The sequence below is a fragment of the Gordonia mangrovi genome, from assembly GCF_024734075.1.
Taxonomy (GTDB): Bacteria; Actinomycetota; Actinomycetes; order Mycobacteriales; family Mycobacteriaceae; genus Gordonia; species Gordonia mangrovi.
The window spans coordinates 2,471,549-2,528,191 of sequence record NZ_CP102850.1 but is presented as its reverse complement, the minus strand read 5'-3'; the positions used below and the strand labels follow the sequence as shown (position 1 = coordinate 2,528,191).

General features: G+C 67.7%; 56 protein-coding genes, 4 tRNA genes and 1 pseudogene (2 of these 61 only partly in view). 32 read left to right on the top strand and 29 right to left on the bottom strand.

Annotation, left to right across the window (positions count from 1 at the left end; genetic code table 11):
• The 3 genes from NWF22_RS11460 to tgt all read right to left on the bottom strand — a co-directional run.
• On the bottom strand, positions 1 to 813 hold the 5' portion of the coding sequence (locus NWF22_RS11460; RefSeq protein WP_160901821.1) for a hemolysin family protein. The gene continues 561 nt to the left of window position 1, outside the view; 813 of the gene's 1,374 nt are visible here — the first part of the coding sequence; the start codon lies at positions 811 to 813; its stop codon lies off the left edge, out of view.
• Between the two features lie 198 nt (positions 814 to 1,011).
• Positions 1,012 to 1,701: a GAF and ANTAR domain-containing protein gene (locus NWF22_RS11455; protein WP_160901820.1), complete on the bottom strand. Its 690-nt coding sequence runs from the start codon at positions 1,699 to 1,701 to the stop codon at positions 1,012 to 1,014.
• A 227-nt stretch (positions 1,702 to 1,928) separates the two neighbouring features.
• Positions 1,929 to 3,125 (bottom strand): tRNA guanosine(34) transglycosylase Tgt, encoded by a 1,197-nt coding sequence (gene tgt, locus NWF22_RS11450; protein ID WP_233751094.1) that lies wholly within the window; start codon positions 3,123 to 3,125, stop codon positions 1,929 to 1,931.
• Between the two features lie 147 nt (positions 3,126 to 3,272).
• Between tgt and NWF22_RS11445 the strand changes: the two genes are divergently transcribed.
• The 3 genes from NWF22_RS11445 to NWF22_RS11435 all read left to right on the top strand — a co-directional run bounded on the left by NWF22_RS11445 (position 3,273) and on the right by NWF22_RS11435 (position 5,585).
• Positions 3,273 to 3,710, top strand: coding sequence for a hypothetical protein (locus NWF22_RS11445; RefSeq protein ID WP_160901818.1), 438 nt, complete (start codon positions 3,273 to 3,275; stop codon positions 3,708 to 3,710).
• 59 nt (positions 3,711 to 3,769) lie between these two features.
• Positions 3,770 to 4,543, top strand: a complete 774-nt coding sequence (locus tag NWF22_RS11440; RefSeq protein WP_373691995.1) for a MerR family transcriptional regulator — start codon at positions 3,770 to 3,772, stop codon at positions 4,541 to 4,543.
• Positions 4,544 to 4,664: 121 nt separating this feature from the next.
• Entirely contained in the window at positions 4,665 to 5,585 is a 921-nt protein-coding gene (locus NWF22_RS11435; RefSeq protein WP_160901816.1) for a hypothetical protein, read from the top strand.
• 97 nt (positions 5,586 to 5,682) lie between these two features.
• Here NWF22_RS11435 and NWF22_RS11430 read toward each other — a convergent pair whose 3' ends face one another.
• Positions 5,683 to 7,002, bottom strand: coding sequence for a UDP-N-acetylmuramoyl-tripeptide--D-alanyl-D-alanine ligase (locus NWF22_RS11430; protein ID WP_160901815.1), 1,320 nt, complete (start codon positions 7,000 to 7,002; stop codon positions 5,683 to 5,685).
• Positions 7,003 to 7,096: 94 nt separating this feature from the next.
• Between NWF22_RS11430 and NWF22_RS11425 the strand changes: the two genes are divergently transcribed.
• From NWF22_RS11425 to nuoN, 15 genes and pseudogenes are all read left to right on the top strand, one after another.
• Entirely contained in the window at positions 7,097 to 8,176 is a 1,080-nt protein-coding gene (locus tag NWF22_RS11425; RefSeq protein ID WP_160901814.1) for a D-alanine--D-alanine ligase family protein, read from the top strand.
• Positions 8,177 to 8,432: 256 nt separating this feature from the next.
• The gene (locus NWF22_RS11420; protein WP_160902168.1) at positions 8,433 to 8,846 is read left to right on the top strand and encodes a DNA-binding transcriptional response regulator; all 414 of its coding nucleotides are present in this window, start codon (positions 8,433 to 8,435) and stop codon (positions 8,844 to 8,846) included.
• An 84-nt stretch (positions 8,847 to 8,930) separates the two neighbouring features.
• On the top strand, positions 8,931 to 9,356 hold the full coding sequence (locus NWF22_RS11415) for an NADH-quinone oxidoreductase subunit A (protein WP_160901813.1): 426 nt from the start codon (positions 8,931 to 8,933) through the stop codon (positions 9,354 to 9,356).
• Positions 9,357 to 9,426: 70 nt separating this feature from the next.
• Positions 9,427 to 9,981 carry a NuoB/complex I 20 kDa subunit family protein gene (locus tag NWF22_RS11410; RefSeq protein WP_160901812.1) on the top strand — a complete coding sequence of 185 codons (555 nt, stop codon included), beginning with the start codon at positions 9,427 to 9,429 and terminating at the stop codon, positions 9,979 to 9,981.
• A 32-nt stretch (positions 9,982 to 10,013) separates the two neighbouring features.
• Positions 10,014 to 10,709, top strand: a complete 696-nt coding sequence (locus tag NWF22_RS11405) for an NADH-quinone oxidoreductase subunit C (protein ID WP_233751092.1) — start codon at positions 10,014 to 10,016, stop codon at positions 10,707 to 10,709.
• Complete coding sequence (gene nuoD / locus NWF22_RS11400; RefSeq protein ID WP_160901810.1) at positions 10,709 to 12,067, top strand: NADH dehydrogenase (quinone) subunit D; 1,359 nt, start codon at positions 10,709 to 10,711, stop codon at positions 12,065 to 12,067. Before NWF22_RS11405 ends, nuoD begins: the two co-directional genes overlap by 1 nt.
• A pseudogene (gene nuoF, locus NWF22_RS11395) lies at positions 12,064 to 14,096 on the top strand (NADH-quinone oxidoreductase subunit NuoF). The gene nuoD and the pseudogene nuoF overlap by 4 nt, the downstream one beginning before the upstream one ends.
• Complete coding sequence (locus NWF22_RS11390) at positions 14,093 to 16,498, top strand: NADH-quinone oxidoreductase subunit G (protein ID WP_160901809.1); 2,406 nt, start codon at positions 14,093 to 14,095, stop codon at positions 16,496 to 16,498. Before nuoF ends, NWF22_RS11390 begins: the two are co-directional and overlap by 4 nt.
• Entirely contained in the window at positions 16,495 to 17,793 is a 1,299-nt protein-coding gene (nuoH, locus tag NWF22_RS11385) for an NADH-quinone oxidoreductase subunit NuoH (protein ID WP_160901808.1), read from the top strand. The genes NWF22_RS11390 and nuoH overlap by 4 nt, the downstream gene beginning before the upstream one ends.
• Positions 17,786 to 18,322, top strand: coding sequence for an NADH-quinone oxidoreductase subunit NuoI (gene nuoI, locus NWF22_RS11380; RefSeq protein ID WP_160901807.1), 537 nt, complete (start codon positions 17,786 to 17,788; stop codon positions 18,320 to 18,322). Before nuoH ends, nuoI begins: the two co-directional genes overlap by 8 nt.
• Positions 18,323 to 18,342: 20 nt before the next feature.
• Complete coding sequence (locus NWF22_RS11375) at positions 18,343 to 19,173, top strand: NADH-quinone oxidoreductase subunit J (RefSeq protein WP_160902167.1); 831 nt, start codon at positions 18,343 to 18,345, stop codon at positions 19,171 to 19,173.
• On the top strand, positions 19,170 to 19,469 hold the full coding sequence (gene nuoK / locus NWF22_RS11370) for an NADH-quinone oxidoreductase subunit NuoK (RefSeq protein ID WP_160901806.1): 300 nt from the start codon (positions 19,170 to 19,172) through the stop codon (positions 19,467 to 19,469). Before NWF22_RS11375 ends, nuoK begins: the two co-directional genes overlap by 4 nt.
• Positions 19,470 to 19,478: 9 nt before the next feature.
• Positions 19,479 to 21,383, top strand: a complete 1,905-nt coding sequence (gene nuoL, locus NWF22_RS11365; protein WP_160901805.1) for an NADH-quinone oxidoreductase subunit L — start codon at positions 19,479 to 19,481, stop codon at positions 21,381 to 21,383.
• Positions 21,380 to 23,005 (top strand): NADH-quinone oxidoreductase subunit M, encoded by a 1,626-nt coding sequence (locus NWF22_RS11360; RefSeq protein WP_160901804.1) that lies wholly within the window; start codon positions 21,380 to 21,382, stop codon positions 23,003 to 23,005. Before nuoL ends, NWF22_RS11360 begins: the two co-directional genes overlap by 4 nt.
• Positions 23,002 to 24,693 carry an NADH-quinone oxidoreductase subunit NuoN gene (nuoN, locus tag NWF22_RS11355; protein ID WP_160901803.1) on the top strand — a complete coding sequence of 564 codons (1,692 nt, stop codon included), beginning with the start codon at positions 23,002 to 23,004 and terminating at the stop codon, positions 24,691 to 24,693. The genes NWF22_RS11360 and nuoN overlap by 4 nt, the downstream gene beginning before the upstream one ends.
• Before the next feature lie 213 nt (positions 24,694 to 24,906).
• On the opposite strand, the gene NWF22_RS11350 is transcribed toward nuoN, so the two are convergent.
• The 4 genes from NWF22_RS11350 to NWF22_RS11335 form a co-directional block, all read right to left on the bottom strand.
• The gene (locus NWF22_RS11350) at positions 24,907 to 25,449 is read right to left on the bottom strand and encodes a hypothetical protein (RefSeq protein ID WP_160901802.1); all 543 of its coding nucleotides are present in this window, start codon (positions 25,447 to 25,449) and stop codon (positions 24,907 to 24,909) included.
• Positions 25,446 to 26,507, bottom strand: coding sequence for a hypothetical protein (locus NWF22_RS11345; protein WP_160901801.1), 1,062 nt, complete (start codon positions 26,505 to 26,507; stop codon positions 25,446 to 25,448). The genes NWF22_RS11350 and NWF22_RS11345 overlap by 4 nt, the downstream gene beginning before the upstream one ends.
• Complete coding sequence (locus tag NWF22_RS11340) at positions 26,507 to 27,139, bottom strand: MspA family porin (protein WP_258321393.1); 633 nt, start codon at positions 27,137 to 27,139, stop codon at positions 26,507 to 26,509. Before NWF22_RS11340 ends, NWF22_RS11345 begins: the two co-directional genes overlap by 1 nt.
• A 483-nt stretch (positions 27,140 to 27,622) precedes the next feature.
• Positions 27,623 to 27,760 (bottom strand): hypothetical protein, encoded by a 138-nt coding sequence (locus NWF22_RS11335; protein ID WP_160901799.1) that lies wholly within the window; start codon positions 27,758 to 27,760, stop codon positions 27,623 to 27,625.
• Between the two features lie 85 nt (positions 27,761 to 27,845).
• On the opposite strand from NWF22_RS11335, the gene NWF22_RS11330 reads away from it, so the two are divergent.
• Both NWF22_RS11330 and NWF22_RS11325 read left to right on the top strand, forming a co-directional pair.
• The gene (locus NWF22_RS11330) at positions 27,846 to 28,619 is read left to right on the top strand and encodes a hypothetical protein (protein ID WP_160901798.1); all 774 of its coding nucleotides are present in this window, start codon (positions 27,846 to 27,848) and stop codon (positions 28,617 to 28,619) included.
• Positions 28,616 to 32,422 (top strand): NACHT and WD repeat domain-containing protein, encoded by a 3,807-nt coding sequence (locus NWF22_RS11325; RefSeq protein ID WP_160901797.1) that lies wholly within the window; start codon positions 28,616 to 28,618, stop codon positions 32,420 to 32,422. The genes NWF22_RS11330 and NWF22_RS11325 overlap by 4 nt, the downstream gene beginning before the upstream one ends.
• Positions 32,423 to 32,556: 134 nt before the next feature.
• On the opposite strand, the gene NWF22_RS11320 is transcribed toward NWF22_RS11325, so the two are convergent.
• The 6 genes from NWF22_RS11320 to NWF22_RS11295 all read right to left on the bottom strand — a co-directional run bounded on the left by NWF22_RS11320 (position 32,557) and on the right by NWF22_RS11295 (position 34,880).
• On the bottom strand, positions 32,557 to 32,703 hold the full coding sequence (locus tag NWF22_RS11320; protein ID WP_160901796.1) for a hypothetical protein: 147 nt from the start codon (positions 32,701 to 32,703) through the stop codon (positions 32,557 to 32,559).
• A gap of 260 nt (positions 32,704 to 32,963) precedes the next feature.
• A tRNA-Ser gene (locus NWF22_RS11315) sits at positions 32,964 to 33,051 on the bottom strand.
• A 63-nt stretch (positions 33,052 to 33,114) separates the two neighbouring features.
• On the bottom strand, positions 33,115 to 33,327 hold the full coding sequence (locus NWF22_RS11310; protein ID WP_160901795.1) for a CsbD family protein: 213 nt from the start codon (positions 33,325 to 33,327) through the stop codon (positions 33,115 to 33,117).
• A 99-nt stretch (positions 33,328 to 33,426) separates the two neighbouring features.
• A complete protein-coding gene (locus tag NWF22_RS11305) occupies positions 33,427 to 33,705 on the bottom strand; it encodes a hypothetical protein (protein WP_160901794.1) in 279 nt (92 codons plus the stop codon).
• 150 nt (positions 33,706 to 33,855) lie between these two features.
• The gene (locus NWF22_RS11300; RefSeq protein WP_160902166.1) at positions 33,856 to 34,290 is read right to left on the bottom strand and encodes a nucleoside deaminase; all 435 of its coding nucleotides are present in this window, start codon (positions 34,288 to 34,290) and stop codon (positions 33,856 to 33,858) included.
• Positions 34,291 to 34,334: 44 nt separating this feature from the next.
• Positions 34,335 to 34,880, bottom strand: coding sequence for a tRNA adenosine deaminase-associated protein (locus NWF22_RS11295; protein WP_160901793.1), 546 nt, complete (start codon positions 34,878 to 34,880; stop codon positions 34,335 to 34,337).
• Positions 34,881 to 35,008: 128 nt separating this feature from the next.
• Here NWF22_RS11295 and NWF22_RS11290 point away from each other — a divergent pair, with 128 nt between their 5' ends.
• Positions 35,009 to 35,980 (top strand): prephenate dehydrogenase, encoded by a 972-nt coding sequence (locus tag NWF22_RS11290; protein WP_258321392.1) that lies wholly within the window; start codon positions 35,009 to 35,011, stop codon positions 35,978 to 35,980.
• Positions 35,981 to 35,983: 3 nt separating this feature from the next.
• Here NWF22_RS11290 and NWF22_RS11285 read toward each other — a convergent pair whose 3' ends face one another.
• The 6 genes from NWF22_RS11285 to NWF22_RS11260 all read right to left on the bottom strand — a co-directional run bounded on the left by NWF22_RS11285 (position 35,984) and on the right by NWF22_RS11260 (position 39,206).
• On the bottom strand, positions 35,984 to 36,532 hold the full coding sequence (locus NWF22_RS11285) for a putative glycolipid-binding domain-containing protein (protein WP_160902165.1): 549 nt from the start codon (positions 36,530 to 36,532) through the stop codon (positions 35,984 to 35,986).
• Positions 36,533 to 36,687: 155 nt separating this feature from the next.
• On the bottom strand, positions 36,688 to 37,428 hold the full coding sequence (locus tag NWF22_RS11280) for a hypothetical protein (RefSeq protein ID WP_160901791.1): 741 nt from the start codon (positions 37,426 to 37,428) through the stop codon (positions 36,688 to 36,690).
• A gap of 102 nt (positions 37,429 to 37,530) precedes the next feature.
• The gene (aqpZ, locus tag NWF22_RS11275) at positions 37,531 to 38,292 is read right to left on the bottom strand and encodes an aquaporin Z (protein WP_160901790.1); all 762 of its coding nucleotides are present in this window, start codon (positions 38,290 to 38,292) and stop codon (positions 37,531 to 37,533) included.
• Positions 38,293 to 38,423: 131 nt separating this feature from the next.
• Entirely contained in the window at positions 38,424 to 38,828 is a 405-nt protein-coding gene (locus NWF22_RS11270) for an NUDIX hydrolase (RefSeq protein WP_258321391.1), read from the bottom strand.
• A gap of 172 nt (positions 38,829 to 39,000) precedes the next feature.
• A tRNA-Arg gene (locus NWF22_RS11265) sits at positions 39,001 to 39,073 on the bottom strand.
• A gap of 44 nt (positions 39,074 to 39,117) precedes the next feature.
• Positions 39,118 to 39,206: transfer RNA gene (locus tag NWF22_RS11260), tRNA-Ser, on the bottom strand.
• Between the two features lie 121 nt (positions 39,207 to 39,327).
• On the opposite strand from NWF22_RS11260, the gene hisC reads away from it, so the two are divergent.
• Positions 39,328 to 40,398, top strand: coding sequence for a histidinol-phosphate transaminase (hisC, locus tag NWF22_RS11255; RefSeq protein ID WP_160901789.1), 1,071 nt, complete (start codon positions 39,328 to 39,330; stop codon positions 40,396 to 40,398).
• 4 nt (positions 40,399 to 40,402) lie between these two features.
• Here hisC and NWF22_RS11250 read toward each other — a convergent pair whose 3' ends face one another.
• Positions 40,403 to 41,383, bottom strand: coding sequence for an alpha/beta hydrolase (locus tag NWF22_RS11250; protein WP_160901788.1), 981 nt, complete (start codon positions 41,381 to 41,383; stop codon positions 40,403 to 40,405).
• Between the two features lie 232 nt (positions 41,384 to 41,615).
• Between NWF22_RS11250 and NWF22_RS11245 the strand changes: the two genes are divergently transcribed.
• Positions 41,616 to 42,116: an acyl-CoA thioesterase gene (locus NWF22_RS11245; RefSeq protein ID WP_160901787.1), complete on the top strand. Its 501-nt coding sequence runs from the start codon at positions 41,616 to 41,618 to the stop codon at positions 42,114 to 42,116.
• Here the strand turns inward: NWF22_RS11245 and NWF22_RS11240 are convergent.
• Entirely contained in the window at positions 42,101 to 43,342 is a 1,242-nt protein-coding gene (locus NWF22_RS11240) for a hypothetical protein (RefSeq protein ID WP_160901786.1), read from the bottom strand. The genes NWF22_RS11245 and NWF22_RS11240 overlap by 16 nt on opposite strands.
• Before the next feature lie 67 nt (positions 43,343 to 43,409).
• Positions 43,410 to 44,534 carry an acyltransferase family protein gene (locus NWF22_RS11235; RefSeq protein ID WP_160901785.1) on the bottom strand — a complete coding sequence of 375 codons (1,125 nt, stop codon included), beginning with the start codon at positions 44,532 to 44,534 and terminating at the stop codon, positions 43,410 to 43,412.
• Between the two features lie 43 nt (positions 44,535 to 44,577).
• Between NWF22_RS11235 and NWF22_RS11230 the strand changes: the two genes are divergently transcribed.
• Entirely contained in the window at positions 44,578 to 45,594 is a 1,017-nt protein-coding gene (locus NWF22_RS11230; protein WP_160901784.1) for a magnesium transporter CorA family protein, read from the top strand.
• 15 nt (positions 45,595 to 45,609) lie between these two features.
• On the opposite strand, the gene NWF22_RS11225 is transcribed toward NWF22_RS11230, so the two are convergent.
• A complete protein-coding gene (locus tag NWF22_RS11225; RefSeq protein WP_160901783.1) occupies positions 45,610 to 46,284 on the bottom strand; it encodes a winged helix-turn-helix transcriptional regulator in 675 nt (224 codons plus the stop codon).
• Between the two features lie 204 nt (positions 46,285 to 46,488).
• Here NWF22_RS11225 and NWF22_RS11220 point away from each other — a divergent pair, with 204 nt between their 5' ends.
• Positions 46,489 to 47,304 (top strand): class I SAM-dependent methyltransferase, encoded by an 816-nt coding sequence (locus NWF22_RS11220; RefSeq protein ID WP_160901782.1) that lies wholly within the window; start codon positions 46,489 to 46,491, stop codon positions 47,302 to 47,304.
• A gap of 283 nt (positions 47,305 to 47,587) precedes the next feature.
• Here NWF22_RS11220 and NWF22_RS11215 read toward each other — a convergent pair.
• A tRNA-Ser gene (locus tag NWF22_RS11215) sits at positions 47,588 to 47,672 on the bottom strand.
• A gap of 78 nt (positions 47,673 to 47,750) precedes the next feature.
• Here NWF22_RS11215 and NWF22_RS11210 point away from each other — a divergent pair.
• Positions 47,751 to 48,716 carry an NAD(P)H-quinone oxidoreductase gene (locus tag NWF22_RS11210; protein WP_160901781.1) on the top strand — a complete coding sequence of 322 codons (966 nt, stop codon included), beginning with the start codon at positions 47,751 to 47,753 and terminating at the stop codon, positions 48,714 to 48,716.
• 13 nt (positions 48,717 to 48,729) lie between these two features.
• Here the strand turns inward: NWF22_RS11210 and NWF22_RS11205 are convergent, their stop codons facing one another.
• Positions 48,730 to 49,221, bottom strand: a complete 492-nt coding sequence (locus tag NWF22_RS11205) for a MarR family winged helix-turn-helix transcriptional regulator (protein WP_233751040.1) — start codon at positions 49,219 to 49,221, stop codon at positions 48,730 to 48,732.
• Positions 49,222 to 49,312: 91 nt separating this feature from the next.
• Complete coding sequence (locus tag NWF22_RS11200) at positions 49,313 to 50,509, bottom strand: cysteine desulfurase-like protein (protein ID WP_160901780.1); 1,197 nt, start codon at positions 50,507 to 50,509, stop codon at positions 49,313 to 49,315.
• 64 nt (positions 50,510 to 50,573) lie between these two features.
• Between NWF22_RS11200 and NWF22_RS11195 the strand changes: the two genes are divergently transcribed.
• The 4 genes from NWF22_RS11195 to glfT1 are packed head-to-tail and all read left to right on the top strand — an operon-like array spanning position 50,574 to position 53,746.
• Positions 50,574 to 51,128 carry a bacterial proteasome activator family protein gene (locus NWF22_RS11195; RefSeq protein WP_160901779.1) on the top strand — a complete coding sequence of 185 codons (555 nt, stop codon included), beginning with the start codon at positions 50,574 to 50,576 and terminating at the stop codon, positions 51,126 to 51,128.
• Between the two features lie 25 nt (positions 51,129 to 51,153).
• Entirely contained in the window at positions 51,154 to 52,014 is an 861-nt protein-coding gene (wzm, locus tag NWF22_RS11190) for a galactan export ABC transporter permease subunit Wzm/RfbD (protein WP_160901778.1), read from the top strand.
• A 14-nt stretch (positions 52,015 to 52,028) separates the two neighbouring features.
• Positions 52,029 to 52,850, top strand: a complete 822-nt coding sequence (wzt, locus tag NWF22_RS11185; protein WP_160901777.1) for a galactan export ABC transporter ATP-binding subunit Wzt/RfbE — start codon at positions 52,029 to 52,031, stop codon at positions 52,848 to 52,850.
• The gene (glfT1, locus tag NWF22_RS11180; RefSeq protein ID WP_160901776.1) at positions 52,850 to 53,746 is read left to right on the top strand and encodes a galactofuranosyltransferase GlfT1; all 897 of its coding nucleotides are present in this window, start codon (positions 52,850 to 52,852) and stop codon (positions 53,744 to 53,746) included. Before wzt ends, glfT1 begins: the two co-directional genes overlap by 1 nt.
• Here the strand turns inward: glfT1 and NWF22_RS11175 are convergent.
• Positions 53,705 to 54,286 (bottom strand): acyl-CoA thioesterase domain-containing protein, encoded by a 582-nt coding sequence (locus tag NWF22_RS11175; RefSeq protein ID WP_258321390.1) that lies wholly within the window; start codon positions 54,284 to 54,286, stop codon positions 53,705 to 53,707. The genes glfT1 and NWF22_RS11175 overlap by 42 nt on opposite strands.
• Before the next feature lie 173 nt (positions 54,287 to 54,459).
• Between NWF22_RS11175 and NWF22_RS11170 the strand changes: the two genes are divergently transcribed.
• Both NWF22_RS11170 and NWF22_RS11165 read left to right on the top strand, forming a co-directional pair.
• A complete protein-coding gene (locus tag NWF22_RS11170) occupies positions 54,460 to 54,942 on the top strand; it encodes a winged helix-turn-helix transcriptional regulator (protein WP_160901775.1) in 483 nt (160 codons plus the stop codon).
• A 131-nt stretch (positions 54,943 to 55,073) separates the two neighbouring features.
• On the top strand, positions 55,074 to 55,952 hold the full coding sequence (locus tag NWF22_RS11165; protein WP_160901774.1) for a TIGR03619 family F420-dependent LLM class oxidoreductase: 879 nt from the start codon (positions 55,074 to 55,076) through the stop codon (positions 55,950 to 55,952).
• 6 nt (positions 55,953 to 55,958) lie between these two features.
• Here NWF22_RS11165 and NWF22_RS11160 read toward each other — a convergent pair whose 3' ends face one another.
• Positions 55,959 to 56,643: the 3' portion of a phytoene desaturase family protein gene (locus NWF22_RS11160; RefSeq protein ID WP_160901773.1), read on the bottom strand. Its footprint extends 731 nt past the window's final position; the window shows 685 of its 1,416 coding nt (coding positions 732-1,416); the start codon falls outside the window, past its right edge — the gene reads right to left on this strand; its stop codon occupies positions 55,959 to 55,961.

Genomic DNA, 56,643 nt, shown 5'->3' with positions numbered 1-56,643 from the left:
GTCGTGCAGGTGGACGACACCGGCCACGTCGGCCCGGTCGTCCACCACGGGATATCTGGTGTGTCCGGCGCTCATCGCCTCGAGGACCGTCGCGGCCGGGTCCGTCGCGCGCAGCACATCGACCCGGGTGCGCGGGATCATGGCGTGCTCGGCGGTGCGGGTGGGGAAGTCGAGGACCCGATCGAGCATCGCCGACAGCTCGGCGGGCAGTTCACCGGCGTCGCGGGATTCGGCGACGATGTGCTCGAGATCGCGCGGGGTGGCCGAATGCTCCACATCGTGGACCGGCTCGATCCGCAGCGCCCGCAGCAGCAGGTTCGATGCGGTGTCGAAGAGGGTGATCAGCCAGCCGAACACGGCCAGGTAGACGGTGGTGGATCGGGCCAGCCACCGCGCCACCGGCTCCGGTCGCGCGATCGCGAGGTTCTTGGGGAACAGCTCGCCGAACACCATCTGCACCACTGTGGAGAAGCCGATGGCGATGACGGTGCCGATGGTGACCCCGAGCGCCACCGGCACACCGATGTCGCCGAGCAGGTCGCCGACGCCGCTGCCGATGAGTGGCTCGGCCACATAGCCGACGAGCAGTCCGGTGACCGTGATGCCCAGTTGGGCTCCGGACAGCATGAACGAGGTGCGACGGGTGACGGTCAGCGCGCGCGCCGCGGCGGCGTCACCGGCTTCGGCGCGAGCCTGCAGCCGCGAGCGATCCACGGCCATGAAGCCGAACTCCTGCGCCACGAAATAGCCGGTCAGGGCGGTGATCAGGAAGACGACCAGGATGCCGGCGAGAATGCCGAGGACGGTCACCATGTGGCCACCGCCGTCGTACGGTCAGGCATCGTCGGGGAGCCGGGTCTTCGAGGTTTCTTGCGTTTCGGTCGGGGGCGCTTGGCGCGACTCATCGGGACTTTCTCACTGGACTTCGGGGCGGTGAGGGCACGGTGCTCGCACCGGCCTCACAGGTGCGCAACGAATGGTACGGCAGTCGAGTTCCTGCTCCTGCGAGGTCTAGGCCGGCTTGGTTTCGGTCACCTGTCGGGCCACGTCGACCAGCGGCGTGTTGGTGTCCTGCGACAGCCGTCGGAGCAGTTCGAACGCAGCCACGGCATCGATCGAGAACCGCTCCATCAGCATGCCCTTGGCCTGACCGATCAGATCACGACTGGCCAATGCGCTGCGGAAGTCGCCCTGCTGACGCGCCCGGTACAGCGCCAACGAGGCATGGGTGGCGTAGACGAGTCCCACCTCCACGGACTCCTCGTCGAACGCGTTCGGTTTGTCGGAGAACAGGTTCAGTGCACCGAGCGCGGCTTGGTGGGTGAACAGCTGGAACGACAGACTCGACCGCGCCGGGGTTTCGGCCAGGGTGCGCGCCGACAGCGCCGGCCACCGCGGATCGGTGGCGATGTCGTCTACCCGGACCATATGGTGCTCGAACGCGGCCTCGACGCACGGCCCCTGACCGGTCTCCTGCTGCAGGCGATCGAGGTGGACCATGATCTCGTCGGTCGGGGCGATCGTCTCGTACGCACGTGCTTTCGGATCGACGAGAAGCACCCCGGCGTGGTCGGTTCCCGGAACATGGTCGACGGCGCCGACGGTGATGGCCTCGATCACAGAATCAGTGGCGGCCCGCTCGGTCTCCGGGATCGCATGCATCGTGCGCACCAGATCGGCGATCGCCTGATGGACACTCATCTGTCATCTCCTCCGGTCCCGTGCCAGCGGCTTCGCACCATCGTCGACGGCGGACACCCGAGTCCACCGTAGTCCGTGGTCGGGGACGTCCGAGTGGCTACCACGAGTGCGGTCCCCGGGGCTACAGCTCCGAACCCCGGGGACCTGGCCCTCGGCGAACTCCGCGGCGCCCGCCCGGGCTTGCTACGCGCCTACCCGCGCCGACGGCCCGCCAAACACCGCCGCGATCAGCTGCGGGCGCCCGCGTAGTAGCGCGCCAGGAACTCGTCGCGGTACGCCGGGTAGGTGCCGTCCTCGATCGACTGCCGGGCCCGGTCGACCATGGTCACGATGAAGGAGACGTTGTGCAGCGTGGCGAGCGTGGCGGCCAGTCCTTCTTTCGCCTTGAACAGGTGATGCAGGTAGGCCCGGCTGTACTGGCTGGTGTAGTTGTCGATCTCGGGATCGAGGGACCGGAAGTCTTTGCGGTACTTGGCATTCGTGATGTTGTAGCGACCGTCGAGTGAGTAGATCGCGCCGTTGCGCGCCACCCGGGTGGGTGACACACAGTCGAAGGTGTCGGCACCGTTCTCGATGGCGGTGAAGATGTCGTCGGGTTCGCTGATGCCGAGCAGGTGCTTGGCGGTGTCCTCGGGCAGTTCCCGGTTGACCCAGCCGACGATGGTGCCCAGGTTGTCCTTCTCCAGCGCCCCGCCGATGCCGTAGCCACCGAAACCGCGTCCCCCGTCGGCCTGGTCCATCGCGCTCATGGTGACCAGATCGCGAGCGGCCTTACGGCGCAGATCCTCGTACTGCGCGCCCTGGATGACCCCCCACAGCGACTGCGGCGGGCGGTGGGTGCGCTCCCGGGAGAGCCGGTTGTGTTCGGCGAGGCAGCGGATCGCCCACAGGCGGGTGCGTTCCAGTGAGTTCTCCTGGTAGCGGCGGGTGTTCATCAAGGTGGTGAGCTCGTCGAAGGCGAAGATGATGTCGGCGCCCAGCTGATGCTGGATCTGCATCGACACCTCCGGGGTGAACCGGTGCGCCGATCCGTCGAGGTGTGATTTGAAGGTGACGCCGTCGTCGTCGACCAGCGACAGTCGTTCCCGCCCCTCGGCGGTGATCTCGTCGTTCTGTTCGCCGGTGACATCCATCGAGATCACCTTCTTGAACCCGGCGCCCAGCGACATCACCTGGAATCCGCCGCTGTCGGTGTAGGTGGGGCCGGGCCAGTTCATGAATGCGCCGAGCCCACCCGCCTCGTCGATGATGTCCGGGCCGGGCTGCAGATAGAGGTGATAGGCGTTCGCGAGCACCGCCTGCGCGCCGAGTTCGCCGACCGACTCGGGCAGTACCGTCTTGACCGTCGCCTTGGTGCCGACCGGCACGAACGCTGGGGTGTGGATGCGTCCGTGCGGGGTGTCGATCACGCCGGTACGACCCATCGAGCCGGGCAGCGAGGTCCCGACGGTGAAGGAATGGTCAGGCGGCAACGGGGTGGAACTCACCGAGGAATTCTCGCAGTTCGACGAGACCGCGCAAAACTCGCCGCTCGTCGGTGATCACCGCCCGCAGTTCGTTACGGTGAAGTCATGCTGCACCACGTCGCACGCCTTTCCGTCGGTTTGACCGCTGTCGCACTGTGCGCGTTCGCGTCCGCGTGCGGCACCGAAGAACAGGCGGCCGACACCACGACCACCACGGTCACCGAGAACCCGTCGGCACCTGTCGTGGCCGGCCCGAGTCCGCGGAGCGCAGCGGCGCCCACCGACGCGCAGCCGACCGACGACCGCGAGTGTGGCACGACGTCGGGCCCTGATGGTGCCCTGCGGGTGCTGATCACCGACGGCGACGTCACCTGCGACGAGGCCATGGCACTCGCCGCACAGTACGGCCCGCTGATCGCGACCGGTCGTAACCAGATGATCGACGGCTGGGACTGTGGGCCCGCCGACGACGATGGCGTGCTGGCGGAATGTGAACGTGACGATGTCGCCGGCGACGACGACGAGATCGACTTCGCCCCCTGACCGGCCGTGACCCCGACTCCCTTGACCCTGACGCAGCGTGAGGCACCACAGTGTCGGGTGTGAGCGATTCGGAGCACGAGTACACGGTCGGCGCCATCGCCCGGCTCGTCGGGATCAGCGTCCGCACGCTGCATCACTACGACCATGTCGGTCTGGTGGTGCCGTCGGGACGCACCGGCGCCGGGTATCGAGTCTACGACGATGTGGATGTCGAACGGCTGCATCAGGTGCTGACCTACCGGCAACTCGGGTTCTCACTGGAGCAGATCGCGACCCTGCTCGACGATCCGACCGTGGATGCGATGGCGCATCTGCGTGATCAGCACGAGTTGCTGACCGACCGGATCGATCGCTTGCGCCGAATGGTCGCCGCTGTGGAGGACATGATGAATGCGAAGAAGAAGGGCATACAGCTGACGGCTGCCGAACAGGCCGAGATCTTCGGTGACGACTGGCCGGGCGAGGAGTACGCGGCCGAGGCCGAGGAACGCTGGGGCGACACCGATGCGTGGCAACAGAGCCGGCAGCGCACCGGCGCGTACTCGAAGGGTGATTGGCAGGAGGTGAAGGCCGACACCGACGCTCTCGAGGCGCGGCTCGCCGAGGCTATGGCTGCCGGCGTCGCGCCGGGCTCACCGGAGGCCAACGCGCTCGCCGAGGAGCACCGGGCATCGATCAACCGGTTCTACGACTGCAGCCACGACATGCAGGTGAACCTGGCGCAGATGTACCTCGCCGACCCCCGGTTCACCGAGCACTACGACGAGCGGGCCGCGGGTCTGGCGCAATACGTGCGCGACGTCATCGTCGCCAACGCCGACCAGCAGCACTGATCGCGAACCGCAGAAACCTCACCGGTCGTCGGGGACCTCTGTAGCGCGGAGGGTCTCTCCCGACAGGTGGGGTTTCTGCACGTCGATGCAACCGTCGGCGGGTCTGCTGCGTCCTATGTTCATGGACTGTTTCGCATCGCTGACGGGTGCGGTCAACCGCGCCGAACTCCTCACTTCGGGTTATGCCGATCACGAGATCCGGGCGGCGCAGCGGGCGGGCACGCTCACCGCGCTTGGCTCGGGCGTGCTCATACCGACCGACCTGCTCGACGGGACGCCCGAACAACGGCATCGTGAACTGGCGCTTGCCTGGACGCGGCGCAGTCCCGGATCGCCGCGGGCACTGGCCGGGTCGTCGGCGGCCGCGGTGCTGGGGCTGCCGGTGTGGGGCCTGGACACCGACCGGGTGACGATGGTCGAGAACGGCACGAAGTCGCGATCGCGAACCACGAGCGTGATGCACGTCGTGGTGGATCGACGTCCCGTGTCGACGGTGACGATCGACGACGTGGCCGTGGTCGCGCCGGCGCGCGTCGTCGTCGACATCGCCCGCACCGCGCCGCGGATTCCGGCGATCGCGGTCGGCGACGCCGCACTGCACGCCGAGCTGTGTACCGTTGACGACCTGGCGAACGAGCTCGATCTCGTCGCCGGTATGACGGGTGCCGCGCAGGCGCGCCGGGTGATCGCCGCACTGGACGGAGCGGCCGAGTCGGTCCTGGAATCCCGAAGTCGCATGGAGATGCTCGACGCCGGACTGCCGACACCGGAGTTGCAGGTGGATCTGTATGACGCAGTGGGCAACTGGGTCGCGCGAGTGGACTTCTATTGGCGGGAACTCGGCGTGGTCGGCGAGAGCGACGGGAAGTCGAAGTACACCGGCGACGACGGGCAGCAGCGGCTGCTCTACGAGAAGGGCCGCAGCGATGCGATCGTGGAACTCGGCAACCGGCTGATCCACTGGGGATGGGAAGACATCGAGCAACGAGAGCCGTGGCTGGCTCGGCTGCGCCGGATGCTGTCGTCGGAGGCCGCGGCGTGACGCGGCCGGCTCGATGGCCACGGACCTCACCTGTGGCGAACGACCTTCCGCGCGACCGCGGTCTGTGACGGCAGGTGAGGTCTTTGGAACGTGCGGGTCAGGCGAGCAGCGCGTGCGCGACTCGTTCGAGGGCGGCGGCGCGACTGGCCTTGATCAGCACCGCGTCACCGGCGGCCAGGTCGGCGCAAGCGGCGACGGCGCTGTCGACGTCCGGGACATGCCGGGCCGACTCGCCGTAGTCGGGGGCGTCGACCGCGATCACCTCGATGCCCAGCTCACGCGCCTGCTCGGCGACCGACTGGTGCGCGGCGGCCGAGCCGGCGCCGAGTTCACCCATCGTCCCGAGTACCGCGACCCGACGGCCTGCGTCGAGCGTCGCCAGCGACCGCAGCGCCGCAGCCATCGAGGTGGGGTTGGCGTTGTAGGCGTCGTTGAGGACGAGCACGCCGGCGGCGGAGGTCGTGAGGTCCATGCGCAGTCCGGACAGACTCGCACCGCGCAGACCGTCGGCCAGCCGCTCGACGGGCACGCCGAACCAGGCCGCAGCGGTGATCGCGGCCAAGGCGTTGGGCACCTGATGCTCACCGCGGGCCCCGAGCGCGATGTCGGCGTCGCCCCACGGTGAGTGGAGCCGGAAAGAAGCCCGGAGCTGGTCGTCGAGCGCCACGCCGGACGCACGGACGTCTGCCGACGATCCGAGCCCGAACGTGAGGACCCCCGCGTCGGTGCGGTCGGCCATCGCCGCGACTCGCTCGTCGTCGGCGTTGAGCACGGCGAGGCCGTCCACCGGGAGTGACTCGACGAGTTCACCCTTGGCGCGCGCGACCGCGTCGATGTCGCCGAACAGTTCGAGGTGGACGCCTTCGACGCGGGTGATGACGCCGACGGTGGGGCGCGCGATGGAGCACAGCAGGTCGATGTGGCCGATGCCGCGGGCGCCCATCTCGACCACCACGGCCTCGGTGTCGGCGGCGGCGTTGGCCAGGGTGAGCGGAAGGCCCAGTTCGTTGTTGAACGACCTCTCACTGGCGGTGGTGCGGAATGTGGTGGCCAGCGCGCCGGCCAGCAGATCCTTGGTGGAGGTCTTGCCCACCGATCCGGTCACGCCGACGACCCGATCGGGCAGCCGGTCGCGGGCCGCGCCGCCGAGGTCGGCCAGCGCGGCGGCGGTGTCGGTGACGGTGATCGCGGGCAGCCCGACATGCGGCAGGCTGCCCTCCGAGCTCAGATAGGCCGCGGCGCCGGCTGCCTGCGCCGACGGGACGAATTCGTGCCCGTCGCGGGCGGCGACGATCGGCACGAACAGTTGCCCGGCCTGCACGCTCCGGGAGTCGATGCCGACGCCGGAGATCTCCACGTCGTCGCCGACCAGCCGCCCGTTGACCGCCGCCGCGATCTCACTCGCCCTGAAGTGCACACCGCAACGCTACAAGGCCCGACGCCGCCTGCCCCACACCCGACAGCAGAAACCCAGACGACCCGAACGACACCGTGGACGTATCGTGTGGGCCATGGCCTCACCCCTGCTGCGTCTGGTCGTCCTCTACGGCGGTGTCTCCGCCGAACACGACGTCTCCTGTGTCACCGCCGCCCATGTGCTGGCCGCCGCGGACCGCAGCAAGTACGACCTGGTCCCGATCGGTATCACCAAGTCGGGGATGTGGCTGCGCAACGACAAGGCCATCGCGGCGCTGGTCGAGGGCAGTGACCTACCGGACCGGCTGGAACCGGCCGGCACCGAGGTGGAACCGCTCGCCGCGATCCGCGGCGAGACCGGCGAGCAGGCAATCACGGTGGTGCTCCCGCTGCTGCACGGCCCGCATGGCGAGGACGGCACCATCCAGGGGATGCTCGAACTGTTCAAGGTGCCCTACGTCGGCGCCGGGGTGTTGTCGTCGGCGCTGTGCATGGACAAGGCGATGGCCAAGATCGTCGCCGAGCAAGCCGGCATCCCGCAGTGCCGGTGGGTGGAGTTCCGCGACGGCATCGACGACCCGAACGACATCGTCGACCGCGCCGTGTCCGAGTTGGGACTGCCGGTATTCGTCAAACCGGCCAACCTGGGTTCGTCGGTCGGCATCACCAAGGCCCACGACGCGGCCGAACTCGACAAGGCCATCGACCTTGCGCTGCGTTACGACGACGTGGTGATCATCGAGGAGGCGGTCACCGCGCGCGAGGTTGAGGTGGCGGTGCTCGGCAATACCGCACCCGAGGCGTCGGTGCCAGGAGAGATCGTGCCGGGCAGCGAGTTCTACGACTATGAGGACAAGTACGTCACCGGCGCGGCGAAGCTGGTGATCCCCGCCGACCTGCCCGCCGACACCACCCGCGAGGTGCGCGATCTGGCCGCGAAGGCGTTCACGGCGTTGCGCTGCGCGGGTATGGCGCGGGTCGATTTCTTCTACGAGGCCGACGGCCGCGGTTGGCTGCTCAACGAGGTCAACACCATCCCCGGATTCACCCCGGCCTCCATGTACCCGAAACTATGGGAGGCCACCGGGATCAGCTATCCCGACCTGATCGATCAGCTCGTCGCGCTGGCGCTCGACAACCACCGGCGGCGGGTCGGGTTCTCCACCGAGCACTGACGGCTGGGCGGCTCGGGCTTGCTCGTGGCAGTGACTGAAATCAGCCATCTCAGCGTCGTCCGAGGGGATATCCCCTCGGAAAGAGCTGAGGGGACCGATTGCAGGAACGATCCTCCCGGCCGGTGGTCGATCGCCGTATGCGGCCGGGCCCTCCGCAGCAACCGCACCCCGTCGCGGCGATTCTGCACACTCCGGGCCGAGGCGGCGCGGTAATGTGCTCGACGTGACAGACCCCGGCCGCGACGAGAAGCCCTCGCTGCGTCGTCCGGATGGCGATCCCGCTGTGGTCTTGCGGGTTCTGGTGTATTCGGACCATTCCGACACCCGCGCAGCTGTCGTCGGCGCGTTGGGGCGCAACCCCGATCCCGCTCTGCCCGAGCTCAGCTTCGTGGAGGTCGCCACCGCACCGATGGTGTTCGCGCAGCTCGATGCGGGCGCGATCGATGTCGCCATCCTCGACGGTGAGGCCGCACCCGCCGGGGGCATGGGCATCGCCAAGCAGATGCGTGACGAGATCGATCCGTGTCCGCCGATCCTGCTGCTCCTGGGACGGGCCGACGACCGCTGGCTCGCCGACTGGTCGCGTGCCGACGCCACCGCGACGCTGCCGGTGGACCCGATCGCCTTGTCCACCACCCTGGTCGACCTGCTGAGAAACGCCGAACTCTAGAAACCCCGACAAGGGCGGCTCCCCCGCTAGTAGTCTTGTGTCACAGCTCACATGTGACACCGACTGTGGGGAGGCCGTCACGATATGAACGCCTACGTCCCGATCATGGTCCTCGGGGCAATTGCTGTGGCGTTCGCGGTCTTTTCGGTCGGCATCGCGATGTTGATCGGACCGAAACGGTACAACCGCGCCAAACTCGAACCGTACGAGTGCGGTATCGAACCGCACACCGAATCCCACACTCTGACACCCACCGGCGACGCTTCGACCGGTGGCGTGCTCACCGCATCACGCATCACCGAACGAACCGTCCAGCGCATCCCGGTGAAGTACTACCTCACCGCGATGCTCTTCATCATCTTCGACATCGAGATCGTCTTCCTCTATCCGTGGGCGGTCGCCTTCGACCTCCTCGGCTGGTTCGGTCTCGCGGCGATGGCGCTGTTCATCGTCAACGTCTCCGTGGCCTACGCCTACGAATGGCGTCGCGGAGGGCTTGCCTGGGAATGACCACTCGCTCGGTATCTGCCCGACGCCGGGCAGATACCGGGAACGCCGCTACACGTGAGGAGGTGCGCCGATGGGGCTCGAGGAGAAGCTGCCCAGCGGGTTCCTGCTGAGTACCGTCGAGGATCTGGCCGGGTTCATGCGGAAGGGTTCGCTGTGGCCGGCCACCTTCGGTCTGGCCTGCTGCGCCATCGAGATGATGGCCACCACCTCCGGACGTTACGACCTCGCCCGGTTCGGGATGGAGGCCTTCCGCGCCTCCCCACGCCAGGCCGACCTGATGATCGTCGCCGGTCGCGTCAGCCAGAAGATGGCTCCGGTACTGCGGCAGATCTACGACCAGATGACCGAACCCAAATGGGTACTGGCCATGGGCGTTTGCGCATCGTCGGGCGGCATGTTCAACAACTACGCCATCGTGCAGGGCGTCGACCACGTGGTCCCGGTGGACATCTACCTGCCCGGCTGCCCGCCACGCCCGGAGATGCTGCTGCACGCGATTCTGAAATTGCACGAACAGATCCAGCAGATGCCCCTCGGCGTCAATCGGGAACAGGCCGTCTGGGCAGCCGAACAGGCTGCGCTGCAGGCCAAACCGACCATCGAGATGAAGGGTCTGCTGCGATGACCGAGCGGCAGACCCCGCGGGTGGCCGGCGACATGACCCGGGCCGAGCAGACCGGCTCGGAGCAGATCGGCGTGCGCAAAGGCCTGTTCGGGGTGCACGGCAGCGGCGACACCTCCGGATACGGCGGGCTCATCCAGGCCGTCACCCTGCCCGGTAGCTCCAGTCGTCCGTTCGGCGGCTACTTCGACGAGATCGCCGATGAACTCGCGGCGGGCCTCGCCGAGATGTCGGCACCACAAGCTCCCACCTACGATGACGCGGTCGAGAAGGTGGTGGTCTTCCGCAACGAGATGACGATCCACGTGCGCCGCGCACACCTGCGGCCGGTGGCACTCACACTGCGCAACCGTGACACACTGCGTTTCGAACTGTGCCTGGGCGTCAACGGGGTTCACTATCCCGACGACTCCGGCCGGGAACTGCACGCGGTGTATCCGCTGGCGTCGATCACCCACAATCGCCGCGTGCGGCTGGAGGTCGCGGCCCCCGACAGGGACCCGCACATCCCCACCCTCACCGACATCTACCCGACCAACGACTGGCACGAACGCGAGACCTACGACTTCTTCGGCATCGTCTTCGACGGACACCGCTCACTCACCCGGATCGAGATGCCCGACGACTGGCAGGGCCATCCGCAACGCAAGGACTACCCGCTCGGCGGAGTTCCGGTGGAGTACAAAGGCACCCGCATCGCGCCACCGGATCAGCGGAGGTCCTACAACTGATGACGACCACCGACGGCAACGCCGACCACGACGTCTCGGGTGCCGAACACGTGCACCCCACCCAGACCTATACGGTCTCGGGCCAGGACTGGGACGAGATCGTCACCGCCGTCCGCGAACGGGCCGAAGCCCAGCCCGGCGACGAACGCATCGTGGTCAACATGGGTCCGCAGCACCCGTCCACCCACGGGGTGTTGCGGCTGATCCTGGAGATCGAGGGCGAAACCGTCACCGAGGCCCGGTGCGGAATCGGCTACCTGCACACCGGCATCGAGAAGAACCTCGAGTACCGCACCTGGATGCAGGGGGTCACCTTCGTGACCCGGATGGACTACCTGTCGCCGTTCTTCAACGAGACGGCGTACTGCCTCGGCGTGGAGCGGCTACTCGGCATCACCGACGACATCCCCGAACGCGCGAGTGTGATCCGGGTGCTGCTGATGGAGCTGAACCGGATCTCCTCGCACCTCGTCGCACTGGCCACCGGCGGGATGGAACTCGGCGCGGTCACCGCGATGTTCCTCGGCTTCCGGGAACGCGAGATGATTCTCGACATCTTCGAATACATCACCGGCCTGCGGATGAACCACGCCTACATCCGGCCGGGCGGTGTCTCCCAGGATCTGCCCGACGACGCGGTCGACAAGGTGGGCGAACTGCTCGACGTACTGCCGGCCCGGCTCGGTGAACTCGAGGATCTGCTGAACGACAACTACATCTGGAAGGCACGCACCCAGGGGGTCGGCTACCTCGACCTCACCGGTTGTATGGCGCTCGGCATCACCGGTCCGGTGTTGCGGTCCACCGGCCTGCCACACGATCTGCGCAAATCCCAACCCTACTGCGGCTACGAGAACTACGAGTTCGACGTCATCACCGACACCACCTGCGACTCGTACGGCCGCTATCTGATCCGGGTCAAGGAGATGAAGGAATCGGTGCGGATCGCCCGACAATGCCTCGACCGCCTGCGTCCCGGCCCGGTGATGGTCGCCGACCGCAAGATCGCCTGGCCCGCCGACCTCGCGCTCGGACCCGACGGTCTGGGCAACTCTCCCGAACACATCGCGAAGATCATGGGCACGTCGATGGAAGCACTGATCCACCACTTCAAGTTGGTGACCGAAGGAATGCGGGTACCGGCCGGGCAGTGCTACATCGCCGTGGAATCACCGCGCGGCGAACTCGGTGTGCACATGGTCTCCGACGGCGGTACCCGACCCTACCGCGTGCACTATCGCGATCCATCGTTCACCAATCTGCAAGCGGTGGCAGCGATGTGTGAGGGCGGCATGGTGGCCGACGTGATCACCGCGGTCGCCAGTATCGATCCGGTGATGGGAGGCGTCGACCGATGAGCGACCCGGTGTTCGTGGATCTCGGGGCACCGCCCGCCGAGGGCGATCTGGTCCTGCCGGCCCAGCCGCATCCGACGATCCGCTTCGACGGACCCGACCACTATCCCGACGAGGTACAGGCCCGGCTGGCCGCCGACGCGGCCGGGATCATCGCCCGCTACCCACAGCCACGGTCGGCGTTGCTGCCCCTGCTGCACCTGGTGCAGGCCGAGGACACGCAGATCACCCGGGCGGGCGTGGCGTTCTGCGCCACCCAGCTCGACATCACCACCGCCGAGGTCGCGGCCGTGGCGACCTTCTATTCGATGTACCGACGATCACCGACCGGGGAGTACCTGGTCGGGGTCTGCACCAACACGCTCTGCGCGGTGATGGGTGGCGACGAGATCCTCGCCACCCTGCGCGAACATCTCGGCATCGCGCCGGGTGAGACCACCGCCGACGGCCGGATCACCCTCGAACACGTGGAGTGCAACGCCGCGTGCGATTTCGCTCCGGTGGTGATGGTCAACTGGGAGTTCTTCGACAACCAGACACCCACCGACAGTGTGGAACTCGTCGAGGACCTGCGGGCGGGCGTGACCCTCACCCCCACCCGCGGCACCGGCAGTGTGTGCAGTTTCCGCCGCACCGCACGACTCCTGGCCGGGCTGCCCGACGAGGAGGGGCGATGACCACACTGCTGCCGGGCTCCGAACCGGCCGAACCGCCCGTGTTGAGTCGGTACTGGGCCGAACCCGAGTCGTGGTCATTGCGAACCTATGAGTCGCACAACGGGTATGCCGCGCTGCGCACCGCGCTGCAGCAACCGCCCGACGACCTCATCGAGACGGTCAAGGCATCCGGACTACGCGGCCGTGGCGGAGCAGGCTTCCCGGTGGGAGTGAAATGGTCGTTTATCCCGCAGACCGACCCGGCCGACCCGGATGCTCCCGACCCCCGCCCGCACTACCTCGTGGTGAACGCCGACGAATCCGAGCCCGGCACCTGCAAGGACATTCCGCTGATGCTCGCCTCGCCGCACTCGCTGATCGAGGGAGCGATCATCGCCGCCTACGCGATCCGCGCCGCACATGCGTTCATCTACGTGCGCGGCGAGGTGGCGTCGGTGTTGCGTCGTCTCCGCGCTGCCGTCGAGGAGGCCTACACCGCAGGCTATCTGGGCTTCGACATCCTGGGGTCGGGCTTCGATCTGGAGTTGGTGGTGCACGCCGGGGCGGGCGCCTACATCTGCGGCGAGGAGACAGCACTGCTGGACTCCCTCGAGGGGCGCCGTGGGCAACCCCGCCTGCGGCCGCCGTTTCCCGCGGTCGCCGGACTGTACGCCAGTCCCACCGTGGTCAACAATGTCGAGTCCATCGCGAGTGTGCCGCCGATCATCCGCAACGGGGTCGAGTGGTTCCGTTCGATGGGCACCGAGAAGTCGCCGGGTTTCACGCTCTACTCGTTGTCCGGACACGTGGCCCGGCCCGGACAATACGAAGCGCCGCTGGGCATCACCCTGCGTGAACTACTCGCCCGCGCAGGCGGGGTGCGGGCCGGCCACGAACTGAAATTCTGGACACCGGGCGGGTCGTCGACGCCGATCCTCACCGCCGCACACCTCGACGTGCCGCTGGACTACGAAGGGGTGGGCGCCGCGGGATCGATGTTGGGCACCAAGGCCCTGCAGATCTTCGACGAGACGACGTGCGTGGTGCGAGCGGTGCTGCGCTGGACCGAGTTCTACGCCCACGAGTCATGCGGAAAGTGCACGCCGTGCCGGGAGGGCACCTACTGGCTGGTGCAGTTGCTCGCGCGGATCGAGGCCGGCGCGGGGACCGCAGCCGACCTCGACACCATCTCCGATGTCACCAACAGCATTGTCGGGAAGTCGTTCTGCGCGCTCGGCGACGGCGCAGGCAGCCCGATCGTCTCGTCCCTCGAACACTTCCGCGACGAGTACCTCGCCCACTTCGACGGCGGTTGCCCGTTCGATCCGGCCAGATCGACGCTGTACGCCGAGTCCGCTTTCGAAGGTGACCGATGACCGCCGTCGACGAACCAGCCACCGAGCAGCGACCCGACCTGGTGTCGATCACCATCGACGGCACCGAGATCGCGGTTCCCAAGGGCACTCTGGTGATCCGGGCCGCCGAGCTGATCGGCACCCAGATCCCACGCTTCTGCGATCACCCGCTGCTGGACCCGGTCGGCGCCTGCCGACAGTGCCTCGTCGAGGTGGAGGGCCAACGCAAACCGCTGGCCTCGTGCACGACGGTCGCGACCGATGGCATGGTGGTACACACCCAGCGCAGTTCCGAGGTGGCCGAGAAGGCCCAGCGCGGCGTGATGGAACTGCTGCTGATCAACCATCCGCTCGACTGCCCGGTGTGCGACAAGGGTGGCGAATGCCCGCTGCAGAATCAGGCGATGTCGTCGGGCCGCAGCGAGTCCCGCTTCACCGGCACCAAACGGACATTCACCAAACCGGTGCCGCTGTCATCGGAGGTCCTCCTCGACCGGGAGCGGTGCGTCTTGTGCGCCCGGTGCACCCGGTTCTCCGCCCAGGTGGCCGGAGACCCGCTGATCGATTTCGCCGATCGCGGTGCACTACAACAAGTCTCGATCTACCAGGACGACCCGTTCGAATCGTACTTCTCCGGCAACACCGTGCAGATCTGCCCGGTGGGTGCGCTCACCAGCACCGCCTACCGGTTTCGCGCGCGCCCGTTCGACCTGGTGTCGACGCCGAGTACCTGCGAACACTGCGCGAGCGGCTGCGCCCAGCGCACCGATCACCGACGCGGAAAGGTGTTGCGCCGCCTGGCCGGTGACGACCCCGAGGTCAACCAGGAATGGAACTGCGACAAGGGCCGATGGGCCTTCGCCTACGCGACGGCCGCCGACCGGCTGACGACTCCGATGATCCGCGGGGCCGACGGCGCCCTGCGGGAGGTCTCCTGGGCGCACGCATTGCGCCACGCCGCCGACGGTTTGGCGGCGGCCCGTGGGCGGACCGGGGTGCTGGCGGGCGGACGGCTCACCGCCGAGGACGCCTACGCGTATGGCCGATTCGCCCGGGTCGCCCTGGACACCAACGACATCGACTTTCGTGCCCGGGTGCACAGCGCCGAGGAGGCCGACTTCCTCGCCGCGCAGGTGGCCGCCCGACCCGACGATGTGACCTACCGTGATCTCGACGCCGCCCCGGCGGTGCTGCTGGTCGCGTTCGAACCCGAAGAGGAATCACCCATCGTGTTCCTCCGGCTGAGGCGCGCGGCCCGCACCCGCGGACTACGGGTGAGCACGATTGCGGCACTGCGCAGCCCCGGCGTCACCAAACTGAACGGCACGCTGCTGGCCGCGGCGCCCGGAAACGAAGCGGTCATGCTCGATTCCGAGGCAGCCGCCGACGCCGTCACGGCCGACGGGTCGGTCATCATCGTCGGCGAACGGCTCGCCGGTGTGCCCGGCGGACTCAGCGCCGCGGTCCGGCTGGCCGAACGCACCGGAGCGCGACTGGCGTGGATACCGCGCCGCGCCGGTGAGCGCGGCGCCCTCGAGGTGGGCGCCGCACCCAACCTGCTGCCCGGCGGTCGGCCCGTCGCCGACCTGACCGCACGCACCGAGATCGCCCTGGCCTGGCAGGTTCCCGACCTGCCGAGCACCACCGGCCGCGACACGTCGGCGATCCTCGATGCGGCGGCGCGCCACGACCTGTCGGCGCTGCTGGTGGGCGGCGTGGAGATCGCCGACCTGCCCGACCCCGAAGCCGCCCGGGCGGCACTCGCCGACGCGGACTTCGTCGTCAGCCTCGAGATCCGCAGCTCCGCGGTGACCGACCTCGCCGACGTGGTGCTGCCGGTGGCGGCGGTGCCGGAGAAGTCCGGCATGTTCCTCGACTGGGAGGGGCGCGCCCGACCGTTCGGCACGGCATTGCCGGAGACCGGTGGGCTGCCCGATCACCGGGTGCTCGACGCGTTGGCCCAACAACTGGGCATCGACCTGTGCTGCGCGGACACCGCGATGATCCGACGCGACCTCGAACACCTGGGTCCCTGGCAGGGCATCCGCCCACCGTCACCCGATGTGTCCGCTCCGCAGGTCGATTCCGGGCTTCCCGAGACCCGGCGGGCGGTGTTGGCGACCTGGCGGATGCTGCTCGACGACGGACGCCTGCAGGACGGCGAACCCCACCTCGCCGCGACGGCCCGCACCCCGATGGCGCGGATGTCGGCGGCGACCGCCGCCGGGATCGACGCCATCGACGGCTCGCCCGTCGAGGTGGGCACCGCCCGCGGCGCCATCGTGCTGCCGCTGCAGATCACCGAGATGGTCGACGGCGTGGTCTGGGTACCGATGAACACCCCCGGCGCGTCGGTGACGACCGATCTGCGGGCCCGGGCCGGCGACATGGTCACGATCGCGACCACAGAGGAGGCCCGATGACCTTCCCGACTCTCGCCGACTTCGGTCAGGACCCGTGGTGGCTCATCGGGCTCAAGGCGCTGGCGGTATTCGCGTTCCTCGTCGCGAATCCGCTCGCCGCGATCCTCATCGAGCGGAAGATCATGGCCCGCATGCAGACCCGGATCGGCCCCAACCGGGTGGGGCCTCGTGGGCTGTTACAGAGTCTGGCCGACGGAGTGAAGCTCGCCCTCAAGGAGGGCATCATCCCCAGCGGCGTGGACAAGCCGATCTACCTGGCCGCACCGATCATCGCCGTGGTTCCCGCCGTCATGGCGTTCGCCGTGATCCCATTCGGCCCCATGGTGTCGGTGTTCGGTCATCAGACCCCACTGCAACTCACCGACTTACCGGTGGGGGTTCTCTACGTGCTCGCGATCACCTCGGTCGGGGTGTACGGCATCGTGTTGGCCGGCTGGTCGTCGGGGTCGACGTATCCGCTGCTCGGCGGGCTGCGCTCCACCGCGCAGGTGATCTCCTACGAGATCGCCATGGGCCTGACGTTCGCGGCAGTGTTCCTCGACGCCGCCACCATGTCGACCTCGGGCATCGTGGCCGCGCAGGAACACCACTGGTATGTGCTGCTGCTGTTGCCGTCGTTTGTGATCTATGCGGTCTCGATGGTCGGTGAGACCAACCGCGCCCCCTTCGACCTCCCGGAGGCCGAGGGCGAACTCGTCGGCGGGTTCCACACCGAGTACAGCTCGCTGAAGTTCGCCATGTTCATGCTCGCCGAGTACATCAACATGGTCACCGTCTCGGCGCTGGCCACCACCCTGTTCCTCGGCGGCTGGCAGGCGCCCTGGCCGGTGAGCGCCTTCGACTGGGCGAACACCGGTTGGTGGCCGATCCTGTGGTTCACCCTCAAGGTCTGGGTGTTCCTGTTCGTGTTCATCTGGCTGCGCACCAGCCTGCCGCGGCTGCGCTACGACCAGTTCATGAATCTGGGTTGGAAGGTCCTCATCCCGATCTCGCTGACGTGGGTGATGGTGGTGGCCGTGATCCGGGTGGCGATCGGCACCTCCGACGACGACGACCTCGCACGGTCGCTGGTCTCGGCGGCGGCCGGGCTCGTGGTGACCGCGCTGCTGTTGTACGCGGTGTGGCGATTGATGCGACTGCCCAAGGCTCCTGAGGCGGATGAGAACGCCGCGCAACCGCCCGCATTCGACCCGATGGCCGGCGGATTCCCGGTGCCCCCGCTGCCCGGTCAGGTCCTCTCGGCGCGTCCGATGTCACCGCCGCCCGATCCCATGAAGGAGACGACCGATGCCTGATTTCCTGAAGCCGATGAGCGGCCTGGGCGTGACGTTCTCGTCGATGTTCTCGCCCACCATCACCGAGCAGTACCCGGAGCAGAAAACACCCACCGCACCCCGCTATCACGGTCGCCACCAACTCAATCGGCATCCCGATGGCTTGGAGAAGTGCATCGGGTGCGAGCTGTGCGCGTGGGCGTGTCCGGCCGACGCCATCTACGTGGAGGGCGCCGACAACACCGACGAGGAGCGGTATTCGCCCGGCGAACGGTACGGCCGGGTGTATCAGATCAACTATCTGCGGTGCATCGGCTGCGGACTGTGCATCGAGGCCTGCCCCACCCGGGCGCTGACCATGACCAACGACTACGAGCTGGCCGACGACAACCGCGCCGACCTCATCTACGAGAAGGACCGCTTGTTGGCGCCTCTGCCACCCGGGACTCCACCGCCACCGCACGACATGGCTCCCGGCTCCACCGAGGAGAACTACTACCGCGGTGAGGTGTCGAAGGAGGGGCGGCTGGTGGGGAGATCGGACTCGTGACCACCACGCTCCTCGCGGAGCTGACCCGCACGTCGACATCGGTCCCGCTCGCTTCGCTCCCGGCGACCAGCACGGGTGAGGCCGTGCAGTTCTGGGTGCTCGGGGCGGTGGCGCTGATCGGCGCCCTCGGTGTCGTGTTCGCCACCAAGGCCGTCTATTCGGCCATCTTCCTGGCAACCACCATGATCATCCTGGCGATCTTCTACGTCGCGCAGGGCGCGCTGTTCCTCGGTGTGGTGCAGGTGGTGGTCTACACCGGCGCGGTGATGATGCTGTTTCTGTTCGTGCTGATGCTGATCGGTGTCGACTCGTCGGACTCGCTGGTGGAGACCCTGCGCGGCCAACGCGTCGCCGCCATCCTGATCGGCCTCGGATTCGGGGTGCTGCTGATCGCCGGCATCGCCAACGCGTCGCTCGCCGTGTTCGCCGGCGCACCCGTCGCCGGCGCACCCGGTGCACCGGCCACCGCGGGCGACGGCAACGTCGAGGCGATCGCCGAACTCATCTTCGTGCAATACCTCTGGGCGTTCGAACTCACCGGCGCACTGCTCATCGCGGCCACCCTCGGCGCGATGGTGCTCGCCCATCGCGAACGCTTCGGACCGCGCCGCACGCAGCGGGAGTTGTCGGTGCAACGTTTCCGGGACGGCGTGGACATGACCCCGATGCCCAGTCCCGGCGTCTACGCGCGACACAACGCCGTCGACGTCCCCGCCCTGCTACCCGACGGGACACCGTCGGATCTGTCGGTGAACGCCACGCTCCGGCCCCGGCCTCCGATCAACTCGACCTCCGAACCCGGCAGCATCCGTCGGCAACTCGCCGAAGGCGGAGCGGAGGGACGCGAATGAACCCGCAGAACTACCTCTTCCTCGCGGCGCTGTTGTTCGCCATCGGCGCCGCCGGAGTGCTGCTGCGACGCAACGCGATCGTGGTGTTCATGTGCATCGAGCTGATGCTCAATGCAGCCAACCTCGCGTTCGTGACCTTCGCCCGGATGCACGGGTCCTTCGACGGCCAGGTGATCGCATTCTTCGTCATGGTGGTCGCCGCCGCGGAGGTGGTGGTGGGCCTGGCCATCATCATGACCATCTTCCGCGCCCGCCGGTCGGCCTCGGTCGACGACGCCGACCTGTTGAAGCGATAGGAGGTACCGGTGAGCACCCAGACGACCGCCGACCTGCTCTGGCTGGTGCCGGCTTTGCCATTGCTCGGCGCAGCGGTGCTGCTGCTCGGTGGACGACGCACCGACCGGTGGGGACACCTGCTGGGCACCGCCCTCGCGCTGGCCTCGTTCGTGGTGGGACTGATCATGTTCGTCGGCATGCTGGGCCGTACCGCCGATGACCGGACCGCACAGCAGGTCCTGTTCAGCTGGATACCGGTGGGGCAGTTACAGGTCGACTTCGGTCTGCAACTCGACCAACTGTCGGTGTGCTTCGTGCTGTTGATCACCGGCGTCGGCTCGCTCATCCACATCTACTCGATCGGATACATGGCAGCTGACCCGGATCGCCGCCGGTTCTTCGCCTATCTCAACCTCTTTCTCGCCGCGATGCTGTTGCTGGTGTTGGCCGACAACTACCTCGGTCTCTATCTGGGCTGGGAGGGTGTCGGTCTGGCGTCATATCTGCTGATCGGGTTCTGGCAGTACAAGCCGACCGCCGCCACCGCCGCCAAGAAGGCCTTCGTCGTCAACCGAGTCGGCGACATCGGACTGGCCATCGCCCTGATGATCATGTTCGCCACCTTCGGCGCGGTGAGTTTCGAGACGGTGTTCGCCGGCGCCGGCCAGGTCGGCGAGAACGTGGTCACCGCACTCGGATTCATGCTGCTGCTCGCCGCCTGCGGCAAATCGGCTCAGGTCCCCCTGCAGTCATGGCTGGGTGATGCGATGGAAGGCCCCACCCCGGTGTCGGCGCTCATCCACGCCGCGACCATGGTGACCGCGGGGGTCTACCTCATCGCCCGATCCAACCCGATCTTCGACCTCGCGCCCGCCGCGCAGGCCGGGGTCGCCGTGGTCGGCGCGGTCACGTTGCTGTTCGGCGCGATCATCGGCTGCGCCAAGGACGATATCAAGAAGGCGCTCGCGGCCTCGACGATGAGCCAGATCGGGTACATGGTCCTCGCCACCGGCCTCGGACCGGCCGGCTACGCCTTCGCCATCATGCACCTGCTCACCCACGGCTTCTTCAAAGCCGGGCTCTTCCTCGGTGCCGGCTCGGTGATGCACGCCATGGACGACGAGACCGACATGCGCCGTTTCGGTGGACTGCGCACCCTCATGCCCATCACCTTCGTCACCTTCGGTGTCGGCTACCTCGCCATCATCGGAGTGCCGCCGTTCTCCGGCTTCTTCTCCAAGGACCCGATCATCGAGGCGGCCTTCGCCTCCGGCGGTGTGGGCGGCTGGCTGCTCGGCGGCGCAGCACTTCTCGGCGCCGGCATCACCGCCTTCTACATGACGCGGGTGATGATCCTGACGTTCTTCGGCGAGCGGCGGTGGAAGGACAATCCGCCACCGCATCCCCACGAGTCCCCCGGCGTGATGACCGGCCCGATGATCCTGATCGGCATCGGATCGGTGGCCGCCGGCGCCGCCCTCGCGTGGGGTGATTCCCTGGTGCACTGGCTCGAACCGGTGGTCGGCGAGGAACACCACGACCTCGCGGTACCCGCCTGGGTGGTGACAGCCACCATCCTCGCCGTGGTGGCCATCGGCATCGGCCTGGCCTGGCGGCAATACGCCGCCGGCCGGGTACCCGAGGCGGCTCCCGACGACGTGTCCGCGCTGACCGTCGCCGCCCGCCGCGACCTCTACGGCGACGCGGTCAACGAGAATCTGCTGATGCGGCCCGCGCAGCAGCTGACCGCCGGTCTGGTGGCCGTGGAGCGCGATGGCGTCGACGGCCTGACCACCGGCGTCGGGACGACGATCGGCCGGGCCTCGCAGCGAATACGGTCGTGGCAGAACGGCTATGTGCGCTCCTACGCGCTGTCCATGTTCGCCGGCGCCACGCTGATCGTCGGCCTGGTGATGGTGGTGAACGTCCTGTGAACGCCCCCTGGTTGACCATCCTCTGGTTGCTGCCGGCCGTCGGCGGTGCGGCAGCGCTGGCCGTACCGAACACCCGTCCCGACCTCGCGAAGTGGTGGGCGCTGGCGGTCTCGCTCGCCACCTTCGGCGTATCCCTGGGACTCGCAGTCGGTTTCGACGCCGACGGGGCGCGCTACCAGTTCGTCGAGGACCTCAGCTGGATTCCGGCGATCGGCACCCGCTACGCGCTGGGGATCGACGGGATCGGGCTGGCGCTGATCCTGTTGACCACAGTGCTGCTGCCCATCCTGATCCTGGCCGGCTGGCACGACGCCGACCACTCCGGCTCCCTCGATCACGCCGGCGGACGCAAGCAGAAGGGGCCACACATCTATCTGGCCCTGATGCTGTCGGTCGAGGCGATGGTGCTGATGAGTTTCGTGGCGCTCGACATCCTGCTGTTCTACATCTTCTTCGAGGCGATGCTGATCCCGATGTACTTCCTCATCGGCGGATTCGGTGTCCGCGACGGGGTCGATCGCTCACGTGCGGCGGTGAAGTTCCTGCTGTACAACCTGTTCGGTGGGCTGATCATGCTCGCCGCCGTCATCGGCCTCTATGTGGTGACCGCACGATCGGGCCTCGGCACCGACGGGACGGGCACCTTCGATCTGCGGGTCATCGTCGACGCGGTGGCTGCCGGTGAACTCGATGCCGGGACCGGCCTGGTCCGGATGCTGTTCCTCGGCTTCATGTTCGCCTTCGCGGTGAAGGCGCCGCTGTGGCCGTTCCACGGGTGGCTGCCGGATGCGGCCGTCTCGGCGACACCGGCCAGTGCGGTACTGATGATGGCGGTCGTCGACAAGGTCGGCACCTTCGCCATGCTGCGCTACTGCCTCCAGCTGTTTCCGGATGCGGCACGATATTTCGCACCGCTGATCGCGACCCTGGCGGTGATCGGCATCGTCTACGGGGCGCTCCTCGCCATCGGGCAGACCGATGTGATGCGATTGATCGCCTACACCTCGATCTCCCATTTCGGCTTCATCATCCTCGGCATCTTCGCATTGACCAGCCAGGGCCAGACCGGCTCCACCCTGTACATGGTCAACCACGGGATCTCCACCGCCGCACTGTTCCTCATCGCCGGTTTCCTGGTGTCGCGGCGCGGTAGCCGCCTCATCGCCGACTACGGCGGCGTGCAGAAGATCGCGCCCGTGCTGGCCGGGACCTTCCTGGTGGCCGGCCTGGCCACCCTGTCGCTGCCCGGACTGGCCCCGTTCATCAGCGAGTTCCTGGTCCTCATCGGCACCTACACGCGCTACCCGGTGGCCGCCATCGCCGCCGCGAGCGCCCTGGTGCTGTCGGCCATCTACATCCTCTGGCTGTATCAGCGGATGATGGGCGGCCCGCCGAGACCCATGTCCGCGGAGGGCCCCGGTGCGGCCACCCGCCCGATGCGTGATCTGCACGGCAGGGAGGTCGCGGTGGTGGCGCCACTGCTCGCCCTGCTGCTGGTGTTCGGCGTGTACCCGAAACCGTTGCTCGACATCATCGATCCGGCCGTGGCACACACCATGAGCACAATCGGTGAGCAGGACCCCGCACCCACCATTGCGGTGCCGACGGAGGGAGAGCGATGACGACGGTGGGTCAACTCGCCGCCATCGAGGCGCCCAGCGTCGAGTACGGCGCCTTGTCGCCGATGCTGATCGTGTTCGGCGTCGCGGTCGTCGGCGTGCTCGTGGAGGCGTTCGCACCCCGGCGGCTGCGGTATCCGACACAGTTGGTGTTGTCGCTCGGCGGGCTCGTCGCCGCGTTCGCCGCCGTCATCGGGGTCGCGGTGGCACAGACCCGCGACGGCGGTCTCGGCGAGCTGACCATGTCCGGTGCGGTCGTGATCGACAGACCGACCTTGTTCCTCCAGGGCCTGCTGGTGCTGATCGCGATCGCCTCGGTCGCCTTCATGGCCGAGCGGCGGCTCGAACGTGTGGTGGCCGCACCTCCCCCGGACCTCCGCGTCAGCGACGGACCCGGTGCGGCCGCCCAGGCCACGCTCTCGTCGGTCGAGGCGGACATGTTCACTCCGTCGGGAGCGGCGGTGCCCAACACCGACGCCGAGTTCGAGGCGACACGTGCCGGTGGACTCACCACCGAGGTGTTCCCGCTGACGCTGCTCGCCGTCGGCGGGATGATGCTGTTTCCGGCGTGCGGCGACCTGCTCACCATGTTCATCGCACTCGAGGTGTTCTCGCTGCCGTTGTACCTGTTGTGCGGCCTCGCGCGCCGACGCCGGCTGATCTCGCAGGAGGCCTCGCTCAAGTACTTCCTGCTCGGCGCGTTCGCGTCGGCGTTCTTCCTGTTCGGTGCCTCCTTCGCGTACGGGGCGACCGGGTCGTTGCAGCTCGGCGCGATCGGCGATGCGGTCGGCGAGGCGGTGAACACTCCCGGCGGTGACACCGTGTTGCCGCTGATCGCGCTGGGACTGCTGGCGGTGGGGTTGCTGTTCAAGGTCGGCGCCGTCCCTTTCCACGCCTGGATTCCGGATGTGTATCAGGGTGCCCCCACGCCCGTCACGGCGTTCATGGCGGCTGCCACCAAGATCGCGGCGTTCGGCGCGTTGTTGCGGGTGTTCTACGTGGCGTTCGGTGATCTGCAGGATGATTGGGAGCCCGCCGTGTGGGCGGTGGCGATCGCCACCATGCTGATCGGCGCGGTGATGGCGGTGACGCAGACGGATGTGAAACGCATGCTCGCGTATTCGTCCATCACGCATGCCGGGTTCATCCTTCTCGGGTTGGTGGCCTTCGACCAGGCCGGCCTGGCGGCGACGATGTTCTACCTTGCCGCGTATGCCTTCTCCACCTTCGGGGCGTTCGCCACGGTGGCGGTGGTCCGCGAACCGGATCGCCAGTCGGGTCCGCATCTGTCCGGTCGTGAGGCCACCGACATCGTGCAGTGGGCCGGGCTCGGTCGGCGCTATCCGCTTGTCGGCGCGATGTTCTCGATGTTCCTACTCGCTTTCGCGGGCATCCCGCTGACCAGCGGGTTCATCGCGAAGTTCGATGTCTTCGCCGCGGCGGCCGGCAGCGGTGCCGGCGTCCTGGTGGTGATCGGTGTGATCAGCAGTGCGATCGCGGCCTACTTCTACATCCGGATCATCGTCGCGATGTTCTTCGCCGACGTCCCGGTGGACGCCCCGCACGTGGTGAAACCAAGCATCCTGACGACGTCGTCGATCGCGGTGTGCACGGTGGCCACCATCGGGTTGGGCGTCTTCCCGCAGCCGCTGCTGGATCTGGCGACACAGGCGGCCCAGTTCCTGTCGTGATCTGCTCATGTCGTGAGCGACCGGCATGGACGTCTGGCGAGTGACCCTCTCGCCATGCGGTACGTTTGGCCGCCTTATCGGCTTCAGGCGTCCACCTGCCTGTGCAGTGGTGGTATCGGGCTGGAGCTCGACTGCTGATTGGGCTCTGCCTGCTGCAAATGGCTTGCCTCCGAGCAGTTCTCGCATTCGTACAGCATAGGCCCCCGGCGATGCCTACCGCTCCGGCAAGCGCTGCCGGCCGCCGACGTCTCCGCGCTCGCGCATCCTCCATCTCAGAAGCCCGACAGCTAGTCCGATTCCCACCGACGCCACCGCGATGTATCCACCAGGAAGATCTGGGTAATGGACGGGATAGCCGACCGGAACCGCCTCGTAATACTGAGGCACGAAGAGGAGGTAAACGCAGACCACAATCGACGAAGCCAATGGACCCAGGACAGTGAACCACGATGGAAATCGAAATCCCTGATGCGACAGAATAGCCCCGAAAGCGTATGCCACCGAATGCAGGATGGCGAATGCCACAGGCACCAACACGACCTCAGCGCCGAGATTCAGAGTGTAGTCAAACCCTTCTCCGGGATCGCCGTACACGCGAAGCTGCACATTGGGCAAACGTGTGAAGTACATGACCGCAACCACGAAGACACCGACGAACAAGCCCGCAGCAGCCCGTCCCAGGAGATCTGCGGCAAGCCTGGATCGTCCGTCAGTAGGCGTGTGTGCGTGTATCAATGTTGACTGTTCTTCTCTCATGTGGCCTTCACCTCGAAATCAATAGAGTCCCAGCCAGACCAATTGCCGTTCACATCCTGCGTTTGGTACCACACCTTATATGTCCCTGGTAGGACATAGTTGTTGACCTCGATCTCCTCATGGAAGCCAGCATGAGTCAGGTCTGCTTCGTACTCGCGGCCGTTCTCTCCGTTTGGCGCTTGAAGGTGGTAGCGAATCCGTGTCTTCTCCATCCCGCGTCCTTGGCTATCTCCCGACCTTTCCCCATAGATGGATACCGTACGAACGTACAGTCCCTCACCGTCCACGGACGCGCAGATACGGCTGCTGACGAACCACCCTCCCTCGTAGGGTTCGCATTCATTGAACGATGCGTTATGGCGAAATTCATCTAGACGCTCGGCAATTGCGTTGCCCGAGCCCGAAGGCGGCATGTCAGCCGACATGCCGAGAGGGTCGCGTGCAACCTCAGCACCTGGGTCCGAGCCCTGACTGCGTTCACCGCTCGCGGGCGCACCAGCATCGGGGTCCGCTGTGTTTCGAGACGTCATCGGCAATCGGCGACCGCGCTGCCGGCCGGTCGAATCTGGCTGGGCGGGTTCACTACGTGGTGTCTCGGGGACATTGTGTTCGCGCTCGGGTATGGGCACGATCGGTGTCTGGCCAGCATCGGGGATGTCGGTGGGTGCGTGAGCCCCCATGTTCGGCCCACTGGCGTCGGGGGTGGTCTCCTCGGGGATAGTGGGTGCGGCGACAGACGGTGGTGCGGTGGTCGAGGACGTGGGCGGTCCGGGATCGTGGCAGACGTAGGGCACCGGTGGCGGTGGCGCTTGGTCGGCGGGTTTGCCGTTGGAGGCCGCCCACGATTGGGCCCAGGCACTGTTGTAGGTGGCGGTCTCGCGCGCACACCGCTCGGCGGGGGTTTCCGCACCCGCTGACGGCGTGCCGATCACCACCAGCGCCGAAACCGTGGCGAAACCGACCGCCAGCAGCACGGCCACGATCGGTGGCGACGCCCGGAACGCCGACGGCATCTTCATGGCGGCCGGATCGCGAAGGGAGGACTGAATGGGTGTCATCACAGCCACATCCGAGCCGAATACAGGTTGAGGGTGTCATCAGCAGTCGGCGTCGACACCGACAAACGCACGATGATTCGCACCGTGACCGGGCCCGCACACCCATCGACCCGCACATGCACACGTTTCGCGCGAATTGATGCCCGGTTGGTCTGCAACGTCTTCTTGCCGAGTGAAATCTCATTGATGGTGCCTGGTTTCAGTTTCGCCGAGATCGACGGCGACACCGACGCCGACCCACCGACCGACACACCCGGCTGCCCGGAGATAGTGACATTGGCGTTCGGCCCCAACGACGACCCGAACCCGAACGTCGCCCCATCCGACACATCGATCTGGCAGCCGACGACCAGGAACTGTTCGAGCACACCCGAACTCACCGCCTGTGACGGCGTACGACCACCAGCCGGGGTGATCAACGCCCCCACCCGCGCCGACACCCACCCCTCCCGCGAGGCGAAACTGTTGGCGATATTGCTCATCGGGTTGACCACCAACTCCGACGCACGCAACTCCACAGACCACCCGTCATCGGTGACCAACCGGTCATACCTTGGCGTCAGCGGCGTCGGCGCCGCACCCGCACCACCGACACCGACACCGACCACCAGTGCCGTCAGCACGGCGACCACCGCCGCACCACCAACTCGCCCCGAACGCACACCCCGCCGAAACATGTAGCCCCCCTCTACGACTGCCAGGAACGGCCCGGGGACAACATGCCACCACCGCCTCCAGCCTCCCCCGATGACCCGCCCGGCACGGAGAGTTGAAGAACCTGTGTGAGAGATCCCCTGACCAGCACCCCACATCGCCAATGCGTGACCGTGAAGTGTCACTGCACTATGGCACACCGCTCGTTGCGGCAGCAACACATCACCGACACCCGCCGCGATGAGGAACCGGCCGCGACCCCCAGCGTCGCGGCCGGGGCCCGACAGGTGTCGGTTGCCCTGAGGTACCGCTCGTGGCCTCGCCAGGCCAATACCGGTCTGGGGGGAGAGCGCACCGCGGTCAACCATCTCGCCACGATCGGGTACGAGACCACCCGCAAAACCGCGCACGATGCCTGCCGTATCCCGCCGTCGCCGCGCACCTTTCGCCGCTGGAAACAGCTATCGCATCTCGGTGTCCGGGTCGCCGACCCGGTGGCCCACCGGGCGGAAATCACCTGCCTCGGTGGTGTCGAGGGCCACCGCGATCCTCGAAGAGCACGCCTCGATCAACTCCGCCGCGTTCGATGCCGACGACACCGGATTCCTACTTCGCCTCCGTAGCTGACTTCCACATCGACCGGATCCAAGCTCAGACGCCGGTCACCGCGGTTACAGTTCTGATGTGTCCTTCCGGCGTGCGGCTACGGTGCTGGCGACAGCTGCGGGTGTCGTGGCTGTCGCGGCCGCCTGCACCATCGACGACGGCACCGCCGTGCCGGTGTCGCGCACCGTGGAGACCACGGTGCTGACGCTCACGGAGTCGGCCACCGCCGCGCCGTCCACCGCGATGTCCGCCGACCCGGCGACCAACGGATACCGTCCCACCCTGGTGCGTACCAAAGGACAACAGGAGACGACCTCCTTCGACGTGTTGCTGCCGCAGGTGCTGGGTGGGGACCAGACGGTGCGGGAACGGTTCAACTCGGGCATGCGGACTGCTCTCGATGATGTGGTGACCGATCTGACCGACGTCACCGTCTCCGACGGTGAGCTGGCGGGGGGCGAACGCAGTCGGGTCACCACCGTCACCGATGGTGTCGTCGCCGGCACTGCGATCTTCACGACCTACGCGCAGGGCGCCGCCCACCCGAACAACCGGGTCGCCACCATCACCATCGACGCCCACACCGCCCAGCCGATCCTGCTCGACGACGTATTCGTCGATCCCGACGCCGCCGCGACACAACTGGCCGCGGCCGTGGCGCGGATCGACCCGCGCGCCGATCCCGTCTTCGCCGACATCGGCAACTTCCTGAACTGGGTTCCGCTGGCCGAGGGGTTCCACACCTATGTCCCGGTGAACCATGCCCTCGGCGACTGGCTGCCGATCACCGTGCCGTGGGATGCGATCTCGCCGCTGATGCGGCCGGGGATGGCGGATCAGCTGAGCCGGTGAACGCGCCGACGGACACCGAGCCGCGTGCCGAGTTGGCGCGCCGCCTCGACGTGCTGTACTCCGACGCCGGGTCACCGCCGCTGAAGGCGGTCAGTGCCCGCGCCACGCGGGAGTTGCGCGCCCGCGACCCCCGTGGCCGCGACATCACCGCCCAGCGGATCTCCGACTGGCGGCTCGGTCGCAGTGTCCCGGCGAAGTTCGACGGCCTTGGTTCGGTGCTGAGCGTCCTCATCGTCGCCGCACGTCGCCATCACCCGGAACCCTCTGTGCCCGGACTGTATTCGGCACCCGAATGGCGACACCTGTGGGAACGGGCGCGGTCGCCTGGGCAGCGGCCCGCCGTCGAGGAGAAGTGCCCGTATCCCGGTCTCGCCGCGCTGACCATCGGCGACAGCGAGTACTTCGCCGGACGGGAGTCGCAGATAGCGACCATGCGCGCGCGTTTCGCCGAGACCAGTTCCGCCGGTGAGATTCTCGTCCTGGTCGGGGCGTCCGGGGCGGGGAAGTCGTCGCTGCTGCAGGCCGGCTTCGCCGCACGTATCCGAGACGACGTCGACGTTCTGCTGGTGACCCCGACCGCCGTCGGCACCGACGACCTCGAATCGTGGCTGCGGGATCGGGCGTCGGAGTCCACACCGTATGTGGTGGCGGTCGATCAGCTCGAAGAACTCTTCGTCGCACCGTTCGACGATGCCGCCGCCGGCGCCTACCTCGAGCAGTTGGCCGGCCTCGCCACACCCGGCGAGGCGCGTCCCGGCGAGTGCGCCGGCGTCGTCGCCGCGCTGCGCGCCGACTTCTACCCGGCGGCCGCCCGGTATCCGATCCTCGCGAAGGCGTTGCAGCACAATCAGATGCTGCTGAGCCCGCCGACCGCAGACGAGCTCACCGCGGCCATCGTCGAACCGGCACGGGCACAGGGCCTGACCGTCGGCGACGGCCTGGTGGAACTCATCCTCGCCGACCTCGGCGTGCGCGGCGACTCGGCGCCCGAGGCCGCGCGGACCGGCACCTTTCCCCTGCTGGCCCACACCCTGCGCAGCATGTGGGAGTACCGGGAGGGCAAGGTGCTCGGGGTACCCGCCTACGAGAAGGCCGGCGGCGTGCGCGGTGCAATCGCGACGAGTGCCGAGACCCTCTGGGACAGTTTCGATGTCCGGCAACAGGAGACCGCACGCACTATTCTGCTGCAGTTGGTGACGCCGGTCCCGGACGGCTCGGCAGTCGGTCGGCGGGTCGACCGCGAGGATCTCTACCGGCCGTTCGCCGATCGCGCACCGGTGGACTCCGTTCTCGAAGCGCTCGCCGACGCGCGGATCATCACCCACGACGCGCACGGCACCTCGCTGTCGCACGACGCGGTCATCTCCGCGTGGCCACGGTTGTCCGAGTGGGTCGAGGAGGACCGCGAGGACGCCGTCACCCGGCTGCGCATCCAGGGCGACGCCGACGACTGGGTCGCGGCCGACCGCGACCGCGCACTGCTCTACCGCGGCAACCGGTTGACCGCCGCCGACGACCTGGTGACGCGGTCACCATCGGCGTTGTCGCCGCGGGCTGCCGAGTTCATCGACGCCGCGCAGACGGTTCGACGTCAGCAGCGCAACGCCTTTCGGGCCCTGGCGGTGTTTCTGGTCGTCGGCGTGATCGTGACGTCGGTGCTGGCCGTGGTGTCGATGCGGCAGAGCCAACGCGCCGAACGGGAGCGTGCCGACGCGCAGTACGCGGCGCTGATCGCGTCCGGTTTGCGCGACCAGTCGGTGAACCCCACCGAATCCGCCCAGCTCGCGCTGGCGGCCACCACCGAGCGACCGGGCGATCCGGCCGCCCGCGGGCTGCTGCTGGCATCGCAGTCCTCACCGCTGGCCGCTACCTTCGACGCGCACGCGGGAGCGATCTACGGCACCGCCCAGTCCCCGGCCGGGGTGATCGCGTCCGGCGGCTACGACAACACGGTCCGGCTGTGGCGCCACGACACAGATCGCGGTCTCGTCCCGGTCGGGGCGCCGCTGTCGACGGCATCGTGGGTGACGGCCGTCGGCTTCTCCCCCGACGGCACCGTGCTGTACGCCACCGGCGCCACCGGCGTCGTCGTGCGGTGGGATGTCGGCGACCCGGCGCGTCCGGTGCCGATGGACGACATCGACGTCGGCCACCGCGGCACCGTGTACGCCCTCTCGGTCCGCTCGGACGGTCGCTGGATCGCCACCGCCGGCGACGACCGCACCGTCCGGCTGCACGACATCGGCTCCGGCCAGACCCGCGTGCTGACCGGTCATACCGCGCCGGTGCGCACCGTGGCCTTCCGCCCGGACGGGAACATGTTGGTCAGCGGCGCCGACGACCGCACGGCGCGGGTGTGGGACACCGTCGCCCCCGCGCAGGCGAGCCCGATCGGAGTACCGCTCACCGGGCAGACACTCACCATCCACTCGGCGGCATTCAGCCCCGACGGAACGATGCTGGCGACCGGCAGCGACGACCAGACATTCCGATTGTGGTCGGTGCGCGATGGCGGTGTGGTGCCGCTCGGCGCCCCGGTGAACGCACATTCGGCAGCGCTGTGGTCGGTCGCCTTCTCCGCGGATGGCACCGCCCTGGCAACCGCGGCCTGGGATGGGACGGCGGCATTGTGGAGTCTGGTCGACCCGACCCATCCGATCCGGTTGGGGCAACCGATGACCGGCAGCCGCGGCGGCCTGACCACGGTCACGTTCGTGGACGGCACCCAGGTGCTCACCGGCGGGCAGGACGGCCAACTGCGGGTGTGGACGCTGTCGCCGGCCACCGTCGCCGGTCACACCCGACGAGTGCAGGCACCGACGTTCGACTCCGCGGGCACGCTGATGGCGACCGGTTCGTGGGACGGGCAGGTCCTGCTCTGGGATGTGACCGGGACGCGGCCCACACAGATATCCGCGATCCGGCCTGACGGTGGCGACGTCCGGGTGGAGAACGTGGAACTGTCCCCGGACGGCCGCACGCTGGCGGTGACCGCGCTCGACTCCGGCGACGTCGCGCTCTACGACACCAGTGATCCACGACAGCCACGCTTCGCGGCGCTGGTCGCCAACCCGGGTGCCCGCTACACCCATGAACTCGCCTTCTCGCCCGATTCGTCGGCCCTGGCGACCGCGTCCGACGACTCCAGCGTGCAGATCTGGGATGTGACCGACCGCGCTCGCCCGGTTGCGCGCGGAGAGCCGTTGACCGGTCCGCGCGGCTGGGTCAATGCGGTGACCTTCACCCCGGATGGCTCCCGACTGTTCGCGGCGTCCGCCGATCAGCGGCTCTACCTCTGGGATCTGCCGGGTGGCGATCCGGCCGGCCGGGTCGTCGCAGAGCAGGACGGGCCGATCAACACGCTGTCGATCAACGCCGACGGCACCCTGCTCGCGGCGGCCGGCGACGATCGGGCCATCCGGGTGCTCCGCGTCGATGACGCGCTCAGCGAGGTCGCACAGCTGCGCGGCCACGACAGCACCGTGCGGTCGGTGAGCTTCGATCCCACCACCGGGCTGCTGGCCTCCGGAGCCGACGACCAGACCGTCCGCCTGTGGTCGCTCGACGACCCGCAGGAGCCGCAGGCGATCGGCCGGTCGCTGACACCGCCGGGAACTGTGCGCTGGCAGGTCGCCTTCGACCCGCGTGGCCGACTCAGCGCCGGCGGGGAGACCGGCGCGCTGCGGTGGTGGAGCACCGACGAGGAGGACACCGCCGAGCGGGTGTGCTCGGCGACGCAGGGCACCGAGTTGGGTGCCGATCAGGAGATCTGGTCCGACGAACTGGCCGACGCCTGCAGCTGATCGGCTCACCTGCCGTCGCGGCCCCGAGTCCGGGTAGCCCGGACCCGACCGAGCCCGAGCCGGAACGCAGAACGGCCCGCATGGTGGACCCCCGAACAGATCCCACCATGCGGGCCGAAGCCTGCGGTCTTCGATCAGGCCGTGAAGCTGAACGCGACGCTGAGCAGGTCGCCGCCGAACAGGTAGGCGTCGTTGAAGAACTGGGTGAGTCCGGTGAGCATTGGTTGCCCTTTCGTTGATTCATCGTGTGCCGCGTTTCGGCACGAGAACCACGGTGGCACCGCCGGCCAGTCACTCGCCTGAACCTGAGGTCATCTGCGCAGGTCATCGTACCTAAATGAACTGTCCGTTCCGGACGGATCCGGTGTCCGGACCGGAGGTAGGCGCCCGACCACGGCGCAGCGACCTCACCGGTCTGCAGGGACCCTCCGCGCTCCCGAGGTCTCCGGCGAGAGCTGAGGTCTCTGCGTGCAGGCGGCAGTGGGGCAGGCACCCTGGACGACGAAAACGGCCCCCTACCGGAGTAGGGGGCCGTTCGCTGCGGTGGCGGAGGGATTTGAACCCTCGGTACGGGGTTACCGCACACAGCATTTCGAGTGCTGCACCTTCGGCCGCTCGGACACGCCACCGCGGAAGACTGTACCGCAGTCGGCGCCTGAGCCTAAATTGGCTGCTCAGAGCGGCGCGAGGGGCTAGTTCTTTCCGGTGAGCTTGTTCTTGACGTCGTCGACCTTGCCCTTGACGGCGTCGGCGGCGTCGGCGACCTTCTGCTTGCCCTGGGCCATGCCCTGGTCGCCCTTGCCCTCTTCCTTGAGGTCCTCGTTGTCCGTGAGGGAGCCGGCAGCCTCTTTACCGCGTCCCTTCATCTCCTCGGCCTTGTTCCTGGCGTCGTCATCGATACCCATGAGCTGCCTCCTCGGTAAGAGTTCCCGAAACCGAACGTTCCGGCTTCAGGAGCACTTACCCCCATGCCAGGGAACTTGAAACCTCGCCAGGACCGCAGGTCAGTGAGATCCCGACCCGCTGAGGCGGTCCTTGAACTCGCCGGCCTTCTCCCGGGCCACGGCGACCGCCTCCTGCACCTTCTCGCTCTCGGCGATCTCCTCGAACTTCTCCTTGGCGGTGCCGACCGCTCCCTGCACGGTGTCGCTGGCGGCGAACTCGTTGATCTTGTCGCGTGCGGTACCCACCGCGTCCTGCACGGTGTCGCTGGCCGCGAACTCGTTGATCTTGTCGCGCACGGTGTCGACCACCTCGTTGATCTTGTCGGTCGTATCGGACATGGCCACTCCTCGGTTCGTTGGATGGGCGCCCACCGCGCCGTGCGCGCCCTTGGCTCCAATGTGCCAGAACATCCGCGGCGGCGGACCCTGAGATACACCCTGAAATCCCACTTCAGGGCCCTTCGTGACCCTCGGCTGCCGCCGCGCTCCTCAGTTCCGCCGGGGGTGGAAGAAGTCGAGCATCAGGTCGCGGCATTCGTCTTCGAGCACCCCGCCGACGACTTCGGGCCGGTGCGCCAACCGGGGATCGCGGACCACGTCCCACAGCGAGCCGACGGCCCCGGTCTTGGGCTCCCAGGCCCCGAACACCAGCGACCCGATCCGGGCCATCGTGATTGCTCCGGCGCACATCGTGCAGGGTTCGACGGTGACGACCAGCGTGCAGCCGGGTAGCCGCCAGCCATCCCCGAACCGTCGGGCGGCGGCGCGCAGGGCGAGGATCTCGGCGTGCGCGGTCGGGTCGGCGAGGGCTTCCCGCCGGTTGGCGGCGCGCGCGAGTTCGATGCCGGCCGGGTCCAGCACGACCGCCCCGATCGGGATGTCATCGTCGCCGGCCTCGGCCGCGGCGGCGAGGGCGGCACGCATCATGGTCTCCCACTGCACGTGCGGCGGCCCGCCACCGGTCGGGCTCAATGCCCCAGCTTGTCGAGTACCTTGGACAGTTCGTCGGCGAACCCGAGCCGGGCGGCGATCATCCCGACCTGTTCGTCGGCGTACAGATCGGTGTCTCCGACGATGACGCTCATCACCGCGTCCGGCAGTCCGAGGTCGGCGAGGATGGCCAGATCGCCTTCCTCCCACGGGTCGACATCATCGAGTTCGTCGGGGTCGAGGTCCGGGATCTCGATGTTCATGGCCTCCAGCGCGTCGGCGGCGACGTCGTAGTCGATGCCGGCGGTCGCGTCGGAGACCAGCAGTCGTGGGCCCTGCGGGGTCGGCCGCAGCACGATGAAGAACTCGTCGTCGACGTCGAGGAGCCCGAAGACGGCACCCGCCGCGCGCAGCGCGCGCAACTGCTTCTCGGCGTCGCCGAGATCGGTCAATGCGGACGACTTCAGCGCGGTGACCTTCCATGCGCCCTCCTCGCGCACCACAGCGACCGCGAACCCCTCGATCTCGTCGTTGACATCCTGTTTGTTGGGACCACCTGTTACACCCGCGCCGGCACCTGCCATGCAGGTCACCGTAGCCGTTAACCGCGGGCCGCCCAAGTCCTCTCCCGACTGCCCGACCGCGGTGCGACACAGCGCGCCGACGGCTCCTGACTGTTCACCGTCGTCGGCGTATGTGCCACTGTGTTGAGGTGACTGCCGCGTCTGCCATCCCCACCTCATCGGACCGATCGATCTGCATTCTCGGCCTCGGACTCATCGGCGGCTCCCTGATGCGCGCGCTGCAGATCAGCGGACATCACGTGTTCGGCTTCAACCGCTCCGCTGCGACCGTGGAGGCCGCCGTCGCGTCCGGCCACGATGCGTCCACCGACCTGGTCGCCACACTCGAACGCGCGGCCGCCGACGACGCCGTCATCGTGCTCGCGACACCGGTGACCACGATCGAGGACCTGCTCGGCGAGGTGGCCGCGCATGCGCCGAATTGCCTGCTGACCGATGTCATCAGTGTCAAACAGGCCGTCGCCGACGCCGTGGCACGGCATGCGCCGGGTGTGCGCTACGTCGGTGGCCACCCGATGGCCGGCACCAGCCGATCCGGGTGGGCGGCGACCGATCCGGAGCTGTTCCGCGATGCGATGTGGATGGTGTCCACCGAGGACGACACCGACCCGAGTGACTGGTTGACGGTGGCGGCCCTGGCGCGCGCGGTCGGCGCGTTGGTGGTGCCGGCCGCACCCGATGCGCACGACCGGGCCGTCGCGGCGATCTCCCATCTGCCCCATCTCACCGCGGCGGCCACGGCGGCGGTCGGCGCCGGGGAGAGCGAACTGGCCCTGCGCCTGGCGGCGGGGAGCTTCCGCGACGGCACCCGGGTCGCCGGGACGGCGCCGGGGTTGCAGCGAGCGATGTTGGAGGCCAACGGGATCGCGCTGTTGAACGTGCTCAGCGAGACCATCGACCGGCTGTTGGCCGCCCGCGACGAGCTGCGCGACCACGGCACGGTGGAGATTCTGGTGGACGACGGTCACCGGGCACGGCTGGCCTACGAGGCGATTGCCGGGTCCGATCCGGTACCCATCACCGGAGTCGTCGTCGGCGATCCGGGTTGGGCGCAGGAGATGCGGCGCCAGGCACATCAGGCTCGCGTCTGGCTCGGGTGAGCGTCAGACCCGGGTGGCCAGGCCCGGGTAGTCGATGACGAATCCGTTCTTGTCCACCGTCAGGGTCGAGGTCGCGACCGGTGACACCACCTCGATGCCGTTCGCGGTCGCGGTGTAATGCAGGGTCGCCGGCTCGACCTGACCGCTGGGCAGATACAGGTAGACCACCGGGACGTCGAGGTCCCCACCGCCCCGGTGCAGTCCGTGGCGGCGAATCGGCAGCGCATTGAACATCGGCGAGAGCGCCAGGTCGACATCCGCGGCACCGTTGAAGTCGCTGCGGGTGGTGCCGTCGACGGTCTGCACGAGCCAGTTGTGCTCGCCGTCACGGGTGATCGCCATCTGTGTTTCGCCACTCGCGCGCACCAGATGCACGGAGAGCCGCTTGGTCACCCCGGCGTCGTTGGTGACGAGTTCGTAGGACGCCGAGAAGGCCTCGTGGGTATTGGTGGCGGCGGCGATGATGCGGCCGTACGCCTTGATGCGTGCGCCATTGACCAGAAGACGCACCTGTTCGAGCCGGTCCGCGCCCTCTCCGCGCCAGGTGACCATCGTTTTGAGGTCGGGCGCCGACGACGAGTCGCCCGATCCGGCGGTGTTCTCGGAAGCAGTTTGCGAAGCACTCACAGATCTACGGTAGCGACCCGGGCACCGACGCACACACTCGATGGGCAGGCCGGCCCTCCTCGTAGGTGACCTCGCTCACCTCAGGCCCGGCAGGAAACGGTGCGTCGGGGCGAGTCCGCGGTGATGCGATCCTCGGCGACGACCCGGCCGTCGACGCTGATCGTGCATCCCGCTTCGCCGGCGCCGGCGAGCACCAGCACCCGCAACGGATTGGCGGACCCGGTGAAGGTGATGGTCCACGCGGCCGACGCACCGACCGTCGTGCGCAACCCCACGTCGTCGACGTAGAGGATCGTCGCCGGCGAACTGGCGGTCACCTCATAGGTGACCTCTCGCCCGGCAGGTTGCCCGGGAACTCCGGGCGCGCCCGGCTGGGTCGGCGCACCGGGCGCCGCGGTCGGCGGTCGGGTCGGAAGTTCGGAGATCACCATCGGCAGCGTCGGCTGGGTGACCGGTTCGTCGCCGCGCAGGGCGGCCCGGCCGACCGTCAGCGCGAGCAGCCCGAGCGCGGCGACCGCGACCAGCGCGACGAGACCGACAAGCCGCCGATCCGTGGCCGGGCGGGGTGACGGGGCCGGCTCCCCCGCCGGCTCATCGTCTGTCCCCGGTGCCTGTGGTGCGCCCGGCGCAGCGTCACATGGCCCGGTCGGACGGCTGCCGGCAGCGGTCGGCTGACCGGGTACGAACAGCGGCGTCCCGTCCGGTGCATATCCGAGTGGCGGATACAGCTGCCCGTAGAGCGGAGCTCGGTAGAGGTCGTCCGCGGGAGCGGGAGTCGGGGGTGGCGCCGAACGTGGGGGCGTACCGGTGGGGTCTCCCATTGTCGGCCTCCCGTCGTGTCGGCGACCGGCTCGTTACCAGGCCGGCCCATGGGCGACACCGCCCACTCTTCGACACTACGTCGGCCGTCGCCGCGATCGCATTCAGGCTTTCGCGGCGCCGATCTTCAGCTTGCCGTCCTCGAACAGCAGCGGATAGAGCAGCCCGCCGATGAGTCCGCCGAGCAGTGGCGCCACCCAGAACAGCCACAGTTGGCCGGGCGCCCCGTCGCCGTTGAAGAACGCCACAGCGGTGGATCGGGCCGGGTTCACCGACGTGTTGCTGATCGGGATCGAGATCAGGTGGATCAGGGTCAGGCACAGGCCGATGGCCAGCGGGGCGAACGTGCTGGGGGCCTTGCCACCGGTGGTGCCGAGGACCACCAGCAAGAAGAATGCCGTCAGCAGGACCTCGGCGATCAACACCGCCAGCAGCGAGTACCCGTCCGGCGAGTTGTCGCCGTAGCCGTTGGCGGCCATCCCGCCGATGCGGTCGAATCCGTCCTTGCCGCTGGCGATGATGAGCAGCAGCAGACCGGCGAGCAGACCACCCACCACTTGTGCGATCCAGTATCCGGGGAGGTCCTTCCAGGACATCCGGCCGCCGATCACGGCGCCGAGGGTGATCGCCGGATTGAAGTGTCCGCCGGAGATGTGGCCCACCGCATAGGCCATCGTCACCACGGTCAACCCGAAGGCGAGCGCGACGCCGAGGTAGCCGATACCGACCTGATAGTTGTCACCACCATCGGTGGCCTCCGCGATCTGTTTGGCCGCGAAGATCGCTGAACCGCAACCTCCGAACACCAACCAGAACGTGCCGAACAACTCCGCCGCGAGCTTGGAGATGGGCGAGGACGAGCTCATAGCCTGAACCTTTCGGTGGGTGCGTCACGACATCGATCTCGCGGGTCACGCTAACGGAGATGACCTTGCGATCGGTGAACCCTGCGAAAACTCTGTGTCGCGACCTTGCCACCCTCAGGCCGCCACGGAGGTCACAGACCGGGGATCACATGGTGGACCAACAGCGGTGCGAGGTCATCCGGCAGGGGCCGCAGTTCGACGTCGAGCCAACGGATCTCGGCGATCTCCGCCGATGGCGTGAGCGCGTCGACCACACCGTCGTAGCCGAATACCGTTGCGTCGATCTCGAATCCGGACTCGTTCGCCGCCGCCGACCGGAACCGACCCAGCTCGGTCAGCCGCTCGACCGGGATGACGAGTCCGACTTCCTCCGCGCATTCACGTGCGGCAGCGTCGGCCGCCGACTCTGCCGGCTCGGGTTTGCCACCGGGGAGCATGAACCGCGACGTACCGCGTTTGCGCACCGTCAGCAGGCGGCCACGGCGGTCGCGGATGACGACACCGCTGACGACGATGATCGGTGGGCTGCTCGACACCGGGCGATCGTACGGGTGATCGGGCGTCCCGGGCGGATGACCTGGGCGGCGAGTTGTCCACAGGATCTACTCACATGTGTGTAATTCGGGGCCGGCCGCCATCTGCCCCTGGACACGTGCCGAAAAGGCGAACACCCCGTCACCGGGAGTCGGTGACGGGATGTCGTCGCTGTGCGCCCGTAGGGATTCGAACCCCAAACCTTCTGATCCGTAGTCAGATGCTCTATCCGTTGAGCTACGGGCGCGTGGTATTCAGTTGTTCATCCCGCGGTCGGCGACCTCGGGTCGGCGGAGGCGAGAGGATTTGAACCTCCGGTCCCGTGTTAGCGAGACAACTCATTAGCAGTGAGTCCCATTCGGCCGCTCTGGCACGCCTCCTTGGCGGAGTCCTTTCGAACTGCCGAAGCGAAAGGTTACACACACTGTGCGCCGCGAAGCAAACCACGATTGCGGCCGACCGGTTTTGGCTGCGCACGCGGCACGCAACTACATTTGACGGGTGTCCCTGCGCATCCGCCCCGACCTCGATGACCTCCCCGTCTACGTCCCCGGCAAGACGTTTCCGGGTGCGGTGAAACTGGCGAGCAACGAAGTCACCGAGGGTCCGCTGCCCAGTGTGCGCGACGCCATCGCCACCGCCGCCGCCGGCGTCAACCGCTACCCGGACAACGGCATGGTGGAACTCACCGCCGCACTGGCCAAGAAGATCGGCGTCACCGAGGCCGAGGTGCAGGTGGGTTGCGGGTCGGTGATTCTGTGTCAGAACCTGATCACCGTCACCAGCGGGCCCGGCGACGAGGTGGTGTTCGGCTGGCGCTCGTTCGAGACCTATCCGCTGGCGACGCGAGTGGCCGGTGCGACGCCCGTCCAGGTGCCGTTGACGTCGGAGCTCACCTACGACCTGCCGGCGATGGCGGCCGCGATCACCGACCGCACCCGACTGATCTTCGTGTGCAACCCGAACAACCCCACCGGCACGGTCGTCGAGGCCGACGCGTTGCGACAGTTCCTGCGCACCGTGCCGTCCGACGTCATCGTCGCCCTCGACGAGGCCTACTTCGAATACCTCCGACTAGGTCCGACGCAGGCCTACGACGCCCTCGAACTGCGCCGCGAGTTCCGCAACCTGGTGGTGCTGCGCACCTTCTCCAAGGCCTACGGCCTGGCCGGGTTGCGGGTCGGATATGCACTGGCCGATCCGGAGGTGATCACCGCCCTGGGCAAGGCGCATATCCCGTTCTCCGTCAACAGCGTCGCCCAACAGGCTGCGCTGGCGTCGCTGGCCGCCGAAGACGAACTGCTGGCCCGCACCGACGCCGTGGTCGCCGAACGCACCCGGGTGACCGGACGACTGCGCGACCTCGGTTACCGGGTGCCCGATTCGCAGGCGAACTTCGTGTGGCTACAACTCGACGACGACACGATCGAGTTCGCGCAGGCCTGCGTCGAGGCCGGGGTCGTGGTGCGGCCGTTCGCCGGCGACGGCGTCCGGGTCACCGTCACCCATCCGGCCGAGGACGACATCTTCCTGCGCTTCGCCGAGCAGTGGGCGGCGCGGGCGTCCGACTAGGAGCTCACAGGCCGCGGGAAATGGTGGGCCAGGCCTTCCGGAGATCCTGTTCCCAGTAGATCCAGCTATGGGTGCCGATCAGCCGGAAGCCGTCGGTGAATGCCACGTTGTTGGCCCGTAGGGTGGCGGCGAACTCCAACGAGCAGCGCCACGCGCCGAGTTCGAGAGCCGAGCCGGCGGCGGTGACCGCCTCACGCGGGCCGTCCTCCGGATCATAGGGAGCGGTCAGATCGCGGGGCCCGATCGCGCCGGAGCCCGCTGCGATGAAGATGTCCTTGCCTCGGAGCCGGTCCAGATGCTTGCTGGGATCGTGCGCAGCCCAGTTCGCCGAGCCGAACGGACCCCACATGTTGGTGGCGTCGCCGCCGCTGCGGGCGACGGTGGTGCGGACGTAGCTCTCGTTGACCGGCCCGGACACCGGCGGGCATCCGCTCAGCGACGCGATCCCGCTGTAGAGGGCGGGCTGACGCATCGCCAGGGTGAAGGCCGATTGTCCACCCATCGACAGGCCGACGACCGCATTGCGACCCGTTCCGTCGAAACGCTCGTCGATCAGCGGGGGCAATTCCTTGGTGAGGAACGTTTCCCACTGGGGCTTGCCCAGGGCCGGGTCGTGCTGCACCCAATTGGTGTAGAAGCTGCCGGCCCCGCCGGTCGGCAACACCACGTTGACGTTCTTGTCGGCGAAGAACTTCCCGGCCTTGCCCTTGGTGATCCAATCGCTGACGTCCTCACCCGCGTCGGCACCGTCGAGCAGGTAGACGGTGGAACGTGGGCCGGACGAGAACTGGGGGGTGAGGACCGAAACCTTCACCTTGCCGCCCATGGACGGTGAGTCCACCCAGATGTCGGTACGCAGCGGACTCAGCTTGGATGCCTTCGAGATCTCGGCGACCTTGGTGTCGGCGTGCGCCACCCCGGGCGCGGCGAGCACCCCGATCAGCATGGCGGCCACGAGCGCCGACCACCGATACGACTTCCGCATGCTTTCCCTCACCACAACGCACGTGCCGCCCGCGACGTCGTCGTACGGGGCGTCCGAAAAACTGAATTCACGGTGTCCCCGGCCGACCGCGATGTCCTCCGACCAGAGTACTGATCGGACGACGCCTTTCGGAACCCCCGACACTATGCTGCAGGTCGCCCCGGCGCACGCCGGCCAGACCAGCGCGCGCACGCCGGCCAGACCAGCGCGCACAACCATCAGGAGGCGGCCGATGCCCTCGTCACCCAGTCCCGACGTACCGACCGGTACGGGTCTCGACCCCGATGGTTTCGCGTTCGCCGCGCGGGTTCCGGTGCGCTGGTCGGATATGGACGCCTTCGGACACATCAATCACGCGCGGATGGTCACCTTGATGGAGGAGGCGCGGATCGAGTGGCTGATGGCGGCGAGAAGTGCGAGCGAGTCCGACGACGACGTCGCGGCACTGATCATGAGCGCGATGATCGTGCACGTCGAGATCCGGTACCAACGCCAACTGCGGCACGACGACACACCGTTGCGGGTGGGGATGTGGATCGCGGGCCATCGCTCGGTGGATTTCACGATCGGCTACGAGATCCGCGCGTGCGGCGACGACGCGACCACGAAGGCCGCATGCGTGGCGAGCACCCAGATGGCGGTGGTCGACGCGCAGGCACACACCCTGCGTCGGCTGAGCCCGACGGAGAAGGCGTTCCTGCGTTCCTGGATGCGGCCTCAGGACGGTTCGTAGCGAGCCGGCAGTTCCCGGGCGGTCGCCGGTGAGATCCGGGCGATGTTGCCCTGCAGGACATCCCGGTAGATGCGCAACTGTTCTTCCCCGCTGCGCACCTGCTCGGTCAGCCGCTTGGCGTTGTCCACCGACATCTCCCGGTCACCGGACCGGGCGATGAGTTCGTCGATCCGTTCGTCGATCGTGGTGGTCCGGTTGTACTCGGCGAGCACCCGCAGTTCGACGGCCGCCGACTCGACGACTGCCGCGACCTCACCGAGCGCCTGCACGCGGTCGATCAGTTCGGTCCACACCGGCCGCAGCGTCTTCTCGCGCCGGTCGATGTGGTCGGCGAAGGACTGGTCGAACCCGCCGTTGCGTTTGGCGCGGTCGAGGTCGATGCGCACGGCTCGCAGCGCGATGACGTCGGCGGCGATCTCGGCGAGTTCCGCGTGCAGGTTCACCTGCGTGCGTTGCACCTCGAAATGATCCGACAGCCAGGCCGGGTTGCCGACGACGCGGTCGTAGAAGTGGCCGGCGACGAACAGCAGCGTCTCGTAGCCGTCGACGAAGGTCGCGGCACCCGCGTTCGGCGACGTCACCGACGTCGCATCCTCCCGCTCCGGGGCGAGGATCTGACTCGCCCACTCACCGGCCTGCGGATATCCGGAGCGCGACGCCACCTGGCCGACCACACCGGCGAGCCGGTCGAAGGCGGCGGTCCCGGCGCGGCGCATGTACCCCGACGAATGCACATTGGGGGTGGGTGTGCACAGCAGCCCCGCGAACAACCGTTCCCGTTCCTCGATCTCGAGGTAGACGTTCTCACGCCGTTCCCGCCGGATCGCCCGTGTGCCGCCGGCGAACACGCCCTTGGCGGTCACGATGTACTTGCGCGCGTCATCGCGTCGGCGGTGCAGCCCGTTGACGCGGTTGCGCATCACGGCTGCCACGACACCGGGCACCATCGGGTTGTCGAGCTGCTGTTCGGCCTGGGCGATGGCTCGTTGCAGGCGACGCAGGTCGCCGAAGCCGCCGGGCAATACGGGCACCGGGAGGCCGGTGGAGATCCGGCGGACCACGATGGCCCGTCCGGCCGGCGTGAGGAAACCCGACGCGATCAGGACCGCCGCGGTGTCGGAGAGCTCCGGACGTTCACCGGGGAGCCGCGACTCGTCGCACCATGCGCGAATCTCGTCGTCTGTCGTGGCCCCGGCCGGAACACCGGGGCGCCGGTTGTCGACCATCGTCAGTCAATCCTCAATTCCCACCCGGCCTCGAATCGCGCCCGGTGCGCCATCTGTCCCGCCGATCCTACCCGCGCCCGACAAGTGGCTCGGGCGTGCGAGCGAGCGTGATCGGCCGGGTGACCCGATGCAACAGCCAGGCCACCGGCACACTGACGGCCGAGGTCAGCAGGAACGCGACGATCGTCGACCCGGAGAACACCCGCCACCCCAGCAGGTCCATCACCACCTCGAGGATGATCAGGTGGACGAGGAAGAACTCGTAGGAGATCGCCCCGAACCACACCATCGGTCGACTGCCGCACCACCGTGCCCACCAGTCGCATCCGCCGTCGACGCCACGGATCGTCAGCGGGCCGATCAGTCCCACCGCCACGACCACATAGAGCAGATGTTTGACGATCGTGGCCGACGCAGTGGTGGGGGTGATGGTCGGCTCACCGGCGATGGCGGTGCCGCTCAGCAGCAACGCCCCGGCGGCCACCGCCACCGAGATCGTCGGATCCCACCGGGTGACGAGGCGTCCGACGACGGCCAGCAGCATGCCCGCGACGAACCAACCGAAGAAGGCCGGCGCCCACAGCCGTGCGGTGGGACTGAGGTCGGTGCTGCCGGCGACGATCACCGACCAGATCGGTGACACCAACATCAGCGCCACCAATCCCACCACCAGCAGATCCGGCCGCCACCGTCCTCCGCAGAGCAACATCAGCCCCCCGGCGATGACCGGCAGCGCCAGATAGAACACCACCTCGGCGGCCAGGCTCCACATCTGGGTGAGACCCGAGTGCAGGTGACCGAAGCCGTACACCTGGGTCAGCGTCATATTGCGCAGGAAGCCCGACCAGCCGGTGCCGGCGGGCGCGGCGTCGGGTGGTGTGTAGATCAGGAACAATCCGTACACGGCGAGCACGGTGAGCCAGTACGCCGGCAGGATGCGTCGGGCCCGATGCCAGAAGTACCGGCCCACCGATGGCCGACCTCGACGACCCGCGAGCGCATCGACCCACGGCGAGAACAGCAGATATCCGGAGAGGACGAAGAACAGGGCGACACCGATCTCGAAACGCGACAGCAGGCGCCCGAGGTAGTCGTCGGTGTAGTCACCCGTCCAGAACGCCGCGTGGGTGAGGCAGACCGACAGGGCGGCGATGGTGCGAATGCCGGTCAGAGACGGAATCCGCGCAGCCATGCAGCGATCCTGCCACCCGCCGATCCGGTGGCAGGATGTGGGCATGGGAGAACGTGTGCGGGGCCAGATCTGGCGCAACGGCGAGAAAGTGGACGGCTTCGAGCTCAGCGCCATCTCCGATCACATCGGACACGATGGCGAGCTCATCTGGGCCGATCTGCAGTGCCCCAGCCACGACACCATGGCCGCATTGGCCGACGAACTCGATCTCGACCCGTTCGCCATCGAGGACACCACCGCCAAGGCGGAACGGGTCAAAACCGTCACCTACGCGCACCACACATTCCTGATGGTGTACGCCGTCACCATCACCTCCTCGGAGGGCACCTCACCGGACATGCAGCACCCGACGGAGAAGGCCGACGAGTTCGAACTGCATCGCATCTCGATGTTCATCAAGCACAACGCGCTGATCACCGTGCGCCTGTCGGAGGGGTTCGACATCGACGAGGTGGTGTCGCGGTGGGATGAGATGGGCAGCAAACAGTACGGCGTCGGCGCGCTGCTGCACGGATTGCTCGACGTCGTCGTCGACGGCCATTTCGATGCCGTGCAGCGTCTCGATGACGCCGTGGAGTCCCTCGAGGGGTCGCTGTTCGACGAGCGGGTCGAGGCTCGGGAGCTGCAACGCAAAACCTATGACCTGCGCAAGGATCTGGTGCTGTTGCGCCGCGTCATACTGCCGATGCGCGAGGTCATCGGCAACATCCAGCGTCGGCGTTTCGAGAACGACGCACCGTCGGAACTCGACCCGCACTTCTCCGACCTCTACGACCACGCATTGCGCGCGGCCGAATGGACCGAATCCGTGCGGGACATGATCACCACGGTGTTCGAGACCAATCTGTCGCTGGCCGATGCCCGCCTCAACTCGGTGATGAAGAAGCTGACGGGGTGGGCCGCGATCATCGCGGTGCCGACGGCGATCACCGGCTTCTACGGCCAGAACGTGCCGTTTCCCGGGTACGAGCGCACACTCGGTTTCATCACCAGCACGATTCTGATCGCCGCGGTGGTGGCGGCCCTGTATCTCACCTTCCGCCGACGCGACTGGCTCTGACGCTCACACCGGCTCTCACGCCGGCCGGGGCACCGCCGCGGACTCGCTCTGCCCGATCCAGTCGGGCACCTCGCGGCGGATCTCGGCAGGTGCCATGATCGTGATGGTGTTGTCGGCCAACGCGGTCCGCCAATCGATGTCGCCGCGCCACACCTCGGTCAGTGTGCGCAGATCGGTCACCACCGTGCCGTCGATGTCATATCCCGGATCGAAGTCACACACCTGTGGGGTTCCCTCGCTCACCACCAGCCACCAGGAGCCCGCCTTGCCGATGACGTCACGGAAGGTGAACTCCAACACCGCGCGGCGGCGCGGCCACCGGTCGATCGGCATCGACCGGTGGATGTCCCACATCAGCAGGTGTGGGTCGAGGTCGGCGTCGCCGAGCTCGCCGATCCACCGGATCCCCCACGCGCTCAGCGCGTCGACGACCTCGTTGAGTTCCTCGCCCTTGTCGGTGAGCGTGTACACCGATCGGCCGCCGACCTCGGTTCGTCGAATGACGCCGGCGCGTTCCAGCGTCCGCAACCGCTTCGTCAGCAGCGCCGGCGACATCTTGGGCACGCCTCGGCGCAAATCGTTGAAATGTCGGCTTCCCAACAACAGTTCACGGACGACGAGGATCGTCCACCGTTCGTCGAGGAGTTCCATCGCCTTCGCGACCGGACAGAACTGTCCATACGAGGTCATCGCACACCACCTTTGCTCCGCCGCGTTCAGTACACACCCACGTGCGGCGGTTGACCAGTACAGATTGTGAACCGGAGGTAGTTCAGATCTTGATCTGGATGCGTCGGCCCCGCCCGCGGGATGGTGACTGGGCACTCCCCGTCACGCCGGTACCCGGCCGGTAGAGCGCATCACCGGGTCCCTTCCACATCAGGAGACGAGTTCATGACAATCGACAGCATCACCACCGACGCCACGATCAAGCAGCGTCATCGCGCGATGTGGGCGTCCGGCGACTATCCCGCGGTAGCCGACGTCATCGCCGACCTCGGGCCGCAGCTGGTGACGGCCACCGGCATCGGCGCCAGCGACAAAGTGGTCGACATCGCCGCCGGCGCAGGCAATGTGGCCGTTCCGGCCGCCCGGACCGGGGCCCACGTGGTCGCCACGGACCTCACCCCGGAACTGTTGCAGACCGGCGAGAGTCGGTTCCCGGATCTCGGTATCGTCTGGCGCACAGCGGATGCCGAGTATCTCCCGTTCGACGACGACACCTTCGATGTCGCGGTGTCGTGTGTCGGGGTGATGTTCGCACCGCATCACCAGGAGTGCGCCGACGAACTCGCGCGGGTCACCCGAACAGGTGGTCGGATCGGTCTGATCAATTGGACCCCAACGGGTTTCATCGGTGAGCTGTTCAAGGTGATGAAGCCCTACGCACCCGCTCCCCCGCCCGGGGCGCAGCCCGGCGTGCTCTGGGGAGATGCCACCCACGTGGCCGGTCTGTTCGGTGAACGGGTACACGACCTCGTCGCGACCACCGCAACCCTCGAGGTGACCGACTTCGCCGACGGTGCCGCGTTCCGGGACTTCTTCAAGGCCACCTACGGACCCACCATCGCCGCCTACCGCACCATCGGCGACGACACCGACCGCGCGGCCGAACTCGACGCCGCGATCGCCGGCCTCGCCGACCGGTACCTGCATGACGGCGTCATGCAATGGGAGTACCTGCAGGTGACCGCCACGGTCGCCGGCTGAGCAACGCGCATCTCGAGCCGGATGCATGCCGCCGCGCCAAAGACCTCACCTGCCGCCAGGGACCTCCGACGCGCGGAGGGTCTGTGGCAAGTGGTGAGGTCTCTGCATTGAGCCCCTTACGCGAGTTCATTCGCGCGAATGAACAGGCTGTCGACGGCGCTCCCGCCTGCGCTGACCGCGCACATCCACCCGACCACGAGACCTCACCTCTCGCCACAGACCTTCCGCACAACGAAGGTCGCCGGCGACAGGTGAGGTTTCTGCATTCAGCAGCGATGCTCTGCGGAAGCGGAGGGATTTGAACCCCCGGTGGTTTTACCCACGCTCGCTTTCAAGGCGAGTGCATTCGGCCGCTCTGCCACGCTTCCCTGCGCACGAGGCTACTGGAGAAGGCAGGTCGCGAGCACATCGGCCCAGGCGACCGACCGGTGACTAGTGTCGGCAGGGTGCGCGCAATAGCCGGAACCGATCAGCTGTCCGTCGTCACTCTGCCCGATCCCGAGCCGGGCCCGCACGAGGTCGTCATCGACGTCGTGGCCGCGGGCGTCAACCGAGCGGATCTACTGCAGCGCAAGGGCCTGTATCCGCCGCCGCCCGGCGCGGTGGACACCCTCGGGCTCGAGGTGTCCGGCCGGATCGCCGCGCTGGGTGAGCATGTGTCGGGCTGGAAGGTCGGCGACGAGGTCTGTGCACTTCTGGCCGGCGGCGGTTACGCGGAGAAGGTCGCGGTGCCGGCGGTGCAGGTGCTGCCCAAGCCGACCGCCGTCGATCTCGTCAGTGCGGCCGCGCTACCCGAGGTGGCGTGCACGGTCGCGTCCAACGTGTTCGACGCCGGGCATCTGGCATCCGGGGAGCTGCTGCTGATCCACGGCGGGTCGTCGGGGATCGGGACGCACGCCATCCAGGTCGCGCACGCGATCGGTGCGCGCGTGGCCGTCACCGCGCGGACCGCGCAGAAGTTGGATCGGTGCCGTGAACTGGGCGCCGAGGTCCTCATCAACTACGCCGACGACGACTTCGTCGACATCATCCGGGAGTGCGGTGGCGCCGACGTCATCCTCGACATCATGGGCGCCAAGTACCTCGAACAGAATGTCAGGGCACTCAACACCGGCGGCCGGCTGGTCATCATCGGCATGCAGGGCGGCACCAAGGCCGAACTGTCCATCGCGGCGCTGATGACCAAACGGGCGTCGGTCATCGGCACCACATTGCGATCACGCCCGGTCACCGGAAGCAACTCGAAGGCCGAGGTGGTGGCCACGACACGGCGGATCACCTGGCCGCTGCTCGACTCCGGCGAGGTGCTACCGATCGTCGACTCCACCTTCGGACTCGCCGACGCCGAGGCAGCCCACGCCCGCCTCGACAGCGGCGACGCGATCGGCAAGATCCTGCTGACCGTGAACTGACCGCCTCACCCGGTCAGGGGTGTCCCTTGCCCGGCAGGTTGGCGGCGATCTTGGCGAACATCTCGCCGAGCATGCGGAACTCGTCGTCGGTCAGCGGGTCCACCACGAGCCGCGCGATGGTGTCGTCGCGCACCGCGGCGTGCCGGGCCAGCACCTCGCGGCCCCGATCGGTGATCCGGACCAGACGATGCCGGCCGTCGGTCTCCGACTCCGCGCGTTCGGCCAGCCCCTGCTCGACGATCCGGGTGATCTGCCGCGACACCGTGCTCACCGACATGTGCACGACCGCGGCCAGTTCGCTGATGCCGCGTTCCTCCCGGTCCTGCAGTCCTTCGAGGACACGCAGGTCGACCTGGGAGAGACCTGCCGCCGACATCGTGTTGTTGATCTCGGCGAGCAGTCCCCACCCGCCACTGACAAAGGTGCGCCACACCTGACGCTGTGCCGGACTGAGCTCCCGGAAGGGCTCCTCGCAATTGCCGCCCATCACCTCTCCGCCGGCCAAGTGACAACCTTCATTGTCGTAAACCTAATGGCCGCGATGACACATCGCTAATCGCAACGTCCCCTTCTGGGACAATTGCCCAGAAGTTCGATCAACCGAGTGAACCGAGCGTCCGCACGAGGTGATCCACCTCATAGGGCGTCGAGTACGGGCCGAGCCCGACGGTGACGGCGCCGCCGAAGTCGTCGGCACCCATCCGGACCAACGCCCGGCTGGGGACGTCGGCCAGCGCGCAAATACCGTTGTCGGCCAACCGCCGCACCACCTTTTCCGCCGCGACGCCGTCGAACGTGAAGCTCACCGCGGGGACGCGGTCGGCGGCGGTACCGATCAGGTTCACCTGGTTGAGGTGTTGAACGGTGGTCATCAGGTAGAGCGTCAGTCGCCTCGTGTACTCCGACACACCGCCCAGTGCGGTGACCAGACGGTGCCGCCTCGTGCCGGCCGACTCGTCGTCGAGCGCGGCGAGATGCTCCACCGACGCCGTCAGACCCGCCAGCAAGCCGCCCTGCAACGGCTCGGGTTCCAGCCTCGCCGGACCCTCGGCGCGCGGATTCATCGCGAGCGTACGCAGCGACGCCATCGCCGACGGGTCGCGGAAGACCATCGCCGCCACGCGCGGACCGCCCCACCGTTCCGCCGAGACCAGCATTACGTCGGCGCCCAGTTCGGCCATGTCGAGCGGCATGTAGGGGGCGGCGCTGGTCGCGTCGACGACGAGGCGCGCGCCGACCTGGCGGGCCGACGCGGCGATCGCGCTCACATCGGTGATCGCGCCCATCGTCGAGGAGGCCAGGGTGACCGCGACGACGGCGGTACGTTGGTCGATCAACTCGCGATACTGCCAGGTCGGCAGTGCGCCGGTCTCCACGTCGATCTCGGCCCAGCGGATCTGCGCACCGTGCGTGTCGGCGGCGCGAATCCACGGAACGATGTTGGGTTCGTCGTCCTGTCGGCTGACCACCACGTTGGCGCCGAACCAGGTGGACGCGGGCAGAGCTTCGGCGAGTCCGGCCACCAACGCCGAGCGCGACGGGCCCAGGACCACTCCGGCCGGGTCGGCCGCCACCAGGTCGGCCACCGCCCGGCGTGCCCGCTCAGCGGCGTCGGCGGCGGCACGGGCGCCGGGATGTTCGCCCCCCGGTGCGGAGGACAACTGCCGGAAGCCCGTCGAGACAGCCGACGCGACGGAGTCTGGGATCAGCATTCCCGCCTGCGGATCGAGGTGGATCCAGCCGTCGCCGAGCGAGGGAAACAATCCACGCACGTGGGCGACGTCGAAGGGCATACGTCTCACCATAGACATGGGGTGTCGGCGCAGGCCCCGGGTGGCCTTCGGCACAATGGACGTCATGTCTTCTGGACCGAATTCCGCACCGTTTCCGGGCGGCGACCCGCGCACCGGCGACGAGAGCGACAACGTGATCGTCGTCGGCGGCCAGGCCGCCGCCGACCAACAGAACGACCAGGACGACGACACCCAGAGCGTCGCCGACATGGTGGAGCAACCGGCCAAGGTGATGCGGATCGGCACCATGATCAAGCAGTTACTCGAGGAGGTCCGCGCCGCTCCTCTCGACGAGGCGAGCCGCAACCGGCTGCGCGAGATCCACGAGTCGTCGATCCGCGAGCTCGAAGACGGCCTGGCGCCCGAGCTGCGCGACGAACTGGAGCGTCTGGCGCTGCCGTTCGGCGACGAGGCCACCCCGTCGGACGCGGAGCTGCGCATCGCGCAGGCACAGTTGGTCGGCTGGCTGGAGGGTTTGTTCCACGGCATCCAGACCGCACTGTTCGCCCAGCAGATGGCGGCCCGCGCCCAACTCGAGCACATGCGGCAGGGGCAGCTGCCGCCCGGGATGATGACCGGCAACGGACCGGCCGGCCCCAGCACCGGTCAGTACCTCTGAGCGGCCGCTTGTAAGCTGTGTCCCCGTGTCCTCCGTAGTCAGCGACGAGATCCCCGCAGCACCCTTGGTGTCGGACTCGCGCACCATGCGCCGTGCCGTCGCCGATCTCTCCCGAGGATTGCGAACCTCCGAGCTGTGGTTGCATCTCGGCTGGCAGGACATCAAACAGCGCTACCGCAGGTCGGTCCTCGGTCCGTTGTGGATCACGATCGCAACGGGCGTGACCGCAGTCGCCATGGGTCTGCTGTACGGCGAGCTTTTCGGGATGGACATCAAGTTCTTCCTGCCGTATGTGGCGCTCGGCTTCATCTTCTGGAGCTTCATCTCGAGTTCGATCCTCGAGGGATCGGCGGTCTTCTCCGCCAACGAAGGCTTGATCAAGCAGTTGCCCGCACCGGTCAGCGTGCACGTCTACCGGGTCGTCTGGCGGCAGCTGATCATCTTTGCGCACAACATCGTGATCATCGCGATCATCTTCGTCATCTTCCCGCCGCCGCTGAACTGGACCGTGCTGCTGGTGGTCCCGGCCATCGGATTGTTCGTGCTCAACGCGATCTGGGTGTCGATCGTCTTCGGGATCCTGTCCACCCGGTTCCGCGACATCGGGCAGCTGCTGTCCACCGTCGTGCAGCTGGTGTTCTTCATGACCCCCATCATCTGGAGCACGCAGAGCCTCACCAGCGCGACCGGCGAGGAGTCGTCACGCCTGAAGATCGTCGAGCTCAACCCGATGTTCCACTACCTGGAGATCTCGCGCGGTCCGCTACTCGGCGAGTCGGTGCAGTTCTACCACTGGGCGATCGTCATCGGCTGTACCGTCGTCGGCTGGGTGCTGGCGATGTTCGTGATGCGCAACTATCGAGCCCGCGTGGCGTACTGGGTTTAGGACGGGACGAACACATGGGATCTGAGAGCACGGTTCGCGTCGACACCTGGGATGCCTGCGTCGACTTCCCCATCTTCGACGCCAAGACGCGGTCGCTGAAGAAGTCGGTGATGGGCGCCGCGGGTGGGGTCATCGGTGCGACCGAGTCCAACGTCGTGGTGGTCGAGGCGCTCAAGAACATCAATCTGCACCTCAAGCACGGCGACCGGATCGGTCTGGTGGGTCACAACGGTGCCGGGAAGTCGACGCTGCTGCGCCTGCTGTCGGGCATCTACGAACCCACCCGCGGAGCCTGCCGGGTCAGCGGGCGGGTCGCGCCGGTGTTCGATCTCGGCGTGGGCATGGACCCCGAGATCTCCGGCTACGAGAACATCATCATCCGCGGCATGTTCCTCGGCATGACCCGCAAGCAGATGCTGCAGAAGATCGACGACATCGCAGAGTTCACCGAACTCGGCGACTATCTGCAGATGCCGCTGCGCACCTACTCGACCGGCATGCGGGTGCGCATCGCGCTCGGCGTGGTGACCAGCATCGACCCGGAGATCCTCATCCTCGACGAGGGCATCGGCGCCGTCGATGCCGACTTCATGCGCAAAGCACGTTCCCGGCTGCAGTCGCTGGTCGAGCGGTCGGGCATCCTGGTGTTCGCCAGCCACTCCAACGAGTTCCTCGCCCAGTTGTGCGACCGCGCGCTGTGGATCGACCACGGTCAGATCCGGATGGAGGGCGACATCGAGAGCGTCGTCGGCGCCTACGAAGGTCCGAAGGCCGCCGCGCACGTGCGCAAGGTGCTCGACACCGCCGGTACCTTCGAGGGCGAGGCCCGGAACTGATGACCGATCAGGTGATCGCGGTGGTGGTCACACACCGGCGCGTAGAGCTCCTTGACGGCTCCCTCGCGGTGATCGCCAACCAGGACCGTCCCGTCGATCGCCTCATCGTGGTGGACAACGCCGACGAACCGGAGGTGGCCGACCTCGTCGCCCGTCAACCCATCCCGACCACCTACCTGGGATCACAGCGCAACCTGGGCGGGGCCGGCGGCTTCGCGCTCGGCATGTTGCACGCGTTGGCGCTGGGCGCGGACTGGATCTGGTGCGCCGACGACGACGGCCGGCCCGACGGGCCTACGGTGCTGAGCACGTTGCTCGAGTGCGCACAGCGTCGCGGTCTCGACGAGGTGTCGCCGGTGGTCGCCAACATCGATGACCCGGACACCCTCGCCTTCCCCCTGCGTCGCGGGGTGGTGTGGCGCCGGAAGCGGTCCGAACTGTTCACCGACGACGATTCGGACTTCCTGCCCGGTATCGCGTCGTTGTTCAACGGGGCATTGTTCTCCGCGCGCGCGATCGAGGAAGTGGGCGTTCCGGACCTGCGCCTGTTCTTCCGCGGCGACGAGGTGGAGATCCATCGTCGGTTGCAGCGCTCCGGGCTCGCGTTCGGCACCTGCCTCACCGCCGGGTATCTGCACCCCGATGGGTCCGAAGAGTTCCGGCCGATCCTCGGCGGACGCATGCACACCCAGTACCCCGACAACCCGACCAAGCGGTATTTCACCTACCGCAACCGCGGCTACCTGATGTCCCAGCCCGGACTCCGCAAACTCATCCCCCAGGAATACGCTCGCTTCGGCTGGTACTTCCTTGTCCAGCAGCGTGATCCACAGGGTTTCGCCGAGTGGGTGCGGCTACGCCGGCTCGGCCGCCGCGAGCGGTTCACGCGCCCGTGAGGGCCGCCGCAGTTCTGTCGCCGCATGGTTCGTCCCCCGGGTCTTGCTTCCTCCGCCGACGGCAGTGGGGGAAAGAAGCGATCGCCGGGGGAAGAACACTGAGCGATGGGCGGCATCCACCGACATCGGCCGCTGCGTGGAGATCCATGCACGCATCCAGGGTTCGGCGGCCGCGGTCAGCGGTAGCGGACCGTCGGTCGGCCGCAGATCCAGGTGCTGCCCCATCGGCACGATCTCCGGTGGGATCGAGAACGGCGCGCAGCTCTCCGGCGCGGGCACGACGTCCGCCGAGATGTCGGCGATGTCGGCGGCGGCAGGCGGGCACAGCTGCCCCATCGTCACCGATGCCGACGCCACCACCAGCCCCTGCTGGGCGACGACGACATCCACCATCCGCGTGCTGCGCCCGGCCGAGGTGACCGTCGAGGTCAACCGCAGCTCACCGTCGCCGGGACGACCGGAGAAGCGGAGGTCGACCGCCCGCACATCGGCTTCCGGGACCGTCTCGGCCGCCACATGCACGGCCAACGCGGCGATCACACCGCCGTGCGGGCCCTACCATCCCCACCACGACCGGTCGACGTCGGCCACCCATAGTCCGTCTTCGAGAACTCGCACCGAGAATTCGTCGGCAAGCGCGTACCTGCTGAGTTGTTTCACAAAACTCAGCAAAGCAGGTTGAGTTGCGTTACGCAACCCACTACCGTGAACTCATGCGCCGAGCCAGTTTCACCGACATGAACTGTTCCGTCGCCCAAACGCTGGAGATCGTCGGCGAGTGGTGGACGCTGCTGATCGTCCGCGATGCCCTGTTCGGCGTGACACGCTTCGACGAGTTCTCCTCCCGACTCGGCATCGCCCGCAATGTGCTGACCCAGCGGCTCGACACACTCGTCGAGCACGGGGTGATGGCCAGGGAGCCCTACCAGGACAAGCCGGTGCGCTACGACTATCGCCTCACCGAGAAGGGCCGCGACCTGTGGACGGTGCTCGCCGCGCTACGGCAGTGGGGTGACCGGTGGGCGATCGACTCCGAACCGCCGATCGTCACCGAGCACCGGGACTGCGGTCACACGATGACCGTGGAACCGGTGTGCTCGGCGTGCGACGAGCACGTGACGCGATCGGACCTACGGCTCCTGCCGGGCCCCGGCGCCGACGACCACAGCCCTCGGCCGGTCGTCCGCATTCAGTAACTGAACCGTCGGACCCAGTCGGAGTGGATGACGACGCGGCGGTACAGCGTCGCGGCGGGCCGAAACCTTCCCACCTCAAACTAGAACGTGTTCTACTCTGAGGTAGAGAGCCCCACATCCCGAGGAGCACGATGCGCTTCACCTTCGCCGAGGCCATGACCGACCCGAGTTACTACGCACCGCTCGCGCAGGCCGCGGAGCAGGCCGGTTACTCCGGTTTCACCATCCCGGACTCGCTGGCCTACCCGGCCGAATCGGACGCCACCTATCCGTACACCCCCGACGGTGATCGGGAATTCCTCGACGGCAAGGCGTTCATCGAGACGTTCATCCAGGCCGCCGCGCTCGGCGCGGTCACCGAGACCATCCGCTTCACCCCGTTCGTGGTGAAGTTGCCGGTGCGTCCGCCGGCCTTGGTCGCCAAGCAGGCCAGTTCGGTCGCCTACCTGACCGACAACCGTTTCGCCCTCGGCGTCGGCACCAGTCCGTGGCCCGAGGACTACGACCTCATGGGGGTCGACTTCAAGCGCCGCGGCAAGCGGATGGACGAATGCATGGACATCATCCGCGGCCTGACCACCGGCGAGTACTTCGAGTTCCACGGCGAGTTCTACGACATCCCCAAGATCAAGATGACCCCGGCACCCACCGAACCCATCCCGCTGCTCGTCGGCGGTCACGCCGACCTCGCGCTGCGCCGCGCGGTGATCCGCGGGGACGGGTGGATGCACGGCGGCGGGCCGGCCGAGGAACTCGATGCGCTGCTGGACAAGATCGCAGACATCCGTAAGGCGGAGGGAAAGACCAACGATCCGTTCGAGATCCACGTGATCTCCACCGATGCGTACTCCGTCGACGGAATCAGAAGACTGGAGGACAAGGGCATCACCGATGTGATCGTCGGCTTCCGGTTGCCCTACATCAAGGGCTCCGACACCGAGCCCCTGCAGAAGAAGCTCGACCATCTGAACTGGTACGCGGAGAACATCATCGCCAAGGTCAACGAATGATGCGGCTCAACGACTGAGGTAGCTCAGCGCTGCGTGGGCGGCCCGGTAGCCGCACATGCCGTGGACACCGCCTCCGGGCGGCGTGGCCGAGGAGCACAGGAAGACCCCGGGCGCACCGGTGGCGTACGGGTTCGCCGACAGTCGCGGACGAGCCAGCAAGTGCCGTAGATCGTTTCGGCCGCCACCGATGTCGCCGCCGACGTAGTTCGGGTTGCCGCGCTCGAACTCGGCCGGTGACGTGCTGACGGAACCGATGATGCGGCTTCGGAAGCCCGGCGCGAACCGTTCGATCTGCGCGGTGACCGCTTCGGTCGCATCGCCGGTGTAGCCGTGTGGCACATGTGCATACGCCCACAGCGGCTTCACCGAGCCACTCGCCCGGGACGGGTCGGCCAACCACTGTTGGGCAACCAACGTGAACGGCCGCGCCGGCATCCGGCCGGCCACGGCGTCCGCCTCGGCAGCAGCGATCTCCGCGATGCCACCGCCGAGATGCACGGTGCCGGCACGCGCACAGTCGCGATCGGACCACCCCACTTCGCCGTCGATCAGGTAGTCGACCTTGAACGCCGCCGGCCCGTGCGGGTAGCGCGCGAACTGTCGAGCCCGTCGGGTCGGTAGTCGGTCGCCGAGCATGCCGACTGCGGCCGAGGGCATCACGTCGAGCAGGATGAGGTCGGCCGGTTCCACC

Coding starts and splice junctions, on each gene's coding strand:
- NWF22_RS11410 (WP_160901812.1), top strand. CDS start 9,427: ATGGGGCTCGAGGAGAAGCTGCCCAGCGGGTTCCTGCTGAGTACCGTC.
- NWF22_RS11415 (WP_160901813.1), top strand. CDS start 8,931: ATGAACGCCTACGTCCCGATCATGGTCCTCGGGGCAATTGCTGTGGCG.
- NWF22_RS11350 (WP_160901802.1), bottom strand. CDS start 25,449: ATGAGAGAAGAACAGTCAACATTGATACACGCACACACGCCTACTGAC.
- NWF22_RS11170 (WP_160901775.1), top strand. CDS start 54,460: ATGCGCCGAGCCAGTTTCACCGACATGAACTGTTCCGTCGCCCAAACG.
- NWF22_RS11345 (WP_160901801.1), bottom strand. CDS start 26,507: ATGACACCCATTCAGTCCTCCCTTCGCGATCCGGCCGCCATGAAGATG.
- nuoI (WP_160901807.1), top strand. CDS start 17,786: ATGCCTGATTTCCTGAAGCCGATGAGCGGCCTGGGCGTGACGTTCTCG.
- NWF22_RS11250 (WP_160901788.1), bottom strand. CDS start 41,383: ATGCGGAAGTCGTATCGGTGGTCGGCGCTCGTGGCCGCCATGCTGATC.
- wzt (WP_160901777.1), top strand. CDS start 52,029: ATGGGATCTGAGAGCACGGTTCGCGTCGACACCTGGGATGCCTGCGTC.
- NWF22_RS11445 (WP_160901818.1), top strand. CDS start 3,273: ATGCTGCACCACGTCGCACGCCTTTCCGTCGGTTTGACCGCTGTCGCA.
- NWF22_RS11435 (WP_160901816.1), top strand. CDS start 4,665: ATGGACTGTTTCGCATCGCTGACGGGTGCGGTCAACCGCGCCGAACTC.
- NWF22_RS11425 (WP_160901814.1), top strand. CDS start 7,097: ATGGCCTCACCCCTGCTGCGTCTGGTCGTCCTCTACGGCGGTGTCTCC.
- NWF22_RS11300 (WP_160902166.1), bottom strand. CDS start 34,290: ATGCGTGCCGCCCTCGCCGCCGCGGCCGAGGCCGGCGACGATGACATC.
- NWF22_RS11165 (WP_160901774.1), top strand. CDS start 55,074: ATGCGCTTCACCTTCGCCGAGGCCATGACCGACCCGAGTTACTACGCA.
- NWF22_RS11245 (WP_160901787.1), top strand. CDS start 41,616: ATGCCCTCGTCACCCAGTCCCGACGTACCGACCGGTACGGGTCTCGAC.
- nuoK (WP_160901806.1), top strand. CDS start 19,170: ATGAACCCGCAGAACTACCTCTTCCTCGCGGCGCTGTTGTTCGCCATC.
- NWF22_RS11310 (WP_160901795.1), bottom strand. CDS start 33,327: ATGGGTATCGATGACGACGCCAGGAACAAGGCCGAGGAGATGAAGGGA.
- NWF22_RS11225 (WP_160901783.1), bottom strand. CDS start 46,284: ATGACCTCGTATGGACAGTTCTGTCCGGTCGCGAAGGCGATGGAACTC.
- nuoH (WP_160901808.1), top strand. CDS start 16,495: ATGACCTTCCCGACTCTCGCCGACTTCGGTCAGGACCCGTGGTGGCTC.
- NWF22_RS11305 (WP_160901794.1), bottom strand. CDS start 33,705: ATGTCCGATACGACCGACAAGATCAACGAGGTGGTCGACACCGTGCGC.
- nuoN (WP_160901803.1), top strand. CDS start 23,002: ATGACGACGGTGGGTCAACTCGCCGCCATCGAGGCGCCCAGCGTCGAG.
- NWF22_RS11230 (WP_160901784.1), top strand. CDS start 44,578: ATGGGAGAACGTGTGCGGGGCCAGATCTGGCGCAACGGCGAGAAAGTG.
- NWF22_RS11200 (WP_160901780.1), bottom strand. CDS start 50,509: ATGCCCTTCGACGTCGCCCACGTGCGTGGATTGTTTCCCTCGCTCGGC.
- NWF22_RS11235 (WP_160901785.1), bottom strand. CDS start 44,534: ATGGCTGCGCGGATTCCGTCTCTGACCGGCATTCGCACCATCGCCGCC.
- glfT1 (WP_160901776.1), top strand. CDS start 52,850: ATGACCGATCAGGTGATCGCGGTGGTGGTCACACACCGGCGCGTAGAG.
- NWF22_RS11285 (WP_160902165.1), bottom strand. CDS start 36,532: ATGGTCACCTGGCGCGGAGAGGGCGCGGACCGGCTCGAACAGGTGCGT.
- NWF22_RS11295 (WP_160901793.1), bottom strand. CDS start 34,880: ATGGCAGGTGCCGGCGCGGGTGTAACAGGTGGTCCCAACAAACAGGAT.
- aqpZ (WP_160901790.1), bottom strand. CDS start 38,292: ATGAGCTCGTCCTCGCCCATCTCCAAGCTCGCGGCGGAGTTGTTCGGC.
- NWF22_RS11390 (WP_160901809.1), top strand. CDS start 14,093: ATGACCGCCGTCGACGAACCAGCCACCGAGCAGCGACCCGACCTGGTG.
- nuoD (WP_160901810.1), top strand. CDS start 10,709: ATGACGACCACCGACGGCAACGCCGACCACGACGTCTCGGGTGCCGAA.
- NWF22_RS11455 (WP_160901820.1), bottom strand. CDS start 1,701: ATGAGTGTCCATCAGGCGATCGCCGATCTGGTGCGCACGATGCATGCG.
- NWF22_RS11280 (WP_160901791.1), bottom strand. CDS start 37,428: ATGGGAGACCCCACCGGTACGCCCCCACGTTCGGCGCCACCCCCGACT.
- NWF22_RS11220 (WP_160901782.1), top strand. CDS start 46,489: ATGACAATCGACAGCATCACCACCGACGCCACGATCAAGCAGCGTCAT.
- tgt (WP_233751094.1), bottom strand. CDS start 3,125: ATGGGTCGTACCGGCGTGATCGACACCCCGCACGGACGCATCCACACC.
- NWF22_RS11240 (WP_160901786.1), bottom strand. CDS start 43,342: ATGGTCGACAACCGGCGCCCCGGTGTTCCGGCCGGGGCCACGACAGAC.
- NWF22_RS11195 (WP_160901779.1), top strand. CDS start 50,574: ATGTCTTCTGGACCGAATTCCGCACCGTTTCCGGGCGGCGACCCGCGC.
- NWF22_RS11405 (WP_233751092.1), top strand. CDS start 10,014: ATGACCCGGGCCGAGCAGACCGGCTCGGAGCAGATCGGCGTGCGCAAA.